The following is a 53,829-nucleotide window of genomic DNA, read 5'->3' as shown; positions in this document are numbered from 1 at the left end:
ATCCACACCCACGTCCGCCTGCACTGGGGAATCGAGAACCGCCTCCACTACATCCGCGACACCGCCTGGCGCGAGGACGCCTGCCACGCCTCCCGAGGAAACGGGCCCAGAAACCTCGCCACCATCCGCAACCTCGCGCTGAGTCTCCTCCGCCTCCACGGAGTCCGAAAGGTCAAGGAAACCCTCGAGCGCATCGCCGGCGACCGCTACCGGGCACTCCACTACCTGGCTACATAGGGCAATGGATCGTCACACTAGGCGATCTTCGCGCAGCCCTGGGCCCGGACGGGCTACCTGACTGAATTCTTCCGAAGACCGGACGACGATGCCGCGTCGCACACGCATCACCGCCGTGGCCCCGGAGCCGCATCTACGCCAGGCCCTCGTTCCGCACCCGGAAGCGGTCGAGGGTGCGATGGCCCAGAAGAACACGCCGCTCTACAGCGTGGCGCTGGCCCACAACAAGAATCGCTCTCTCTCTGGACTGCCGATGTTCGGGTCGAGGCTTTCCCGCGCCTGTTCGAGGACCGAAGAACGGCGTTGGAGGTCATCGAGCGAGCGGCGGAGATCGCCCGGGAACTCAACCCCAAGGTCGCCATTCAGATCGCCTTCTTCGCCCACGACGGTGCCCGGTGGGCGGCGTTCGTGGACTAGCGGGAACCCTTCCCGATCGGGGCTCCGCGCCTACGTGAGGCCGGGCGGCCAAACAACGCCGGTTAGCAACACCGACTTGCGGCGCACACGCCAACACCAGGCCGAGAAACGCGGAGTACGACCATGACCAAAAGCAAGCTCGACCAGATCGTGGCGGACTGCGCCGAGCTGGTCAACACCGCACTGTCGGCCCTCGACTGGGCCGAGCAGGAGATCACGCAGGCGATTGCCCGCCACCCACGTAAGCGTGACCAGCTCTTTCACAGCTACCCGATCCTGGTCCCGACCACGCTCCTCTTTCCGGTCGAGTTCGTCTACCGGGGGCACTTCCGGGAGATCCTCGAACGGGTCGCCGCTGGCAAGGACACGCGCCCCGGTACAGCTGCCGAGGCGTGTTGCCTGCTGACCGAGGTCAGCAAGGCCACGCCTTTCCCGTCGTATGGCTACGGGCTCTACTTCCGGCTGTGGGCGAAGGCGTTCCCCGACCACGCGACGACCGCGTCGGACTCTCAGATCGACCACTACGAGGCCCTGTTCGGCCCGAAGATCGACGAGCTGGAGGGTGATATCCGCAAGGACCTGACCGTGCAGGACCGTCGGCTCGGACCGATCACCTGTGACGGCGTACACAACGGCGTGATCGTCGACTGCGCCTACACCCGTACCCAGTAGCCAATGGGATCGTGGAACGGAGTACAGCCATGTCCGAGTCCGGCACACCGCTTCCGGCTCTCGCGGAGGGCGTCGCCGCCGAGCTGGGAGACGACTGGAAGGTCGAGGCCGGTAACTGGCCGGAAGATGCCTTCCTGGTCAAGAAGTCGAACCCGCTCTGCAAGATACACGTCCAAATGGGCCGGCACTACAGCAAGCGAGACAAGATCGAGATCTCTGGTATCTACCCGCACCGCGCGTCCGAGTACCGGACCGGTCGCGCACCCAGGGACAGGACCTATGCCGCGCCGAACAAGTCGGCGCTGGCGATTACGCGGCAGATCCAGCGATATGTCCTGCCAGGCTACGAGGCTGAGCTGGCGCGGGTGTGTGAGATTCTCGACGGCCGGCGCAGAACGCAGCAACACGCGGAGGAGATCGCGCGCGACGTCATGGCCGCGTTCGGTCTTCCGTGGACAGGACTCGACCGCACGGCCGACGAGTACCAGCGAGACCGCTGGGTTCCGGTCGCCAGCTTCTGGCGCCACCCCAAGCAGACGATCGGGAACTTCAGTGCGGAGCTTAAGCACCGGGGCGAGGTCGAGTTCACGTTCTCCACGCACGCCGGCCACGCCGTGAAGATCGCCGAGTTCCTGGCCTCTCTTCCGCCGGTTGAGTAACGTCCGGCGGCCCCCTCGACAGGTCGTGCGGCCAGCACGGTTGAGCACCGCGGTCTGCCCTTTGGTCGGGACCTGACCGACCAGCCCCACCTACCCGTTCTCACCGGCCAGGGCGGACCCAAGGCCGTGCGGTGGCCGACGTGCCGCCGTCGGCGCCTCGGCCACCGCGCACCTGTCGGTCCGGCCAGTCCGGCCGTCACGCCCCGACCTCCTCGTCTGCTCTGCGATCAGCCTGTCCGCCGTGCTGCGCCCGGAAGGAGCGCCCCGCCATGCCCTCGACCCCGCATCTGCTCGGCTTCGCCGAACTCCTCGGCCGGCTCCGCCACGTCCTGACCGTCAACGGCGAGGACACCATCACCCGCCGCCCCACCGACCTGACCTACCAGCCGTACTTCGGCCGGGACGGCTGGCCCCGCCGTCTGCACGGGCACATCCTGTTCTGGCTGAACGGCCACCTCGATCCGGCCAGCCTGCTCAACCTCGATGCCGCCACCGACGTCCTCAGCGCACTCGGCTACCCGCTGACCGTCAAGGCCGCCGTTCTCGCCAGCGAGGCTGAGCAGCTCAGCTTGCAGGGCTGGACCTGGGGCCACGCCGTCCACACGGCGGTCCTGCGCACCGTCGAGGACGACGACCCGGAAGACACCCGCATCGGCGACACCACCGTGATGGCCGTGCTCACCCACCTCGCCGCCCGCCACGCCCCCGAGATGACCAGCCCGACCCGGGCCGTCCCGCTGTTCCACCGCGGCTACCCGACCGGGCTCCTCGGTCACCTGGCCGCCGAGCTGCGTCTCGACGCCGTCCACGCCTCCGCGCTCGGGGACACCCGCGCGCTGGCCCTGTTCGGCCACCTCGGCTGGACGCTGTCCCCCCGCGCCAGCGCGGTCCTCACCACCGCCGAGCAGGTCGAAGCGGACGGAGCCACCTGGACCGACGTCGTCATCCAGGCCAGGGACACCCCCCGCGACCACCTGCCCCGCGAGCCCTGGGACCGCTGAACCGCCCCGGCGCCCGCGACCGCCTCGGCGGCCGGCGGCGGCTGTCACGACCGCCCTCGCCGCCAGGCAGAGCGGTGTCTCGCCTGCGGCCTGCACCTCCCTCCCCTCAACCACCTTCACGAGGAAGAGAGCCATCAGCATGCGTGAATACATTGCGCGCGCGGGCATGGATGATGCCTGGCTGTGCCGATGCGGCAACAGCCCAGGGGGCGACGGCTTCGTCCCGGTCCACCGGGGCCGGGAAATCGACCCGAGCTCGGCCCGCTGGCGGGGCCACTACTGCTGCCTGACCTGCGGCCTGTTGATCACCTGGCCGACCCGGGAGATCATCGGGCGCATCGACTTCGCGGACCTCACCCTGTGCGCGTCCGCACCCTGCCCGAAGCGGCGACGGCGACCGTCTCTCCCGCCACGCAGCAGGCGCGTGCGCGTCAGCGACGCCGAGCGCGACGGTCCGGCCCTCGTCAGCCCCGTCGACCTGCCGCTCCACGGTGACACGACCGGGCTGCGCGCCGAGATCGACCGGTGCGTAGCCCGGTCGGGACGCCACATCACCACGGTCCAGACACGATCGGAAGGCTGAGCCTGGCCGGGGCAGACGAGATGCCGGGCCAGGGCGAACACGCCCGGTGTGGTGCCGGCCGGCCTGGCGCGATCAGACTGGTGGGGAAGGCGGTCCGGCACTTCCCTCGCGGGTGACGGACCGCGCTGCCGCTGCGACCCCGCCCCGTAGAAGGACACCGCCGATGAACTTCGAGTCCCACGTCCTGGTCGACATGACCGTCAAGCAGGTCCAGGACGCCCTGACGAAAGGCGACCAACCCGCGATCGCGGTCCTGGAAGGAGAACCCTCACGCACCCTGAGTAACTCGGCCTACCTGCGTGACCCCGCCCGCGCGGAAGCGTTCGAGCGGCAGGTCGCCGAGGAAGCGAAACACATCAACCTCGACCGTGTGATCCTGGCCGTCCCGCAGATCAGCAGGCCCGAGACCATCAACGACGAGACCTCCGTCCAGCTGCGTTCCCCCTACACCGGCGGGCCCGTGCTGGAGGACGACGGCGAGATGCACGTGATCCTGTGGGTGCTCTGGGACACGGAGGAAGGCCACGAGTCCGGGATGGTCCCCTACCGGCGCAAGCGCGACGGCACACCCGTCTTCGACGCGTTCGACGACTCGGACTACATCTTCTCCATCCCCCTGAACGTCGGCGGCGGCCCCGGCCTCGTCCTGCTACGAGAACTACTCAGCGAGAAGCTGCGACGCACCGGTCCCTGACCTGCCCCACCGGGCGGGAACCCGCGAGCGCGAGGTCCGCGCGCCGCCAGCCCGCGGCGACCAGCCGGGCAGTCCGCCGGCCAGCGCGCCCCTGCCAACCGCCCGGCAGCGCCCACGGCCGTCACCACACACCCGCAGCCGGCGACGATCCGCATCGTCACCGTCCTACCTCGAACCACAGGGACTGTCCCCGTCCACCCAGACCGGCATCGCGCCACCAGAACGCCACAGCCAACCCGCGACGGGCCACGCACCTCCGCATACGGTGGACACACCCACAAGCCGTCCACACCCCGACCGCCGTTCCACCGCTCTGGGCTCCGGAACGGGATTCCTGGACCACTGGAGGCCGCGATGAACGACGCCACCTGGACCCTGGTGACCGACGTCGTGGACCGCGTCCAGCAATCCATCCGGATGACCGACTACCCGGCCATCGTCATCCTCGACGGGGACCGCCGCCAGATCCTCTCCGACTACGACTACATCCACGGCGAGAACGCCCGGACCGACTTCGAGACCCGCGCCGCCGACCACGCCCACGCCCTACACGCCCGCCGGTTCACCTTCGCCGTCCCGCAGATCATCGAGATGAGCCCCGGTAACCTGCAAGCCCACGCCTTCTCCGTCCGGCCGCTGCGCGACGGCGAACAGGAATGTGTGGTCTGGACCGCCTACGACGCCGACGACGGCGTCGACTACGGCTGGGCCCCCTACACCCGCCGGCCGTCCGGCCAGCCGATCTTCGATGAGCCCAGCACGTTCCACCTCCCGGCGAGGCCGACCAGCGGCTTCCCCGGTCTCCGCCTGCTGCGCCTGCTCACCGCCGACTAGGCCAGCGCCCGCCGGGCACTGTTCGCGTACGTCGGTCGGGCCGGCATGTCCCCGCGCGCTCGCCACGGTCCCACCCGGGTCGCGCTGCGGGCAGAGGCCAGGCAGCCAGCCGGGTGCGCTGGGTGCCCGTCCCGAGGCTTGACCGCGTAGCAGCGGGTGACGGCAGGTCCTCCGGTTCTCGGACGGCCACTCCCAGGTGAAGGGCCAGCAGCGACGACGCTGTTCCGCTCTTCCGCAGCTGTCCCCTGACCGGCGCGGCCGTTCTGCTGGGCAGGCCGCCGACCGCACCCAGTACGCGGCGCGTGCCGATATCGCCATCGGCGACACCCGGCCCCGGACCGCCGAGGCATCCCCGCACAGCGACGCGCCGCACGGAGCTGGCCTTTGCCCTTCGCGAGCACCGCCGGAGATCGTCATGTCCCCCTTCGTTCACTGTTCACCATCGGAGCAGTACACGATGCTTCGAGTCTCTTCCCGTTCTCGGCTGATCCACCTGACGCTTACCGGGATGACCGTGGCCCTCTGCGGTCGCCCCTTCCGCGAACAGAGTCCCTCGGACCAACCAGGCCCCACCGCACCCGTCTGCCGGCGCTGCGCCCGCACGGCCGTCCTGCACCCGCTCGACGGGGACCCGCCCGGCTACCACCTCACCGCCACGTCGACCGGTCCCGGCCAGGTCACCGCGGCCGACCCGACCGGACGCACGATCAGCACCGCGGACACCATCGGACTTGCCCGGTTCCACGCCTGGGACCACGCCCACACCACCGCGCTCGCGACCGCACGTCTGCGCCGCGACCGCCGACGGATAGGCCCCGCCGACCACGAGACGTGGCGGGTTCTCCTCGCCGCCCCGACCGGCCGCTGGCGGCCCGCCGGCACGATCCACACCCGTACCGACGGGTTCCTCGCCGACCTCGACGACGCCGACACGCACGCCCCTCGGCGGTTCCGCAGCCGCCATCAGGCACGCCGATGGATCATCGAACACCGCGTCGTGCACGGCTGGCCCCACACCGGATGGCTCGTCCTCGACGGCACCCGCCTCCTGCGCCGCACCAGCAGCCGCCACGCCGCCACCCGGTGGCTGCGCGGCTACCACGCCACTTTCACCGGACTGCGCGCCACCGCCATCCGACCCGTCGGCCTCAACGCCTACCAGCACCGCTATCCCGACGGCAGCGTCTTCACCATCGCTTGCGCCACCCGCATCGCCGACCACGGCATCGACCCGGCCGCCGCACCCCGATACCCCTACGACGATCTCCCCTTCGACGAAGGCGCCGCCCCCGCCGTCACCGGCACTCCGTAGGACAGGACCGGCACCAGCCACGTCGCGCGGCCCCCTCGAATCCCTCCCTGCTTCCCCAGTGGGGCTGTCGCGATTCTGCCCAGCCCGTACTTGTCCGGCCGCGTCCCTGCGACTCCGGCCGCACCGCACGGCTGGACTGCCGGACTGATCACTGGCACCCGCGCAGCCCACCCCGGACCCGACCGCGATCCCGGCCGCAGGCCGAAGCCCCCAGTCCGGCGTGGCGCAGGGACACGGACCCCGACCTTTCCCACACCCGTTCCCGTTCCACCCATCCACAGGGAGGAAGCATGTCCACGACCAGCGACAACCGCTCCTATGCCCGCGAGGTGGGCGCCCGACTGCGCGCCATCCGCACCCAGCAAGGCCACTCCCTTCAGCAGGTCGAGACCCGCTCGGACGGCGAGTGGAAGGTCGCAGCACTCGGCTCCTACGAACGCGGCGACCGCATGATCAGCATCGGGAGGCTCGCCGCGCTCGCCGACTTCTACGGCGTCCCCATCCACACCCTGCTGCCCGGCGGACAAGCCGAATCCCTCCCACCGCAGGCCGCCCGTGTCGTGCTCAACCTGCCCGCCCTGGCCCACGTGCCCGCCGCCGACGCCGGGCCGCTGCGCCGCTGGGTCGCCCAGATCCAGCGGGAACGCGACGACTACGCCGGCCGCGTCCTCTCGATCCGCGAAGGAGACCTACGCACCCTCACCACCCTCTACACCCTCAGCCGCGACCAACTCCTCGACATGCTCCAGCAGTGGAAGGTCCTCGACCCCACGAGCACCTCCGACACAGCAGGAACGCAGGGGCCGTGATCCAGCCGGCATCCACCGCGTCCTCCCGTCGTACTCGGCGGGAGGACGCGCAAACGCGAACAACCTCCACGCGACCGCCGGCGCCGCCCTGGTCATCATCGAACGGTGAGGGCCGGCGGTGTTTCCCCGGAGCCGCGTGGCTGCCGTTCGTCCCGGCGTTGACGGACGCCGTGGTGCGGGAGGAGGTGCTTGAGAACGTGCTGACCATCGACGGGCGGGTCCTGCGGGCGGCCCGGCGTTACCAGCGTCGCCGACTGCTGATCCCGATCGTCGCCCAGCTGCTGCTCATGCTTCCCGCGGTCGCGTGCGCGATCGTGTGGCCACCGTTCATCACCCCTCCTGGCGACATCCGCGGCTTCGCGACGGGTGGACTGGCGATACTCGGCGGCATCGCGGGTCTCGGCTTCTACAGCAGCCGAGTCACCTGGACCCTCGACCGGGCACCGCTCGCGCCGGCCAGCGCACGCGTCGCCTCCCACGCCCTCGCTCTGCACCGGGCGCTGCACGACCCCGACCTGACGGGGATCGCAGGGCACACCGAGGCCGTCAGGCTCCTCTACCTGCTGGCCCACGCGGCTCGCCGTCTCGCACGCGACCTCGGCGACAACACCATCCCCGGGCTGGCCGCCGCAGATCTCGCCACGACCGCGGCCAGGGACGCGGACACGACCCGCGCCGACCTCCTCCACGGCGTCCGCAGCCTGCTGGACAACATCGCATCCCTCCAGCAGGCGATCCTCAACCCCGCGGGCGATCACAAGGTTCCCGGCCCACCGCCCGGGGCCGACCCGCGAGAAAGTTTCGAGCGCGTCGCCGCCGGACTGGACCGCGCCGGCCGCAACGCGCTCGATCTCGTCACCCTCTCCCTGATCACGCCGGCTCCCAACCGCCTGCCGAAAAGGCATTGACGACTGCCACCGCTTGAATCCGGACATCGAGCTGCCGGCTCGGGACCGCCCACGCCGGCTATCTGGCCGGCAGAGGCGTTTCTTTCCCACGTCTTTGTCAGCGCCGCGTCGAATGCGCATGCGGCGCCTGTAGGTTATCATTCTTGTTGTCGTTCTACTTCCCGCCGGCCAAAGATTTCATGGCCGTTCTTGTCGATCTATCGTTGGCGGTGTCTCACCGATCTGTCGTTTCCCTCGGCAGGCGTCGGGATGGCCATGCCGCTGCTGGCATGTGGCGGCGCCCGACCCCGGTTATGCTCGGCGGCCATGACCACGCCGACCCGCCGCGATACCGCCCGGATCATCCTGGCGGGTCCGGACGATCGGCTGCTGCTGTTCCGGCACCACCTGCCGGAGCCTTGGGCGCAGGAAGGATGGCTGACTCCAGGTGGCGCCATCGACCCTGGTGAGAGCCCGGCGCAGACCGCACTGCGGGAGCTGGCGGAAGAGACCGGACACCTGCTGTCCCATGCCGAGATCGGACGCCCGATCGCGCTCGACTCCGGCGAGTGGCACGCGCACGGCAGCGTGTTCGTCACGACGAACTGGTACTTCTTTTCCCGCACGACCTCATCTGACATCGACCTGTCAGGCCAGGACGACGATGAACGCCGCGACCTTCTCGAACATCGTTGGTGGAGCGTTGTCGACCTGCACACCACCGGCGACCTGATCTTTCCCGTCGGCCTGGCCGGGCTGGCAGGACGGTTGTTAGCCGGTGATCTACCGCTGCGTCCCATCCGTCTGCCATGGACGTGAAGGTCGAGCACGACCGCGGGCCCGAGGGGCACATCCGAGGAGTCGGTAGGGCCCGGAAGCCAGACCGAGCCGCAGCCTGGAGATCCGCGGCAACATCGAGAGTCTCGTCGTTCAGCAGCCACTGATGGAGGACACCAACGAGGTGCTCCGCATCCAACCGCGCAGGATCATCGCCTGGAACCTCGACGGACAGGGCCACTACACCGGCACCGTCGCACGGGGGATCGGCACCTGACGACCTCACGTTGGCGCTCGGGCCATCATCGTCGCATCAGGCGCCCGGCGACACGCTTACCGCCTTCTCGTCGAGATTTCGGACACGGCAAGCGGACGACAACTCATCCGAGAAAACGGCGTCTCTTATAGGAAGCTACATAAATCGCAGTTGACTGGCGGAGTATTGTTATTCAAAGTATGAGTATGCGCTGATCATGGAAGGCTGTCCTGCGTCACGCTGACCGAGTCTCCTGGCCGGCGCAGCGGTGATGGTCCTGACCAGCCGATGCCGCGTCTCGACCAGCGGAACTTGGTGGTGTGCCGGCTTCCGCGTACCGGAGCAGTGGTCCGCGAAGGCTTCTAGCCCCCTTCAGTGGGGCAACCTTCCTTCGAGTAGCGGAGTGATCTTGTCTGAAAACATGTAGACCCAATCATCAGGATTCTGGTGCAGCGGATGCTGAACGATCGGGACTCCGGAGGCTATGTTTCGGAGGTCCACCGAAGTTCTTTCTCGGCTATATCTGACCCAATCTGTTGCGTCCACCCACCGCTCGCGATCGAGAATAGACTCGTGATGCGGTGGGCACAGGGCCCACGCAAGAGGAGGAAAGAAAACCTCGGCGAACACATAATAGGTTTCCCTTAGGTCAAGCACTCGCTGAGCGTGAACAGCTCCCGAGACCCGCGCCGTCAACCCATAGGTCAACGCAACTCTGAGTCGAAGCCCGGGAGGCAACCGCACCGCTTCCTCGTCAGCCGCGAGTTGATCTGCCAGGATCGGAAATTTCTCTCTGAGATGAGGGCTAAGCGCGTGCATACCGTGCAGGATTGCACGCGATACCAAGCCAGGAGCAAAGAGAACCGCAGGGGCAGAATTTCTTTCTACGAGGAGATGTCTGGCCGCACCGCCGTAGGGGCGGAGCGCTTTAGCGAAATCTCCGTAAGCAGTATCATAGCGACGTCCTCCCAAGTTATTGCAATCTCCGCAGAGCCCGCGTACCCACAGTCCACCATCGGAGCGTCGACCCAGGAATGCCCGTTTCCCGTCTTCTACGATCGCCATGCGCGAGACCCCAGCATCATTTCCGGCCGTCTGCGGCGGGACATGACTCCGGGTGAGGATCGAGGTGTTTCCGCACAGTCCGCAGCGGCGCAGCTGCCGCGACCGCATATCTAGGCCAAGGTTCCGGGCTGCTCTCATTTTACTCGATTCTACTAGATTGATAGCGGAGGCGATCCGTCGCATCGTCGGGGGCGAAGGATGTTTTTACATTCGGGCCGGATTGCCGAGCGAGCGACGGCCGAGGCAGCCGGACCAGCGAAGCACCCGGGTTGCCGCAACGGGCGTTCTCCGGCACGCGCAAGCACCACAGACGATTACGAAATTCCCTGACCAGGGCGCCAAGTCCACCGAGCACCGAGCACCGAGCACCGAGCACCGATGAGAAGCTACCATGATCAGTTAGAACGGGCACTGAGGCTGCTCCTTCTCACCGATCCGTCCCAGGCGATAGACCGAGAACATCATCTGAGAAATGGCCGTGTCCGATGAGAACCTACAAAACTCATTCGATTGGCAGCGTGCTGTTATCTGAACCCTGTCGCATTCCTCATCAACCGGCGATCTTGGGATCGCGTCGCGGGCATTGGGGCGCGTAGCCGCTCCGAACCGCCGGCCCGCATCGGACAGGTCCTCGATGACGCGCTCAGTGAAGCGCGCCATCGAGGAGTCGGGATGTTACTTGGGAGCACGTCTCATGATTCGCCGCCGAGCAAGCGGAGGACCGGTCGCTGCTCTTCGATGCCGAGCATCTGTCGGACCCGCGGCAAGTTCCAGGCCAGTTCACGAGCGAGGTCTGTGATCGTCAGGCCGTGGTCACAGGCAAGGTCGAACGCCTGGGACAGCAGTGCTGGTAGCTCGCCGGGGTAGCCGGCCGGGGGTTCCGAGGCGAAGCCGGGTTGCCCTTGCAGGCTGTGCAGGCGCTGGTAGGCACGGCTGGCCGCTGAATCTGACAGCAGGCCGAGTTCGCGGCAGCGGTAAAGCAAGGACTTCACTGACACTCCCCAGGAGCTACGCAGCTGCGACAGCTTGTGCAGATCGGCCCGCGCGGGTAGCTCGGGCAGGATCGCCTCGCGGGGAGTGAGGAACTCGGCGGCGAAGGTGTCCGCTTCGCGCTCCTGGGTGATGTCGCCGGGGGTGGCCTCGCCATGCAGCACCAAGTGGCCCAACTCGTGGGCCGCGCTGAATCGGTGGCGGTAGACATCGTCGGTTTTGTTCGGTGTCAGCACGATCACCGGGCGGGGTAGCCGTGAGGTGGAGAAGGCGTCGACCGACCGCATATCTTCGTCGCGGGGCGGGACGTGCACGACGATTCCGTGTGCTTCTAGGCGGCGCACCAGATGGGTGATCGGCCCGGTGCCTAGCCTCCACGTGGTTCGTAGGGCACGGGCGGCGGCGGGTGGGTCGCTGGGTAGTTCCGTGCCGGGATGGACCTCGCCGCCGGTGAATCCGGGAAGGTCGACTAGGGGAAGCTGGACACGCTTCTCCAAGGCATAGGTCAACTCCCAGACCTGCTCGGTGAACGAGATGGCCTTGGCGCGCTGATAGGCGCGGGTGCTACGCAGGCTGCGGAAGTGCGCGGCAGACGAGTCCAACCGTGCGTGAGGGCGTCCTGTCAAGAAGAACGCTAGAGGAACCTCCAGGATCTCGGCCAGCCGGGGCAGGAGATCCGGGCGAGGTCGGTTGGTGCCCATCTCGTACTGACTGACCGCGGCCGGGGTCACCCCGAGTTCATCGGCCAACCGCCGCTTGGTCATCCCGACGAGATTGCGCGCCTGAGTCAACCGGGTGGGGTCGAACGCTTCGTGCACATCGGCCGGGGAGGGCTGTGCGGTACCTGGGCGACCTACGCGGGGATCGCGGGTGGTGGATGCGGCGAACAGCGGTGGCTGGATGTCCTTACTCATCGCCGTCTTCTGTTTCGGCGGTGGCTTCATCTGCTTCGGCGGAGGGACGCTCGGCGGTTTCCGCGCGCGGGGTTACACCCAGCGGCGGCAGATCGCCCTGGGCGAAGCCCACCGTCGCGGCGTTCGTTCCTGTCACGTGCAGGTCACTACGGCGCCCGCCAATGGTCTTCGTAGTGGCGATGGTCATGTCGAGCCGCTCAGGCGACCACAGCATGGTGCCGTCGTCCTCCAGCGACTTCGGTGTGCCCCACCAGGCAGCCAACACCTCGTCGCTGTCGGCGTTGGCGACGTACGCGACGTAGATCACCACCAGGTTCTCTGCCTTAGCTGCCGCGGCAGCTTGGGCCACTGTCGGGTTGGTTGTGGTCCCGGCACCACCCGGGACGTCGAACAGCGTCGGACCCGGTTCCACGCCGTTGTTCCGCGAGACCTCGCGGGGGATCTTGTTACTCAGCTTCGCGCTGGAGATCGGCTCCTTCAGCGACGTCGCGTGACGGAACGGGATCAGCACCCGTCCGTTGATCACAGCCAGGCTGTACGAGGCACCCTTGGGCCTGTGGGCCTGATAGCCGCGCAGGTCGGCCAGCTCAAACTGCTCGACGACGAACTTGTAGCGGCTGGCCCACATGCTGCCGTATGCCCGCTTGTCCCCAGCCCCCTCGCGCTCGGCCGTCTCCTGCACCAGACGGGCTGCCCGCTGGCCACGGACCAGGCCAGTGACCACATGCCGCACCACCTCTGCTGCGTGCTCGCCGAACTGCTCGACGGCCCACCTCGACGGCATGACCCCACCACTCATGGTCCCTCCACAGGGCGACCCTCTTACTGAACGTGGATCAACCTACCATGAGCGCTTAATTTTTCCGCATCACCTGCCCGATGGAACCTCTCCATCCACGCCGGTCCGGCCCACACCGCACCTGCACAGGCCCGACGCCGCCATGCTCATCGGCGCGTCGCCGGCGACAGGCAGAGCTCAGAACGCGCCGGCCCGGGGGCAGCTCAGTCGGACTCGCGCAACAGGTAGCCGTGGCGGGTGAGGATGCGGGCGGCTGAGCCGTGACCGGCCTGGTAGGCGCGGATCTCGGTGGCGAGCCGGCCGGCGTCGCCGTCGGTTCCGGCGGCGTCGAGCGCGGCCTGCATTCGCTTGCTGGCGGCGGTACGGGGCAGTTCGATCCATGCGCGGGTCGCGGCGACTGCCGGTGCCCCCGTTCGAGGTCGCCTCCGACGAAGGTCGGGCCCACTGGCGCGGCCTACTCACACGCCGCCGAACCCGAGGGCGCCACGCCGAGCCACTTTCTCATCGATCTGTCGGGCCGGCGACAGATGGGCGACATCCCTTTTGAGAAACTGTCCTCTCTTTTGAGAACCTACAGCGCCCTACGTGCCCGGCCTGGTTGCCCCAAAATAGTCATCGCCGCTCCACCTATAACCGGATATCTTCACCACTTTCTTCCGACCTGGAGCTGTGATCATCTGCCCGTTTCCGATGTAGATCGCGACGTGGTGGATGTTGGCGGCGGTGCCGTAGAAGACGAGGTCGCCGATCTGGAGCGGTTCTCCGGGCGGGACGATAGGCCCGGCTTCGTACTGGGTCTGCGCGGTGCGGGGCAGGTCGATCTCGGCGGCCTGGTAGGCGGCCCTGGTGAGCCCGGAGCAGTCGAAGCCGCCGTCGGCCGGCCCGTCTCCACCCCACAGGTAGGGGATGCCGAGCTGGCCCTGGGCGTAGATGACAGCGGCGTAGCCGGCGTCGGACGGGCTGGTGTCGGCTCCGAAACCGCCGCCGGTCGAGCTGTACTCGGTGGCCTGGGTGACGACCTGCGCGACGTAGGCGTCTGAATGGTTATAGGCCCACAGAGCACCGGTCAGATCGGCTGCGGCATGATTGTCGCAGAGGTACGCCGCCGCGGCGTAGACGGCGTCCTGGGGGTTGTAGAGCGACGGCGGGTTCGCGCCACCCGCCGGTAGCGGGTGGCGGGCGGCAACCTCGGCGAACGTTGGGGCGAGGAACTGCATGGGCCCGGCGGCCCCGGCGCTGTTGGTGCCGCTGGCCACACCCGGAAGCCGACTGCGACCATGGTCTGATTCGACTTTGCCGATGGCGGCGAGGGTCGTCCAGGACAGGCCGGGGCAGGTGGGGGCGGCCTGCATGTAGAGGTTCAGGTAGTCGGCGGGGATGTCGTCGAGGGCGGTCTGGCTGGGGCTTCCGCCGCTGTTGCAGCCGAGGAACCAGCCGAGGACCGGTAGGCACAGGACGCGTTCGGCCGCCCCCGCGGCGGCGGCTCCCATCATCACGATGAGCAGCACCACCGCTGCGACCGCTCCGGCGAGGTATCTGGTCGTGGCCGCTCACCCCCGGTACTTCTCGGGTGGCATAGGCGCGGGCGGGCGCAGGCCCGCCCCGGTGGGGATGGCGTCCGGCCGGTCGGACACCGGCGCGGGTGCGGGCAGCCGGGGCCAAGCCCGGGGCAGCTGGTCGAGGGTGAGCCGGCCGGCGCGGCTGGCGGTGAGAGGCAGCCAGCGGGCGAGGGCCGGGTCGAGCTGGTCGTCGGGCGGGGCGAGCGTGGCGGCAGTGGTCGCGACCGGGACGGTGTGCGGCTGGTCGAGCCCGGCGACAGCCTCGGCCAGAGCACGCCGGGCGCGGGTCTCCCGCCCGTCGGTCGGGAACCAGAACAGCACCGGCGTGGTGATCCCGGTCGCGGTGGCGAGCCGCCCATATTTGTCGATCTTCGCAGCGAGACGCGCGTAGGGCTCGGTGGCCCAGTCGAGTTCGAGGAACCATTCGAGGTCGCTGCCCCGGCTGGTCCAGCGGCCGTAGGCGTCGGGGCGGACGATGTCACCGAACGCGGCCCGGGTGCGGGCTTCGGACCACCAGGCGGTGAGCGTGCCGGCCGGGTCCGGTCTGCGGGCGTGGGCGATGAGGTGGGTGAAGAAGCCGTTGACAGCGACACGGTGGGCGAGCTGGGGCCAGTAGGCGACCCCGAGGGCCCGCTCGTGCCGGTAGCCGGTCGAGGCCAGGTCGACGCCGTCTTCGGCGGCGAGGATCGCAGCCCCGGCGACGTCACAGACGTAGTGCGCGGGCGGCATGCCTTCACCGACGGGGCTCAGCGGCTGAAAGCGGTCGATGACACGCCAGCGGTAGAGCTTGAGCAACCTCTCGTTCGCGGTGCGCCGAGTGGGCCAGCCGGCCTGGACAAGCTGGTGGGTGGTCAGGACCCGGTGCTCGTAGAGGAGCCGGGCGACCCACCGGTCGCGGGGGCTGAGGTGGGGGGTCAGGTTGGTGAGGTGTTCGGCATCGGCGACGACGCGGGCGGTGGGACGCATCGGGGCCCGTAGGGCACGCTGCGGCAGCGGTTTGACCATCGGGGAGTCCTTCGAGGCGGGATAGGTGCGTGTGGTCAGGGGGCGCGGCGTGGGTCGGCGGTGGGCTGCGGCCGTGGACCGGTGGGCGCCGGGGTGGCGGGCGCGGCGGCGCGCCGGCGCAGGGCCCGACGGATCTGGACGGCGCGGCCCGGCACCGGCGGGGGCAGCTTCTCCGTGACGACCGTGAACGCGGGGGCTTCCTCGCCGCCGACGACGAGGCGGGCCGCGACGGTGAACCGGCCGAGGTTGGCCAGGTCGTGCTCGGCGAGCCGGGGCTCGGTGTGCCGGGCGAGCCGTTTCGCGTCCGCAGGGCTCACCGTGAAATAGATTTTCGACCGGGCGTTGGCGCCGATGCTCTCTTCCAGATGCCGAGGCAGCTGGACAAGGTTCTGGTGCGCCAGGGTGATTCCGAGCCGGTAGCCACGGGCGGCGGCGAGCATGTCTTCCAGCGCGTACGGAAGCGTGAGGAAATGGTGCGCCTCATCCAGGTACAAACTGGCGTCCGGTCTTTTCCCTTGAGGTAGGCGGGCGCGGCGGGTGGTGGACTGCCAGACCGCGGACACGACGATCGAGCCCATCAGCGCCGCGGTTTCGACGCCGAGGGCGTCCTGGGCGATGCGGACCAGGCACACCCCGCCGTCGTTGAGCACGGCGTCCATGTCGACGGTGGAGGGGCCGGCGGCGATCGCGGCCCGCACGAACGGCCGCAGCAGGAAGCCGCGGAGTTTGTTCATCAGTGGGGCGACGACGTGGCCGCGGGCGGCGTCGGAGAGGGCTTCGTACCAGGTCCAGAAGCCGGCCAGGATGTCGTCGTTGATCTCCCCGAGTGCCCGGTGCCGGTAGGCGGTGTCGGTCAGCAGCTTCGGGAGGTCGGTGAGGACGGGGACGCCGGGTTGGGCGGCGAGGGTGAGTAGGCCGGCACGGAAGATGTCCTCGGTGCGTGGCCCCCACGAGTCGGCGTACACGCGGCTGAAGATGCTGACCAGGTTGTCGACGGCCCGTTGCCGGTCGGGCTGGTCCAGCGGGTTCAGGCACGGTGGCCGGCCGGACGACTCGGCGTCGAACAGGACGAGGCGGTCGAGGGCGTCGAGGGGGTAGCGGGCGAGGATGTCGATGATCTGGTCGCCCTTCGGGTCGACATTGACCACGCCCCGACCGGCGGCGACGTCGTCCAAGGTCATGCGGGCGAGCAGTTCGGACTTGCCGGCGCCGGTCGCGCCGAGGACGTGCGTGTGATGCCGGGCGTCGGGGACCCGCAGGCCGACCGACCGCGCGTGTCCGGCGTCGGTCCGCCCGATGGGGCGGACGTTCGGGCCGGGGCCGGCGACGCCGGGCGGCGGGGCGACTGCTTTCGCGCCGGCGCGTTGCAGGCCGGGGGTCGCCTCGTCCACCGGCAGGTGGGCCAGCGCGCCGAGTTCGGCGACCGAGAGCAGGTCGCCACGGCCGAACTGCCGGGCGGCCAGGACGGGTAGCGGATGGCGCAGCCGGACGCGGCGGTAGTAGTTGTGCTCGCCGTAGGCCGCGAACGCCGACGCGATCGCGTGCGCCCGGCCGCGCAGCTGGCTGGTCACCTGGGCGGCGGTGGTCTCGTCGGTCTGCTCGTCGAGGATCGCGGCGATGGCGTAGCGGACGCGGACCTCGTAGGGGGCGCCGCGCTGCTTGGTGACGATGGCGCGGTCTTCCGCGGACTGCGCCAGCGACGTCTGCGGGTCGACCTTCACCGTGCTGGTCGCTGTCCGGCGGCGCTGCCGGGTGCGGCCGGTGTGGGGGGTTAGCAGGTCCAGCAGCCCGCCGATCAGGTGCGCGGAGCCGCCGGAGCGCAGCCGGCGGGCGGCCTGGCGGGACCGGGCGACGCGGCGGCCGGTGACGGGTCGGGCCAGGATCTGCACCGCCGCCCGTTGGTTGCGGGCGAGGCTGCCGGGCGCGCCAAGCAGGGCGCGGATCGGGTCAGCGTCATGGTCGACCCGGATCGGGAGCGCCTCGGGCCGGGCGAGGCGCAGTTCACCCCCGGCTGCCAGCAGCCGCCGGCCGGGCCGGGCGGCGACGGGCAGTGGCGCGCGGGCGGGGGTGGTGCGGGTATGCGCTCCGGGCCAGGCCGCCTCGACGGCGCGTTCGACGAACCCGTCCGGGACGACGCCGGGCACCCAGATCTGGATACGGACCCCGTCGGCGGTGAACTGGTACTCCCACACCAGATGCGGCTGGCCGATCAGACGTCGCCAGCCGGGACGGAGCAGACCGAGCAGGTTCGCCCACAGTGCGCCCGCGCCCGCCGGGTCGACGGTGGGTGGGGCCAGGACGGTGACGAGGCGGGCACCGGTGGTGAGTCGTTGCTGGTAGCGGCGGCGCATCCGCCGCCGCAGGGTGAACAGGCCGGCGGCGGTGATGGCAAGCAGCGGGCCGGCGACGGGTCCCCAGACCGGCGCCCACGCCCGCAGATGATCCAGTAGCTCGTGGAGGACGCTCCAGGGGTCGGCCGGGGAGGTGGCGATCGGTGAAGACGGCGTGGTGGCTGCCGCGGTAAACAGGTCCATGGTCACGATCTCCATGCGGCTACGACGGTCAGGCGGGGTCGAGGTAGATCTGGCCGTCGTCATCGCCCGGGTCAGCCGGTACGGCAAGATCGAAGAAGCCGTCGTCGCCCGCGCCGTCGGGGTCGGCGGCGAGTTCGGCCGGGTTCGTCGTGACCAGGCGGTGCTCGACGTCCGAGGCCAGGGCCTGGAACGCGACCCGCTGTGCCCCCGCCGCGAGCAGTCCTTGACCGCGGTCGGCGGAGAGCAGGAACTGCCGCTCGCCCTGGGACAGGTCGAACACGGCGGTGATCTCGTCGATCGCCTGCGGTGCCTGCCTCAACAAGATCTGGGTGGCGGCGTTGGTGACGATCGCCTTGCCGAGATCGGTCGCGAGCACGTCCGCTGTGTCCTGGGTCGCGACGGTGAGCCCGGCCCAGTACTTGCGGGCACTCTTGGCCATGCGGAACAGGAAGTCCGCGCCTGCGGGTTGGCGCATCAGCAGCCATGCCTCGTCGACGACCACGAGGCGTGGCCGGCGGTCGGCCGGGTTGGAGACCCGTCGCCAGATCGCATCGAGGACGAGCAGGGTCCCGATGGGCTTCAGTTCGTCGGCCAGGTCGCGCAGCGAGTAGACCACCAGGTGGCCGTCGCCGCTGCCGGTGGTCGGCCCGTCGAACAGACCCGAGAACGCCCCCGCCGTGTAGGGGTGCAGGCGGGCACCGAGCGCCACCGCCGCCGGGTCGTCGGAGCGGGCGAGAGTGGTGGCGAGATCCGCCAGCAGCGGCGCCGGTCGGCCCCAGCTGCGCGGGTCGGAGCTGATCCCCACCGCCTGGTAGGTCGCGGTGATCGCCGCATCGAGAGCTGCCCGTTCGGCCGCCGTCACCTGGCCGACCAGCACCGAGATCACGGTGTGCAGGAACAGGCTGCGCCGCACCAGCGCGTCGCGGGGCGCGGTCCGCCGGCCATCGGGAGTGGTCTGGATCGGCAGGTCGAACGGGTTGATCCGCACCCCGTCACCGCCGAGATGCAGGTAGCTGCCGCCGACCGCGGCGGCGAGGCGGGCGTACTCGTCCTCGGGGTCGACCACATGCACTTCGACGCCGCGGTACTGGGAGCGCAGGGAGTCGAGTTTGACCAGGTAGGACTTGCCGGCGCCGGAACGGCCGAGGATCACGGCGTTGTGGTTGTCGACGTCGCCGAACCGGTCCCAGTGCACGAGCCCGTTGCTGGCGACGTTCAGCCCGTACAGCACCCCGGTCGGAGCGAGGGACGTCGGGTCGGTGGGTGGCAGATCCGGGCTGGTGAACGGGAACGCGGCACTCAACGCCGCGGTGTCGAAGGTGCGGCGCATCCGCACCTGGTCCAAGCCCAGCGGCAGGGTGCTGACCCAGCCTTGCAGGGACCGGTAGCTGACCGGTTTGGCGTCCAGCAGCAGGCTGGCGGCCAGCGCCCGCACGGCGGCGACCTCGTCGGCCAACTCGGCTTCGCTGGTCGCGTGGACGGTCAGATACAGGCCGAGGCGGAAGAGTTTGCCTTCGCCGCGGGCGACGCGGGCGGACAGGTCGTAGGCGTCCTCGGTCGCCGCCTCGACCTGCGGGTCGACCAGCCGGCCCCGCTCATCGCCGAGCTGCCGGCCGGACTCCAGCTTCGACAGCTGGCGGCGGAGCCGGTTCGCCGCGGTGACCGGGTCGATCGACTCGACATGCACCGCCACGTCGACCCGGCCCGGGTAGGTCACCAGCGGGGCGAGCCAGCCTGCGTGGACCTCACGGGGATAGCCGGTGATCGCCATCGTGGCGAGGAAGTCCCCGCCCACGTCCAGGTGGCGGGGCGCGATCGACAGCGCGTCCGGGACGAACGCCGCCGCGGCGGTATCCACCGACGCTGTCGACGGGCTGGGGGCCTGGGCGCGGGCGCGGCGTCGGGCTCGTCTGCTCATCGGTGGTGTCCCTTCCGGGCTGTGGGTCGTGCGGGCCGTCGGGAGCCGTCGTCGGAACGCCCGGCGGACGGACGCAGGGCCGGCGGGTCCCAGAAGTCGGGGTCGTCGAAGCGGTCGTCATAGCCGAGATCGGCCGCCGCGTTCGGGTCGCCGAACCCGTCGTCATCCAGGTCACCGTCGTCGAGGTGGGGCTGGTAGGCCGGGTAGTCGTCGGTGGGCTCGGGGAGGTCGGCGGTGATGACCTCGTCGGGGGCGGCGAGCGCGGCCGGTGGCACCAGGCCGGCGGGATTGCAGGCGGCGGCCAGCACACTGGTCGCCGTGCCCGCGTCCAGCGGGGTGACGACGATCCCTGCGGGGGCGAGCAGATCGGTGGCCTCGGCGAGGCGGCGGGCGAGCCGAGTGTGCGCGGCACGACGGGCAGCGGCCCCGGCGCGGCGGACGTCGCGGGCCGCCCGCCGGCCCGTCAACGCGGCCAGCGGGGACGCTCCCCCGAGCCCATCGACCGGGCCGGCAGCGGCGAGCGGTTCACGCAGGACGAGCAGCACCTGGCGGGTCAGGAGCTGCATCTCGTCGGCGAGCTGTGCCAGGTAGGTGGCGTGTTCGCGGGCGGCGTGCGCGAGTGCCGGATGGGGCATCTGCTCGGCGGCGTCGTCGAGCAGGTGGATCTGGCCGGTCAGGTCCGCGGGCATCGCCCGCACGAGGATCTGCACCGGCGCGGTGAGGGAGTGCAGGTATCGGGCGAACACGGCGACCAGCCCGTCCTGCTCCCCCGGCGTGCGCAGCGCGAAGTTCACCGTGCTCGCGACCGCGACCACCGCCAGCCCGTCCGCACCGAGGTCGATCACGCCGACCCCGGCCTGGCCGGTGATGGTGCGGGCCGGCAGCCGCAGCGGCGCCGCGCTCTGCCCACCGGCGGCCGGTCTCCGTTCATCGGGGCCGCTGGTGGCGCGGGCGGCCAGCCACGACGGCGCCGCGACCACCCCTTCGGGGGCGTTGATCCGATGCCGTGGGCTGGTGCGCTGGCGAATCGCGGCGACCAGCAGCCGGTCCAGCGACAGCCCGTCACGTTGGCCCAGGACGAGAACACCGGCGCCCACGGCGACCGGCACCGCGAGCAGGGCGAACGCGGGCAGCGGCAGCAGGGCACGGGTCGCGGCCCAGGCCAGGTAGAGCACGATGCCGGTGAGCGTGAGGACCAGGACCTGGCGGGCGGTCAAATTCGCCACGATCCTGTCCTCACGATCAACATCGGCGGGAATCCTTACCGGATGTGTCATCGGGACTGATCACTTTCCGTTGCGGGGTGGGCGGGGGCGGCGGGGCATGTTCGGCAACAGCTGCTGCCGGTAGCGCGGCGGGACCGGCCGCGCCGGCGAGGTCGGACGGGCTGCCGCCCGCGGCGCAGGCGGGGCCGGCCGGGTGGGGCGTGGGGTGCGCTGCAAGCCCTCCAAGGGGAGGGCGTACTGGCCGGTGCGGTCCGGGCGGATGCCCCGGTAGGGATCGAACGGGAGCTCCGGCTGCCGAGCCTTCGGCGGTGCTGGCCGAGACGAGGCCGGCCGGCCGGGACCCGACCGGCCCGCACCAGCCCGCGCCGAAGCCGGACGCCGGGCAGGCCCAGGAGCCGCGGTCGCAGAGCGGGGCTGGTCGACCTCGAACGGCAGCAGCAGCTGGCCGTCACGGTCCACCCACGCACCGCCGTCTCGGGGCAGATACCGCCCGCCCGGGGCGACGGCCTGGCCGAACGGGATGGTCAGCTGGCGGTGCCGCGGCCGGGACCGGCCCGCCGGGCTCGCCGGCCGGGCCGGGCGAGGGGCACCTCGGGCCGGTCCCGGGCGGCGGACCCGGGGCACCCTCGTCAACGGGAGCATCAGCTGCCCGTCGGTGTCAGCCTCGACATGCTCGTACGGGTCGGATGGTCCGTTTCCCGGGCCTCCGCCCGGCCGGCCCCTTCCACGCCCACCCCGACCCCGGCCGCGCCCGCCGCGGCCTCGGCCGGCCCGTGAGCCCGCGCGCCCGGCGCCGCCGCGTCCGAAGCGGCCACCGAGAAGGCCCAGTGCCCGGCCCATGACGTAGGCGCGCACGACCCGACCCAGAATGCCGCCACCACCGTGGCCGATCCTCGGCATCAACCAGAACGGAATCTTGAACAGGAAGTAGATCAGGGTGATCGCGGCCAGCAGGTTCACGACCCCGTCCGGCGTCGGGCCGAACATGGTGAACCCGCCCGGAGTGAAGAACACCTTGAACGAGGCGATCAGGACGAACGACTGGGCGATCTGGATACCCAGGCAGCCGAAGAACGCCCGCCACCACCACAAGGCCACCTTCTCGGTCAGCGGATGGCCGTGCCCCGCCAGCGCCAGGGGTGCCGCGCCGATGAGCGCCACCTCGATGACGACCCGGGCGATATAGGTGCACAGCAGTGCCACGACCGATCCGGCGAGGAACAGTCCGAGAAAGATCACAAAAATGCTCTTGCCGAAGCCGCCGGGTGTCGGCACGATCGCCGCCAGGATGATGGTCTTCAGCTGCCCGGCGGCGGTGTCCGGGTTCAACCCTTCGCTCAGGATCGCGCCGGGTAGCACGTTCGCGATCTGGATGGCCTTCGTCGCCAGGAACTGTGACAGCCCGGCGGCGAGGAAACCGATCGGGATACGCGGGGCGACTTCTTTGATCGAGATACGGGACTGGACCGTGCCCAGCGCCATGACTGTGATCCCACCGAACATGATCAGCGTGCCGTAGGCGGTGGCGCTGATTGCCCACGACGTCGACCACAGTTCCCCGATCGCGGGAAGCTGCGACGGTTCCGGCGTCGTCAACAAGGTGCGGCCGAGCAGGTCCAGCAGCGGGTTCAGCGCGGCGGTCACCAACGTGCGGAAAAACGCGGTAATAGCGCCGTTGATCGCGTCGGTGATCCACCCGACGATCCCGCCGCCATCACCGCCGGTGTCCGGCGCCTCCGGCGTCGTCTGCGGCCTCGGGGGCGGCGGGACCTCCGGAGTGGTGGCGCAGTCCGGGTCGTCGGCCGGGCACGGCTCGGCGGGAGCACCAGTGCTGCCCGTGCCGCCGTCGTCGGGCGGGGTGTCCGGGGCGTCGGGCACGGGCGTTGCGTCCCCGCCGGAGGGAGCCGGTGTCGCCGGTGCTTCCTGGCCCGGTGGAATCGGGGACGGTCCAGGCTGCGGGTTCGGGGTCGGACCGGTAGGGGCGGGCGTGTCGGCGGACGGCGCGGTCGCAGGGACCGGTGGCGGGGGCGCTGCGGAGGCCACCGCGGGCAGCAGGACAACCAGCAGCAGAGCGAACGCCGCCGTCCCGGCCAGCAGCGCCCCTCGGCCCCATCCGCGGTCGCGAAGCCGAGAACAGCTCAGCTGGCGGCGCGTCTGGGCAGGCGGCGTGCCCGGTATGCCGGAGGGCTGGACGCGGCGGCGGGAGGCGGCGGTCACGGCCTAGCCCCCGACGATCTGCTTGAGAACCTCGACGACGACCGGCGCGAGCGCGGCCAGCCCATAGCCCCAGCCCGCGTTGCGGAACGCGTCCTTGGCCTTACCGACCTCGCCCGGCTCACCGTTCGCGATCAGGTACCGCACGCCGCCGACGCTCAGAAACACCGTCGCCAGCAGCGCGAGAATCCCCATGATCCAGTTGCGGATGTTGTTCAGGACCGTGTTCAGATCCGGCGCCACCGGCGCTGCCGGGGGCGGTGCCGCAAGCGCAGCCGCTCCGCCGGCCAGGACGAACACGCCCACAACAGCGACGAGCAAGACCGCCTGGTGCCATCCGACCCGCCGGGCCGGACGCGGGACGCGGATGTGCTCGGGTGGGGTCGGGCTCATGCCAGCACCCCCGCGACCGCACGGGCCGGCGCGCCGACCGGCGCGTGGGAACCGGCGGCACCGACCGGTGGAGAGGGCCGGGGCGGAGGCTCGCCGGCCGGCGGGTGCGGGGCCCGGCTGGGGGCAGCCGGGGCGGCGAGGTGGTCGACGAGACGCCGCTCGGCCCGTTCGCGCAACCGGGACGCCTGGCGGGGCGCGGTCGCGTGGCGGGCCGCCCAGGCACTGACCGGGAGGTCTTCCAGGCGGGTCGAGGCGATCAGGTCGGCTTCGGTACCGGTCAGGACCCCGGCGGCGACCGCGTCCGCGAGGACCTGTTCGGGACCGGCCGGTCCCGAACCGGACTCGACCGCCTCAGCCGCGGCGACGGTCTGGAACAGGTCCGAATCAGGACGCGGGGCCTCCCGCTGCTGCACGGTCAGCGCCAGCCCGGCGCGGTAGGCGGCCCAGCGCAGCCGCACGGCGATCCGCGGCAGGTCCAGGCGCACCGTGGCCACCGCTTCGAGGAACCCGGTAAGCACCTCGGCCTGCACGTCCGCGGCGTCGAGGTCACTGTGGCCGCCGAGTCGGGCGCAGACCGCGTGCAGCGCGGGCAGCGCCATCCCGGCCGCGCCGACCGTCCACGCGCCACCGTCACGCCGCGAACGGCGGATCACCACCGCCCACGCCGCGTCGCGCACGGCCTGCGGGCAGGAGCTGGCCAGCAGCAGGTCACGCAGCTCGTCCAACGCCATCATCCGCGGCGGCAGACCCGCCACCACCGACCCGTCCAGCGCCAGCGGCGCCGGCCCGGCCACCAGCAGGCCAAAGCAGTCCCGCAAGGTCGCCAACGGCAGCGCGGATACGCCGCGACCGGCTGGTCGGGCGGGAAAGGAAGACATTCCGTCGGGCATGACCGCCGTCCTTCGCTGTCACGGAATTTCGGACAGCACCCAGGAATCCACGCCACGCCCAGCGAAAAGCCAGAACGATCTTCCGGTAGATGCACAGAAAAGATCGCTGGCGTCCAGAAGAAGCACAGCGATCTTTATTCGGCGTTCGTGCCAGCCTCAGGGTCGAGGCGACGCCAGCGGGAGTGCGATCCTGCACAGCAGGGCTGTGACCTGCCGTGTTGTGCATCCAGCGAAGATCGCTGGGCACTATTGCTGGGCTTTGTGGCCGGCGGACAGCGATGCCAGCGAGAAAAATCTTGAAAAAAGATTCCGATGGCTTTTCGGAGTACTGCCCAGCGATCTGCCAGCGATCAATGGTCCGGTCGGACTAGGCACTGCCCAGCGAGAAAAATCTTGGAAAAAGTTGCCGTGCTGGTGTCCGAGACATGCCCAGCAGACGGTCTCTCTTTACGGCCGCGAAAAAACGCTCGCCGTGAAAGGAACCTCTCGATGCCCGTATCGGACCCTGACCGCGACGGCCGCGCTGTCGTCCCCGCAGGACGGCTGGCGACCGTCTGGCCGTGCCCGCCCGGCAGTCCCGCCCGGCCGCCTGCCGGCTGGCTTCAGGCCGCCGTCGAACAGCTCGTCACCACCCACACCCGGCCCGGCGACCCGGTCCTGCTCCTGATCCCGCCCGGCTCGGACGCGCCCGCCAGAGGCCGCCGCGAGACACCGGCGGACCGGCCCGCTGATGCGGGCCAGTCCGTGTCCCGACTCGGCCGCCGCGTCCAGGTCCGGACCGCGCCCGCCGTCCGAGCGGTGCCACCGTCCGGGTCCGGGTCCGGACCCGGACTCGACTCCGCCGACGAGGGTCCGGACCACGACCGCAGCCCGCTGGTCGTCACGGTCGTGGACCCGACGCGGACCGGCTGGGTGCGCGGTGTCCCCTGGGCCCGTCTGCTCACCCCCGACGGGCTGCTGGCGGTGATCACCCGCAGCGACAGTGTCGACGGCTGGCTGATCGACCCCACCGTCGAGCTGACCGCCGCCGCCGGCCGCCACGGGCTCGCGCTGCTCGACCGGTTCATCCTGGTGGAGGTCCCCCTCGACGAACTCGACTCGCCGCCCGGACCGCTGCCACGGGCGAGCGTGGCCCGCCGGGTGCACACCGATCTCCTGCTCTTCGCCACGCACACCACCGTGTCGCCGACGTCGGGCGTGCCCCGATGACCGGCCCGGCCCCACAGACAGGGCGCCGCGACGGCCAGTGGGCGACGGTCTGGTCCACCGGCCGACACAGCATCGCCACCGGCCAGGCCAGCGGACCGCCTCTGCCGCCTGGGGGTGCGGCGATTTCCCCGGCGGTAGCCGCCCACGCGATCGCGGTCTACAGCCGGCCCGGAGACACGATCTGTGACCCGGACTGTGAGCCGGGAGCCGTCGTGACCGAGGCTGTGCATGCCCGCCGTCACGCCGTCGGCATCGCCACCGACCCCGGCCGGTGGGAGGCCGCCCGTGCCGCGCTCACCCTGGCGAAGGCCCGTGGCGCCCGCGGCGACGGGATGATCCTCGACCAGCTGCCCGACCGCGAGTCCTGGGCCGGACTCGGACCGGTCGACCTGGTCCTGACCGCGATCGGACCACCCGACCCCGCCGAGCCGGCCGGTCCGGCCGGTGACCGGCTACGTGAACGGCTGGCCGCCTACCGGGGTCTGCTTCGGCCCGGCGGGCACCTCGTCGTCATCGCCGCCTACCACGTTGCCGGCGGGATGGACCTGGCCAGCCAGGTCGCCGTCGCCGGCCGGGACACCGGCTGGCGACCTGTGCAGCGGGCCATCGCGCTCACCGCCGTCCCCTATACCCGGGACCTCGGCACGGACCGGCCGACCTCCCGGGCACGGGCCTACCCGGTCCACCAGGACGTGATCGTCTTCCGCCCCGACGGTCGGCGAGCGCACGATCCGCGACCGCCGGACCCGCCGCCGGCCCGCGCCGTCCTCGACGCCTCGCCCCACTCGGCCGCCTAGACCACCCCTCCGCTGGCCGAGGCGGGGTGTGTTCACGCCGCCGCGGCCGGCTCTCCCTTTGGCTGGAGCCCCGCATGTCCGACCTGCTGCCCATCCCCGCGCTGCCGCCTGCCCCGCCCACGCCGGCCGGCCGGCGTGGCTGGTGGTGGCGCCTGACCCACCGCCGCACCGCCCGTGCCGCACGGCAGGCACTCCTGCTCGCGGACCATCACATCTGGACCACCGAACGGGCCCGCGCCGCCCAGATCGACCTGGTCCGCGCCGGCTTCCACCTCGGACCCGTCCCCCTCGGCTACCGCCCCCGCCGCATCACCGAACTCGGCGCTGACGGACGGGTCCGCCAGGGCATCCGCCTCGCAATCGCCCCCGGCCCCGCCCACGTCATCGCACTCATCTACCGGTGGCGCGTCGAGGACGAACTCAGCCCCCGCGCCATCGCCACGCGCCTCCGCTTCGTCCACAACGACCGTCTCGTCCCGCTGGTGAGCCCCGCCACCAAGCGGCCCTGGCAGCTGACCTCCACCAACGTCGCTCGTGTCCTGGCGAACCCCGTCTACACCGGCGCCACCGTCTGGGGCCGCACCCACGCCGGCACGCCCGTCCCACCCGACCAGTGGATCATCTGCCCGTACGCCCACCCACCGATCATCGACGGCCGCACGTTCTTCCGCGCCCAGCTCCTCACCACCCCCGAAAGCGCGATCATCAGCCCGTACCTGCCGCCGTGGGAGTTCCCCGCCGACCCTCCGACCGACCCGGGAAATGACAGCGGACGTCACGGGGCGGTGACATGACGACACCGCCGCGGCACGTTTCTCGTTTTTTCTGGCGAAGCGCGCCCGCCTACGGATCGCAGCACAGCGGTCTGGAGCTCCTGCGGTGACCGCGTCCTCACCCCGAAACGGAGAGGGAAGACGTCACCCGGTCGCTACGGACGACTCGGAGGCGCGTTTCTTCGGACGGCGGAACGCGGCCCGCCAGGTGGAAATCGAACGCATCGAGACCGTCAACATGACCATCGAGGAGTACGACACGGCGGTGTCCGCTCTGGCCGAACTTGTCCTACAGTGGGAAAGGAGAGGGGCGCCGAACACGGTGCCGAGAAAGACAGGCTGAAATCTGGCCCGACCCTCCCTTCACGTGATCCGCATTTGAACACACAGAAAGGAGGGCCGGTATGCCACGCCCATATTCAGCCCGATGGTCCGCCGAGAAGACGACGGCGAACCCCACCCGCGTTCCCGGTGCCGCGCCGGTCATCATCTACCTCCGGCACGGCACCGACCGCGGGTGCCGGTCCATAGCGGCACAGCAGGAAAAGGCACTGTCCTTCCTCGCGACCCACTCCATCACCGTCCAGCTCGACGCAGCCGGTGAGGTTCGCCGCCACGTTCCGACCCGGCCCACCGGCCGCCGGGAAAACCGGAACCGCCAGCCCCAGGAATAAACCGCCCGCAGCGTCCCAGCAGATCGAATCCGGGAAGGAAGGGAACGCCTACCATGCCGCGCTCGACCGCGCGCCGAACCACCGCGAAACGAACCAAGCAGGCCGTCGCCGCGCTGCCCGAGATCGTCCGGGTCGGGATCTACCTGCGCCGCTCGACCGACGATGAGAACCAGCCTTACACCATCGAGGTCCAGGAAGAACGGCTGCGCTCCTACGTCGACTCCCAACCCAACTGGGTCGTCGCCCTGCGGTTCGCCGACGACGCCTCCGGCGCCACCACCGAACGCAAGGACCTCCAGCGCGCCCTGTCCGCTGCCCGCAACGGGCTCATCGACGTCCTACTCGTCTACCGGGTCGACCGGCTCTCCCGCAGCCTGCGCGACACCGTCCATCTCCTCGAAGATCTCGAACAGGCCGGGGTCGTGTTCCGCTCGGCGACGGAGCCGTTCGACACCGCCACTCCCATCGGCCGCATGCTCCTCCAGATGCTGGCGATGTTCGCCCAGTTCGAACGCGACATGATCATCGACCGGGTCATCGCCGGGATGGAACGCAAGGCCGCCAAGGGCCTGTGGAAAGGCGGCAAATGCCCCTTCGGCTACCAGGTCGACAAGACCGCCAAGAAACTCATCATCGACGAGACCACGGCCCCCGTCATCCGCAAGATCTTCGACTTGTACGTCCACGACCGCCTCGGCACCCGGATCATCGCCAACTACCTCAACAGTCGCGGTCACCGCACCTCCGTCGGCGGCCCCTGGTCCGCGATACAGATCCTGCGCATCCTCGACAACCGGATCTACCTGGGCGAGCTGACCTTCCGCGAGATCACCGTCGAAGGCACCCACGAACCGATCATCGACGAAGAGACGTTCGACGCCGCCGAGAAGATCCTCACCGAACGCAGCGAAAGCAAATCCCGCCGCGCCTCCAACGCCTCCGACTACTACCTGACCGGCCGGATGCGCTGCCCCCAATGCGCCACAGCCCTCATCGGCACCCGCGCCAACGGCCGCAACCGCACCTACCGCTACTACACCTGCCACACCCGCAACCGCTACAACCGCAACAAGTGCGACGCCCCCCGCCTCGACGCCGACGAGGTCGACACCGCCGTGCTCAAAGCGCTCGCCAGCTTCTACCGCGACAACCAGCAGCTCATCGCCGACGCCGTCACCAAGGCCCAGCGCAGCCACCGCGACGCCCGCTCCGGCCACACCGGCGAACTCACCACCATCGAGACCGAACTCACCCAGACCGACCAGGCCATCGACCGCTACCTGGGCGCCTTCGAGCGCGGCACCCTCGACGAAGAGACCCTCGCCACACGGCTCGAAGCCCTGCGCACCAGGCAGAGGCAGCTCCGCCACCGGCAAGCCGAGCTCACCGAAGAGATCGACGATGAACCGGTCATGCCCGCCCGCTCCACCCTCCGGGCAGTCGTCAAGCACATCGAGATGATCATCGAGACAGGCGATGACCTCCGACGCAAGGCCCTCATCGAAGCCCTCGTCGCCGAAGTGAAGATCGTCGGACCCGACCGACTCATACCGATCTTCAAAATCCCTGAGCCCGGGGCTTCCAGGGACGCCGCCAACGTGGAGACTGGAGAGACGGACCGACCAGACCCAACCCGACCACCAACGCAAACCGCCCCCCGCGGGGGCGCCGCAGCCGTCCTACCAGCCACAACGCCCCCGAAGGGAGCGGTTCGCGCAATGCCTACATGGGTGGAGGTGGCGGGAATCGAACCCGCGTCCTCCGGCCCCGACACAGGGCTTCTCCGGGCGCAGCCTGCTCGTTTTTTCTCAGCCCCGCCGGTCCCGCAGGCAAGCCGGCGCAGGCTCAGTCGCTGTTAGATTTCCCGACTCACCCCGCGACCGGGTGGGACGGTGATCCTCCTGTCGACGCCAGGTCCTGGGCCGGAGGAACTCCCAGGCTGACGGCTACTTGGTCTCTGCTCAGGCCGCGAGGGCGTAAGCGGAGGTAGCAGGCTGCGTCTTAGTGGCAGCTATTGTTTTGAACGGATCGTTTACGAGATAACCGCTCATCCTCGGCCCGCTTCCCCTGCCTCGACGTCCGGAGTCGAAGCCGGTCACCCCCTGGCTGTGTGACAACATCCTTACCCTACCGGAGCGCCGGCATGACGCCCGGGCTCCAGATGGTCCAACGACGACCACCACACCGATGTTCCCACACGCCCCCGGACACCGCCACCGCGTTTCCGCCCGCGCCGCACCCGCACCCGCGCCAGGGCCCGGGACCCGGCCGCGGAGCCCATCGCCCTCGGGCTGACACCAGGAGGGGACGCCGGAGAGGGCCCTACCGGGCGCGGAACATCCCCGACCTCCCTATAGTTGAACGTTCAAGGATGTCGACGCGGAACCTGGAGGGGCCATGGAGATCAAGGAGCTCGGACATCTGGTGCTGTACGTGCGCAACCTCGAACGGTCGGCGGCCTTCTACCGGGATGTCCTGGGCTGGCCCCAGGTCTTCCCCGATCCGGCTGACCCCGCGGGCATGCTCGGCTTCCCGGCCGCCGGATTCTCCTCGGGGCGGACGCACCACGAGCTGCTGCTGATCGAGGTGGGCGAGGACGCCGCGGAGCTGCCCCGTGGACGTCGTGTGGGGCTGTACCACTTCGGGCTGAAGGTGGGCGACAGTGACGACGAGCTGCGCGCCGCCCTGGAGCGGATCTCGCAGGCCGGAGTGCGGATCGCCGGCGCATCGGACCACACGGTGACGCACAGCCTCTACATCTACGACCCGGACGGGAACGAGATCGAGCTGTACGTCGACATGCCCGGCGTCGACTGGCGCAACAACCCGGCCCTGATCGCCGCGCCCATCCGCCCGCTGCGCCTCTGACCGGGCCGGGGAGGCCGCCGGACTCCCGCGCGTCGGCCGCGGGCACCGGATGCGCCGGCCACGATACTCACCGGGTGCGCTCACTCGGCAACCCTCGGCGCAGGCGCACCCGGCGGAGGCAGAGACAGAGGCAGAGGCAACGCGCGGCGCACACCACCGCGACCGCGGCCTGCAGGGGAGCCACCGAGGGGGCGGCCGCGGGGGTCCCCCGCCACGCCGAACGGCGGATCACCGCGCTGCTGCTGACGATGACGGCGCTCACCGGCCTCGTCGACGCGATGACCTTCCTCGGTCTCGGCGAGGTCTTCGTGGCGAACATGACGGGCAATGTCGCCGTGCTGGGATTCTCGCTGGCCGGCGCCAGCGGTATCTCCGGTGTGCTCTCTCTGGACGCGCTGCTCTGCTTCGTGGCCGGTGCGCTGGTCGGCGGGCGCATCGGTACCCGTTTCGATCATCATGCCCGGCTGTGGCTGGGGACGGTGACCCTCGTACAGGCCGTGCTGGTCGCCGCGGCGCTGATCTTCGCCGCGTTCCCGCTCAGCGACGAGCTGCAGGTCGCGGTGGACGCCGGCGGCCGCCTGATCGAGACCCACTCCTCCCCCGCCGACTACACGCTGGTCTCGATGCTGGCCTTCGGGATGGGTCTGCAGCACGCGACGGCGCAGCGGCTGGCGAGGCCGGAGATTCCCACGAACGTGCTGACCACGACGATCACGACGTTCGCCATCCAGACCCGGCTCGGCGGTGGCCGCGGGTCGCGGGGGCTGCGGCAGCTGGCCGGTCCGGCCCTGCTGCTGGGCAGCGCGGCGGTGGGCGCGCTGGGCTTCCTGCGGATGTCCACACTGTTCCCGCTGGTCTGCGGACTGGTGCTGGCGGCGACGAGCTTCGGGCTGGTCACCGCCCGGCCGACGCTGGTCCAGGCCCATCCCCGGCGGGTGTCGGACCCTCTGCCGCCACCTCCGCCACCTCCGCCACCTCCGCCCTCTCCGCCGCCGCCCCCTCCGCCCTCTCCGGCGCCTCCACCTGCCCCGTCTGCGCGGCGGTGAGCTCGGTGCAGAGGATGGCCCAGGGGGCGTCACGCACCCTGGTCATGAGCACGGTCATCGTCGGGCCGTGCGGAACCAGGTGACGGCGGGCGGGCAGCAGGCGACGGCGGATCGCCTCCACATCGCCCGCCAGCCCCCGGCGGCGGACGTCGAGCGCGCTGACGCCGGCGGCCCGCACGGCGGCGGCGACGCGCCGGACGTCGAACGCCATCTCGGCCTCGACCCGCAGTATCCGGGCGAACGGCGTGGCGACCGGGCGGTCGACGCCGAGGAACGCGATCCGCGGATCGATCTGCCAGCCGTCGACCAGCCGGCCGAGGGTGCCGACGAGGCCTGCCCGGGTGACGGCCGGGCTGGGGTCGAGGATGAACGGGCCGGGCGGGCGCAGCGGGAGCCCGCCGGCCGGACCACCGGTGAGGGCGTCGCCCGCGACGTCACCGAAACGGTCACTGACACGGTCACTGACACGGTCACCGGAGCCGTCGCCGGAGCCGTCGGGCTCGCCCGTCAGCGTCGCCACCTCACCGTTTCGCAGCAGGACGGTGGCGCGCCGGGGCGCCGTCCCCAGCGCGGGGGCGAAGAGCACGGACTCCTTCAGGCCCCGCCCGTCCGCGACGAACTCGATCTCCCAGCCGGGGGGCACGACGTCCAGCCGCAGGCCGGGGGCGGCCTTGATGGCGACGGCCTCGACCCGGTCGACCAGGGCGAAGCACCAGCCGAGCGGCGGCTCGCTGGTGCCGGTGGCCATCCGCTGGTCGCCGCCGCGCCGTGCCGGGTCGACGAACACGCCGTCGACGCCGCGCAGATCGACCTCCCGGACGTCGGCCTCGCACGGCTCCACCCGGCCACGCTCGCGGACACCGGAACGGGAGACGGGATCGACGGCGTCCGCCACCTCGGCGTTGTGGACGGCCATCCGCAGGTGCAGCGGGTCTCGGTCGACGGCGAGGACGGGGTGCTCGGCGGCCAGGGCGACGAGGTCGCCGCCGATTCCGGTGCACAGGTCGGCAAGCCGGCCACGGCCGGCGAAGCGGGCGGCGCGGTGGGCCGCGGCGCGGTGTGACGACGCCTGCTCCAACCCGGGGCGGGTGAAGAACATCTGGTCGGCGGCGGGGAACTTCGCGGCCGCGCGGGACCGCAGCTCCGCCTGGCCGAACGCCGCCGCCACCAGCTCGGGCGGGTGGCCGGCAGCCCGCAGGCGGGTGCCGTCCGCGAGCTCGGACCCGCGGGCGAGGGCGGCGGCGGCCGCCGCGAGCAGCTCCGTGCCGAGCGGACTGAGCAGCGCGTCGAAGGTGGCCAGCCGCGCGGTGGCGGCGTCGTCAGCTGCGGCGGTGCCGCCGGCGGCGGTCATCAGCCGCGACGCTTGGCCTGCCGGCCCATGATCCGGGCCATCTCCCGGGTCGCGTCCCGCTCGGCGAGGGCGTGGCGCTTGTCGTAGTTCTTGCGCCCGCGGGCGAGGGCCACCTCCACCTTCGCCCGGCCGTCCTTGAAGTACAGCGAGAGGGGGACGATCGTGAGGCCACCCTCCTGCGTCTTCCCGATCAGCTTCTCGATCTCGGCGCGGTGCATCAGGAGCTTGCGCCGCCGCCGCGGGGCGTGGTTCGTCCAGGTGCCCTCGGTGTACTCCGGGATGTGCACGTTGTGCAGCCAGATCTCACCGTCGGCAATCTGGGCGAAGCCGTCGACCAGGGACGCCCGGCCGGCGCGCAGCGCCTTGACCTCGGTGCCCATGAGCACCACCCCGGCCTCGTAGGTGTCGAGGATGTCGTAGTCGTGGCGGGCGCGCTTGTTCTGCGCGATCAGTTTGCGCCCGGTTTCCTTCGGCACTGCTCCTCAGCCCTGCTTCCCGTCCGTCGCACGGTCCGTCACACCATCGTGGGGCGCCGTCACGCCCGCAGGTGTCTGCGCAGCGCGACGGACGCCATGCCCGCCGCGGCCGTGACTCCGACGGCAAGCACTGTCGCGGCCGCCACCCACACCGCGTCCCATCCGAACAGTGGGAACATTGTCTGGCGGGCGAATCGTCCGTCCACCAGATATATCTTCGCCAGCACCAGAGCGCCCACTGCCAGGAGCCCACCGAGCAGGCCGGCGAGCGCGCTCTCCAGCATGAACGGCGCCCGGATCGCCGCGTTGGTCGCGCCGACCAGCCGCATGATCGCCGTCTCCCGCCGCCGTGCGTGGGCGGAGATTCTGATCATGGTGTAGATGAGCACGAACGAGGCCACGGCCTGCACGGCCGCCAGCACGAACGCACCCAGGGTGAAGGCGTCGAGGAAGCGGTACAGCGGGCCGAGCAGGGCCCGCTGGTCCCGGACGGCCTCGACACCGTCGCGGCCAGTGTACGTCTCGACGATCACGGCGGCATCCCGCGGATCAGTGAGCGCGAGCCTGAAGGACGCCGGGAGATCGTCCGGGCCGACGCCCGCCACGACGTCCGGCGAGGTCCGGAAGTCGCGGCGGAAACGGTCGTAGACGTCCCGTTTGCTCTCGTAGGTGACGCCGCCGACCAGCGGGTCGGCGGCGAGCTCCTCGCGCAGGGCCTGGCGGTCGGCGTCGTCGAGGCCGTCCTGCAGGTCGACGACGATCTCGATCTGGTCGAGCAGGAAGCTGTCCACGGTGTGCGCCTGGGCGCGCAGCAGCAGACCGGCGCCGAGCATCGCGAGACAGATCGTGACGGTGACGACCACCGCGCAGGTCATCGCGACGTTGCGGCGCAGAGTGGTGACCAGCGCCGCGAGCAGGGGGCCGGGGCGCATCAGCCTGCTTCCCGGCCCGTGGGCGCCGGCGCCTGCACGCGGGCGCGCTGCGCGGGTACGTCGAGCGGGCCGGTGTCGATGTCGGGGCTGGTGGCGGACGGGCCGTCGGGGTTGTCGTAGCCACCGCGGCGCTCGTCGCGGACGAGTAGACCGGCGTCCAGCTCCAGGACCCGCAGGCGCATGGCGTCGACGAGCCCGGCGTTGTGTGTCGCCATCAGGATGGTGGTGCCGGCCTGGTTGATGTCGTCCAGCAGGTCCATGATCTCGGCGCTGGTGGCCGGGTCGAGGTTGCCGGTCGGCTCGTCCGCCAGCAGGACCTGGGGACGCCCGACGAACGCCCGGGCGATGGCGACCCGCTGCTGCTCCCCACCGGAGAGCTCGTCGGGGAACCGCTTCTCCTTGCCGGTGAGGCCGACCAGTTCCAGGACCTCGGGGACCACAGCACGGACCACGTGACGCGGACGCCCGACGACGTCGAGCGCGAAGGCCACGTTCCCGGCAACGGTTCTGTCCGGCAGCAGCCGGAAGTCCTGGAACACGCAGCCGACGCTGCGGCGCAGCAGCGGAACCTTCCGGTCCGGGATCCGGGCGACGTCGCGCCCGGCGACCTCGACCAGCCCCGTCGTCGCGCGCTCCTCGCGGAGCAGCAGGCGCAGCAGCGTCGACTTGCCGGAACCCGAGGGACCGACCAGGAACACGAACTCGCCCGCACCGATCTCGGTGCTGACGTCGCACAGCGCCGGCCGGCTTCCCGCGGCGTAGCGCTTGGTCACGGAGGCGAGCCGAATCACCTGGACCTCCCTTACCCACCCGTCGGGCCCATCACGATACGTAGTCGGATGGGTGAGGTCTCGCACCGTCGCCCGCGCGCGTCCGCGATCGTCGGGTTCACGGCACGCGGTGTGGCGGCGAACGACATCGACCGGGCGTACGGTGGAGGTGTCGTATCGCGTCCAGCCGGTGACGGGCCCTCCTCGGTGCCCGCCGGTCGCCGGGCCGGGCCGAAGGAGGACGGCACATGTGCTGCGAAGACCTGGTCTGTGCGAGATGCGCTGCTCCGGTCGCCGAAGGTCGTTGCCCCTCATGTCGTGCTGCGCGCGAATCCCTGCACCACTCGTCCTTCACGATCTCCCCGCAGCTACTGATGGCGCTGTGCGCCGTCCTGCTGGCGCTGCTGGTCCTGGCCGGCTACCGCATCTGAGGGCGCTTGCAGCCGCTTCGCCGCGGGTCAGCGCGGCCACCGTCACCATCCGTGCCGAAACCGATGTCCGCGCCCGGTTCTAGCAGCGTGCCGGGCGGCCCCGCACCGCTGCCCGCCCCGCGACCGCCGGGTGGGAGCGCAGGCGAGCACCCGAACACGGCCACGCCCGGCGACGCCGGCTGGGTTCTGGCGGTGCCCGCCGGCGGGATCCTGCTCGTCGCCGGCATTCCGGGTGCGGGGAAGAGCACCCTCATCCAGCGTGTGTTCCCGGCCGACCCGGCGGCTGGCCCGCCCGCCGGGGCCGGGCCGGTGGTGCTGGACTCCGCGCAGGTGCGGGCGCTGCTGGCCCGCCGGCTGGGGCGGCTTCCCTACGCCCTGTACCGTCCGGTGGTGCACACCGTGCACTACTGGCGCATCGCCGCGTGGACCGTCGGCCCGCGGCGCGATCTGGTCATCCACGAGTGCGGCACGCGGACATGGGCCCGGCGCACCGTCGCCCTGCTGGCGCGGCTGCGGGGGCGGCCCGCGTACCTGGTCTTCCTGGAGACGCCGCCGGCCGCCGCCCTGGCCGGGCAGCACCAGCGTGGGCGGGTGGTCCCGCACCGGTCCTTCCAGCGGCACGAACGGTCGGCGGAACGCATGCGCACCGCGCTGCGGAACGGCTCGCTGACCGCCGAAGGATGGGCCTGCGCCCGCGGCATCACCCGTGACGAGGCGGCCCGCCTGACCCGGATCAGCTTCGACTGACCCCGTTCCGCTCGGTTCGGGCCCCGAGCCCGGGGCCGGGCTCGGGGCCGGGCTCGGGCTACCGCTCGGGGTCGGGGTCGGGTACCCGGCCCAGGCCGAGGCTTCCGTGCAGCCCGACGACCTCGCCGATCACGATCACCGCGGGCGAGGAGATCCCGGCGTCCCGCGCGAGCCCGGCGATCTCCTTCAGGGGGCCGGTGACGAGCCGCTCCCGGCTGGTGCCGCCATCCTGGATCACCGCTGTCGGGGTCTGCGGGGACCGCCCGCGCTTGATCAGTTCGGCACTGATCCTGGGCAGTGCCGCGACGCCCATGAGGATCACCACCGTGCCGGGTCCGGAGGCGAGCGCGTCCCAGTCGGCGGTCGAGCCGGGGTGGGACGGGTCGACGTGCCCGCTGACGATCGCCACGTCCTGGGTGATCCCGCGATGGGTGACCGGGATCCCGGCCAGCGCGGGCACGGCCACCGCGCTCGTCACCCCCGGGACGACCTCGCAGCGCACCCCGGCCGCTGCGCACGCCAGTGCCTCCTCGCCGCCCCGGCCGAAGACGAACGGATCGCCGCCCTTGAGACGGACCACACCGCGGCCACGCCGAGCCTGTGCCACGATCAGAGCGTTGATCTCCGTCTGGGTGAGGTTGTGTCCGTGCGGCGCCTTGCCGGCGTCGACGATCTCGGCACCCGGCCGCACCTCGTCGAGCAGCTCGGCCGGTGCCAGGCGGTCGACCACCACCACGTCGGCGCGCCGGAGCAGGCGCAGCCCGCGCAGTGTGATCAGATCCGCCCGGCCCGGCCCGCCGCCGACCAGCGCGACCCATCCGCCCGGTGTCTCCACTCGCCCACCCCCACCTTGCCTGCTGGCGCCGCTCGCCTGCCCGCGGCCTTGTGTCCCGCCTGGTCAGTGTCCGTCCTGACCGCGGTCGGCTGCGAACGGTCGTGACAAGCCGGGCAGTTTCGCCGCTGCCCGGCGCGCGCCGGGTGGGGGGCCGGGGGGGGCGGAGGGGCGGCCCGAAGGCCCGGAGGGGGCTGAGCGGTGGCGCCCGATGCCACCTTCGGGCGTCGCTCGGCCCTTCCGGGCGGCGCTGACACGGGATCAGCCCGCGGAATGACCATGGAGGATTCCGAGCCGCAGCCGAACATTCAGCACGACGGCTGGAAAGATCCCCGGCCAGCCGGCGGCGGGAGGCCTGCCGGCTTCACGTTGCGAAAGCCGTCAGGCGGTTTCCACGCCGAGGCGCCAACGGATCGACCGATACGCACGCCACCCGGCGCTGAGTTTGCGGCGGGCGGCCAGTGCCGCGTCGCGATGCCCCTCGGTGACCAGGCGAATAATGTCAGCGGCGCCCACGGAACGACCGACGATGAGTCGGCTCACCTGGAAACGGGACCGACTGCGCCGGTGTATGCGGTATCCCATCTCGCATGCCGATGCGAAACCGGCGCTTTCGACAATCCGCCGGACACCGGGCGAATGGTAGCCGAACGGATAGCAGAAACTGCTTGGACGGTGGCCGGTCTCCTCGGCGATGGTGCGCATGCTCGCGGTGACGTCGTAGCGCGCGATGGCGGGCGGGACGACGTCGAGCTCGACGTGCCGGTGCCCGGCCGCGCCGATCTCGATCCCGCGGTCGGTCAGCGCGGCGAGCGTCGGCCAGTCGAGCAGGGCCAGCTCACGCTCCGCGTACGGCTCGAGCCAGCGGGCCCGCTGCCCGACGTACGCCGTCGGCACGTACAGGGTCGCTCCGGCGCCGAACTCGGCGAGCACGGGAAGCGCCCTGGTCACGAAGTCCTCGAAGCCGTTGTCGAAGGTGACGGCGACCTGGCGCTCCCGCGGGTTCGCGAGCGCGTCGGAGAGGCTGGTGATGGTGTAGCCATGCTCGGCGAGGCTGCCGAGCTGCTCGACGAGGGCGCCTGCCGGTACCTCCCACCTGCGGAACGACGGGACGGAGCAGTCACCGATGCTGTGGTACACCAGCACCGGGAGCACGGCCCTCGACGGCCCGGGGGCCGAGTCCTCCGCGGTGGTGCCGTGATGCCACGTTCCACCCGGTGACGCCGCCATGGCCGTCGACATGCCGGTCATCGGTCGTCACGCCTCGATGCGACTACCGTGAGTTCGGACATTCCACCCGCCGTCTCGTCGATGAAGCTCGTTCGGCAGCACGTGGGACGACAGTACTTCGACCTGGTGCGCTTCGAAGGACGAAACCGCGAATCCACGTGGTGCCCCCATCCCCACGCCGCGGCCGACGGGAGCCAGGAACCACGTCGCGCGGCGGCGCCGAACGGAGCGTCACTCTACACGCGCGCGGACGATGAGCCAATCCCTCGATGTCCGTCCCGGCAGGGTGGAGCGCAATGGTCCGGTTGATGACCTGAACTGCGGAAGATTTTTCTCGTATGCGAGGCGGTCCGCTTGTTTCACTCGCGCGTCGGCGGGTAAACCACACCGACTTCTTTCCGGCCATTCCCCGGCGACTGTGGTTGCCGAATCAGGCCGGGGAACAACCGGAAAATCCGGTCATACGTCTTTTTCGGCAGCCCTGCGCCACCTGATCTCGCCGTCGATGAAGTCGTCGATGTCGCCGTCGAGAACCGCACCGGTGTTGGACGTCTCGACCTCGGTGCGCAGGTCCTTCACCATCTGGTACGGGTGCAGCACGTAGTTCCGGATCTGCGACCCGAACGAGACGTCCTGCGGCCCGCCGGTGAGGCGCTGCTTCTCCGCCGCCTCCTGGGCTCGGCGCCGTTCCAGCAGCTTGGCCTGCAGGACCATCATCGCCGCGGCCTTGTTCTGCAGCTGGCTGCGCTCGTTCTGGCACGTCACCACGATGTTGCTCGGCAGGTGCGTGATCCGCACGGCCGAGTCGGTGGTGTTGACGCCCTGCCCGCCGGGCCCGGAGGACCGGAAGATGTCGATCCGCAGTTCCTTCTCGTCGATGTCGACGTGGTCTGAGACCTCGACAGCCGGCGTCACCTCGACACCGGCGAAGGACGTCTGGCGGCGGTTCTGGTTGTCGAAGGGCGAGATCCGCACCAGCCGGTGGACGCCGTGCTCGCTGCGCAGCGTCCCGTAGGCGTAGGGGCACTTGACCTGGAAGGTGGCTGACTTCAGGCCCGCCTCCTCCGCCTCGGAGGTGTCGAAGACCTCCGTCGAGTAGCCGTGCCGCTCGGCCCAGCGCAGGTACATCCGGAGCAGCATCGCCGTCCAGTCGGCGGCGTCGACCCCGCCGGCGCCGGCCGAGAGCTGGATGATCGCGTCGCGCTCGTCGTACTCCCCGGACAGCAGGGTGCGGACCTCCAGCGCGGAGATGTCCCGCGCGAGCGCGGGCAGACCCTCCGCGGCCTCGGCGAGCAGGTCGTCGTCACCCAGGTCGAGGGCGGCGATGAGGTCGTCGAGGCGGCGCCGCAGGCCTTCGACCCGGGAGATGTCCCCCTTGACCGAGGAGAGGCGCCTGGTGACGCTCTGGGCCCGGATCTGGTCGCTCCACAGGTCGGGATCCGCCGCCTCCTGCTCCAGATCCTGGGCACGACGACGCAGACCCTCGATGTCGAGCACAGTCTCGATGCCTGCCAGCGTCGCGTCGAGAGTCTTGATCTCCTCGGAAAGGTCGACGGCCATGGTGGCCAGCCTACCGGCGAGCACCGGTGGGCCCGCAGACGGTTGATCCGCAGACCGCGTCCCACCTCACCTCTGCCGGTCGGGCCGGGGCCGGGGGCTGCTCGGCACGGGTGGTCAGGCACCTCCGGCGGGACGTCCGGACTCCCCCGGACACGCTCTCCGGCCCCCCGCTGAGGAACCCTCCGGAGACCACGGACCGGGCATCACCAACGGGGTCCGTCCTGCCGGCACGGACAACCGCGAGCCAATCACCGGTCCGGGCACGGCGAGTCACCTGCCGACAACATTTCGGAACGGGTCCTCCGGGCCCCGCCGGCCGACGCTCCGGATACGACGCCCGAGCCGCTCCGCCAGCGGGCGGAGCCTCCCGCGGCGGTCGAGCGGCGGGCAGTGGATCCGGTCCGCGCCGGGTCAGATGGCTCCTCACCAGGCAGGTCTCCACCGCCAGCGGACGCCCGTGGGACGCCCGTGGGACGCCCGTGGGACGCCCGCACCGTCCCGGACGGCTCCGTCCGCGCACCCGTCCGAGCGGCTTCGCCACGCGGATCTCCAGGTCACCAGAAAGAAACATGCAAGGGCACCGTGAAATGTACGGTTAACATCTGGCCGGTCAGACGACGACCAGCAAGTGAAATGGCATGGGATGTTTCGCGGGAGACATCCGGCGAGGTGCGTTCCACATCACGCCCCGCACCCGAGCTGCTCCCGAGGCGGCCGGAAGCGATATCGTCGTTTCCGTCGCGGAGTGGTGAGACGCCAAGTGGTGAGACGCGGAGCCTTCGATTCGGCTCGGCGGGCGGCCCGAATCGTTCGGGTGGCCTTCCGGTCGGCCGCGGGCGCCGCACGGCACGGCGGAGTTCGTGCCCAGGGACGAGGACGTCCCCGGGTCCGGGTCGCCGTGGCTGTCCTGGCGGAGGCCCGCACCGCGGCGAGCCTGCACTGACGCAGGTGCCTTTGTCTGGTGGGCTTCTGCGCACCAGCTCCGGGCAATGACGCCCTGGCGGCACCGCGGCCGCCCGATCGGGCCCGGCATCGTCGCTGATGCCGTCCACAGGTTCGCCCTGCTGTTCGACGCACACGGACCACGACATCGCGCTGGCGGGCCCACCGCCGGTGTTCGGCGTCGTTGTCACCCCGCCATGGCCAGCACCGCGGCGGCGGACAACGGCACCGCGGCAGACGACACAGCACCAGCAACAGACGTGAGGTCAGCGGATATGCGCACCCGCAACAGCCGGCAACCGGTGGCCGGTGGATACCCGGCCAGGCCCGGACGAACTGTTTGCGAATGTCAGGAGTGTCATTTCTCCAGGCAGCGCCGTCCCGGCCCGGGTCTGCCGCGCCTGTCGGCTTTCCCGCAGGCGGTATCGGTCACGGCATCGGTCACGTGGTCCCGATGACAGCGAAAAGCACCGGGACAGCGGCCCACGACACGGCGGCGGGCCTGCACGACGCCTGCCTGGCCTCGTTGCGCGCCGCGGTCGCCAACTACGAGACCGTCGACCTGGCTGTCACTGCCACGGCCCTCGAACCACTGGAAGAGACCACGAAGACCATCCCGCAGCAGTACCGCCTGCGGGGACGTCCAGCCATCGACTGGATGTGGCTGCACGCCGCGGTGACCACCGCCGCCGCGGCCACCGCCTACGACCGGGGCCAGCATGCCAGGGCCGCGAGCCGGGCCGACCGCGCCGCCTCCCTGGCCCGTGCGGCCGGAGACGGCCCGCTGGCTGCCCGGGCGCTGGCGCTGCGGGCCCGGGTGGTGCGCCCGCACAGCCCGGCGGTAGCCCTGCAGATCGCCGGCTCGGCAGCGCGGATCGCCGGCCGCAGCCCCACCCGGGCGCTGATCTCCGGCAAGGTCGCGAGCAGTGCCTGCGCGGCCGCCGGTGACGCCGCCGGTGTCCGGGACGCGGTCGCCCGCGCCTGGGCGACCATGGCGGAGCTCGGCGAGGAGGCGCACGGCCGCCCCGGTTTCAGCCTGGACACCTATTCCCCGGCCGATCTCGCCCTCGCCTGCGCGGAGGCGCTCACCACCGTCGGCGCCGCCGACGAGGCGACTCCGTACCTCGAGCGGGCAGCATCACTCATCGCGCGCAGCGGGCAGACCGGCATGATCGTCTCGGTGCGGATGGCGCAGTCACGCGCCGCCATCGCCCGGGCGTTCCCCGACCGCGACGAGGCGATCGAGCACGCCTCCGAGGCGGTCACGCTCGCCGCGCGCCGTCCGGCCGAGTGGGTGGCCCGTCTCGTGCGGGATGTCTCCGACCTCGCCGAGATCCGCACCGGCCACGGCTTCGACGACCTGGTCGCGGTCACCGCGGGCTGGATCGCCGCCCCCGAGCCCCTGCCGCCGGGCAGCAGCCGTGCCGCCGATGCCGCTGACACCGCCGCCGGCACCGCTGACACCGCCGCTGGCACCGCCGACTTCGCGGCGATGCCCCGATCCAGCGGGATGAGCACTGTTCCCGCCCCTCGGCGGGCACGCGCCTCCTGGCAGGGCGGCGTCGACGAACTCTGACCGTCGACCAGGACCGCGCCCGGCGTCAGCGCTCCGGGCGCGCGTCAGGGTTCGGTGGGGAGTCTGACCCGGGCCTGTGCCTGGGCGCCCGCCCGCACGGTGATCGGACCGACACCCAGGAAGCCCACCACGGGCAGCTTCACCACCCGGCTGCCCTCGACCCGCACCGTGGCCTCGTCGACGAGGTCGGCGGCAAGTGCGGTGCGGCCGGACGGATCCGCCCGGGTCTCGTAGTCCGCGACCGTGTCCTCGATGTCAGCCAGCGGCAGCGCGGTGTAGTCCTCCCCCGCGGTGTAGATCGCGTTCTCGTCGATGCGCTGGACGGCGGCCAGCGCCGCGCCGTCAGCCGCCGACGCCACCGACCGGCGCGCCAGGTAGACCACCGAGACATCGGTGACGACCACGGCGAGCATCGCCGCCAGCATCAGGTAGCCGAGCGTCAGGATCAGGATCGTCCCGCCGTCGGACGGAGCTCCGCCCGTGCCCTCGGGACGCCCTGCGGACGCCGCCCGTCCGATGTGCGTGCCGGTCACCGCCCGCGGCCTCAGTCCGCCGGGACGACCCGCACCGGAATGCCGTTGAGCACGGCGTTACCGGAGAGCAGGTCGACCCGCGAGCCGTCGGTCAGGATGTTCGTGTTCACGCCCGCGTGGTCCGCCGCGACCGACATCCGGGTGCCGTCCAGGCCGTGGCCCCAGCCGTGCGGGAGGCACACCACCCCGGCCATCATCTCGTCGCTGACCTGCACCGCGACGTCCAGCGAGCCGGCGGCGGACGTGATCCGCGCGGATCCGCCGTCACGCACCCCGCGGCGGGCCGCGTCCTGCGGGCTGATCAGCAGGGTGCAGCGGTTCCGGCCCCTGGCCAGCGCCGGGACGTTGTGCATCCAGCTGTTGTTCGTCCGCAGGTGGCGCCGCCCGATCAGGGCGAGCTCGGCCTCGTCCGGCGCGTCCGCCCGGTCGAGGGTGGCACGCAGCCGGGCGAGCTCGGCCAGGACGGGCTCGGGGCACAGCTCGACGGTGCCGCTGGCGGTCCGCAGCAGGGTCGGGATCCGCGGTTCGAGCGGGCCGAGGTCGATTCCGTGCGGGTTCGCCAGCAGGGTGGCCAGCCGCAGGCCGTCCGGCCGGGCCCCGAACGCGTCGCCGAAGTGCCCCGTGCGCAGGGCCACGTCCAGCAGGCGTTCCGGGACGGTCTCCCCGTCGACGAGAGCGCGCAGTTCGGCGACGTCCCGCCCGCGGACGGGCGAGCCGGCGTCGCTGGTCGCGCGGCGCAGGGCGTCCACGACCAGGCTCTCGTGGAAGGCCTCGACCTCGTCCGTGCTCGGCACGACGGCAGACCCGCCAGACCCGGCAGGCGCGGCAGACCCGGCAGGCGCGGCAGGATCTTCGGTGGGCGAGGCGTCGAGCGTGCGGGCGACGAGGGTCAGGCGGGCCATGATGTCGTGCTCGGCCATCCCGCCGGGATCGGGCGGCAGCACCGGGGGCGAGTAGGTCGCCACCGTCCGGACAGCCAGTGCGCCGAGGCTGAAGTCGTAGTGCCCGACCCTGGCCGCGTCGGTGGGCGGAAGCACCACATCGGCATGCCGGGACGTCTCGTTGAGGTACGGGTCGACGCTCACCATGAAGTCCAGCTGCGCCAGCGCCGCGGCGAGCCGGGCGGAGTCGGGCGTGGACAGCGCCGGGTTCCCCGCCACGGTGAACAACGCCCGCAGCTGGCCCTCACCCGGTGTATCGATCTCCTCGGCGAGCGCGGCGGACGGGAGCTCGCCCATCACCTCGGGCAGCCGGCGCACCCGGGTGTGCCAGCGCCCGATGCCCCAGCCACGGCCCACGCCCCGCTGACCGGCCGGCACCCTGTCCGCGCGGCCGTGCGCACCCCGGCCGAACATCATCCCGCCCGGCGCGTCCAGGTTGCCGGTGAGCACGTTCAGGACGATCGTCAGCCAGCTCGTGAGCCCGCCGAACTCGACCGTCGTGGTGCCCATCCGGCCGTAGACCGCGGCCTGCGGCGCCGCGGCCAGTTCCCGGGCGGTGCGCCGGGTCGTCTCGGCGGGGATGCCGCATCGGGCCTCGACCGCCTCCGGCGTGAACGGGCCCGCGAGGTCGAGCACCTGGCGCAGCCCCGTCACATGGTCCGCCAGCCGGCCGGGCCGGACGAGCCCCTCCGCGGCGAGCACGTGAACGAGCGCGAGCAGCCACAGCGCATCCGAACCGGGCCGGATCGGCAGGTGCTCGTCGGCGAGCTCCGCGGTGCGGGTCCGCCGCGGGTCCACCACGACGACCTTCCCGCCCCGCGCCCGGATCGCGGCGAGCCGGCCCGGGAAATCCGGCGCCGTGCACAGGCTGCCGTTGGAGACGGCCGGATTCGCCCCGAGAATCAGCAGATGGCCGGTGCGGTCAAGGTCCGGCACCGGGATCAGGGACGGATGGCCGAAAACCAGCCCGCACGCGACATGCATCGGCATCTGGTCCACCGTCGAGGCGCTGAACAGGGCCCTGGTCCGCAACGCGCGGATGAGCGATGGCCGGTGCTGGGCACCGGCCATCGTGTGCGCGTTCGGATTACCGAAATAGAGCCCGACCGCGGCCGGGCCGTGGCCGCCGACCACCCGGCCCAGCCCAGCCCGGACGGCGGCGAAAGCCTCGTCCCAGCTCACCTCGCGGTGCTCGCCGGTCGCCCGGTCACGCAGCAGCGGGCGACGCAGCCGGTCGGGGTCATTGAGCAGCGCCGGCAACGACGCGCCTTTAGGACAGATGAAACCGCGGCTGAAGACATGCTTCGTGTCGCCGCGGGCTGATGCGACCCGCCCGTCCGAGATCCGCAGTTCCAACCCGCAGGTCGCCTCGCACAGCGGACAGATCCGCAGGGCGGTGACCGATCCGGTCGACGTGTTCGGCCCCGGTTTCGTGGTCATGCCCGGCAGGATCGCATATTCCGGACGGGTCCGCGCGCTCCGGCCCCGCCGCCTGCGCCGATACCGCGCCGGGCGGCGAGCCCGGCCTGGGACGTCCCGCGGCCTCAGGAATGGTCGAGAGCCCAGGCGAGTGCGTGGTCGGCGACCTCCTCCCAACCTTCCTGCGCGGGCAGCAGATGGGAGCGGCCCGGGAACTCCACGACCGCCGCCGACCGCCGGACCCGCCGGACCCGCCGGACCATTGCCGAGGAAACCCTCCTCGTCCGGGTCCTTGCCTACAGCCGCGCCCATCTGAAGGACCCGGGCCTCACCCCTGCCCGCACCGCCCACGCGCACGGCATCTCCCTGCGTACCCTCTACCGACTGTGCGAGGATGGCGGTTCAGCCATTGAACAATGGGTGATCCGCAAACGTCTCGAAGGCACCCGCGACGACCTGATCGCACCCGAGCACGCCCATCGCACCATTGAGGCCATTGCCCGCTCCTGGGGTTTCGGCAGCCCGGCCTACTTCGCACGGCGTTTCCGCCAGGCCTACGGCCTCGCCCCCAGCCGTTGGCGTCACGCTGGATCCGCGGCGGGACACGACACCTGGCACGAACGTTCCAACCAGGCAGCCGGCCGACCGTTGAGAATAAACCCTCAGGCGGTTCCGACGAGGAAGGAATAGGTGGAAGAGCTCACCAGCCAGCGCCCGTTGCCCCGGACGGCTTTCACCGGCCGCCTGATCTCGTACCCCCACTGCTCGCCGAGTACGGGATCGTTGTGGGTGAGGACGATGGTCGCGCTGGCCTCGTGGTCGGTGTTCATCGTGATGCCCTCGAGTCTGGCCTTGAGGCTGCCGGCGACACCTGGATAGCGCTGCCTGAACCTCACCGTCATGTCGTGGTATTCCAAGCCATTCTGGACATAGGCCAGCCCGTCATCGATATTACCGTCCGAGTCGAACGCCTCGGTGAATGCAAGAGTGATCTGGTCGATGGTGGCCTGGTCCGGCAGTACAGGGGCTGCTGACGAGAAGCTCGTCGCCCCGGTCGACGGAATGCCTGGATACACAGGCGTGCTCGTGGCCGACGGCGCGGAGGCACCCGGCGACGAGGGCGCCAGGGCCGCCGGGGGGCTGCCCGGGTTCGCGGGCGCGCCGGTGGCCAGCCTGGAGAACGGCCCGCCGTCCGTCGATGTGATGATGCTCAGCCCGTCGCCAGGAGCGAGATGACCCTCGACGGCCAGGCCGCCGAGGATCACCGAACTCGCGGCGAGCGCCGCCGCTCCGATCACGAGCGCCCTGCGCCGCCCCTGGCGACGCGGCAGCTCCGACGCGCGGACTCTGGCGGCCAGGCCTGCCGGAGCCACGACGGATCGGGTGGCCCGGTCGAGCAGCTGGCGCAGCGTCTGCTCGAAGTCCGGATCAGACGCGGGGGTTGTTCCGGCCCCCGGCCCGGGGCCAGGGCCCATGTCGGAGTCGGAGTCGGGGTAAACGCCGTCGGCAGGCATCAACGCCTCCTCTCGCTTTGGATGCGGACATCCCCCAGATGCTGACTCAGACGCAGCCGGGCAAGCGCCCGCGACGCGTGGGACTTCACCGAGCCGACGCTGCAACCGAGAATCTCAGCCACCGCCGCTTCCGGCAGATCGTCGAAATAACGCAGGACGACTACGGCACGTTGTCGTTTCGGAAGTTCCTGCAGCGCCCTCAGCACCTGGTCCCGCAGCGCCAGGTCCGGAACTCCCTCCACGCCGACCCGTTCGGCCGCCGCGTCCAACGACTCCTCTCGGATCTGTCTCGCCCGCCGCCAGCGCGATGCCGCATTCACCATCACCCGGCGGACGTAGGCCTCCGGAAGAATGATCTTCTCTGCCTCCCAGCGCCGGTAGGTGCGTTCCAGGGCACCCTGCAACAGGTCCTCGGCCGCGTGGCGGTTACCGGTCAGAAGAATGGCCGTCCTCAGCAGACGGTCGCCCGAGGAGACGACGAAACCCTCGAACGACTGATAGGACGCCTCGTCCATCGAGTGCCCCCCTCGATTGGGCCGCGCCGCCCAGTACCACCGTGTACACGTCGACGGGACCGCGGCCCGCCGTGAGGCGGTCCGCTGCCCACTGGGCGCGCCAGGCCGACTGTCGGCCGACGGCGCGCGACTGCGCCGCCGTCGGCCGGACCAACAGTCACTGGCTCCGGCGGCGCGGCACCCCCTGGCCACGCGACATCCGGGAAGCCGCCGGTCGACGGACTACGCGGGAGCACCCCCGAGCGTGGACGCCAACCCCAGCGCACTGGGGCCATCAGGACAATCCGCCATTCACGTCTCCTGCTCTGGTGGACGCTGGCCGGGCGATGGCACGCACCGAGACGACCTGGCATCCCTTTCGACGGTTACCACCTCCTTAGAGCGCCACCACCGCGATCAGGTTGACGTAATGAGCCAAAACCTTCCCCAACATTCGGTGTCGCTAAGCAACACTCCAGCAACCAGGAGTGCGCTTCGCGTCCTGGGAGCCGACGGTGACGAGTTCGTCGTGCACATGGACCGATCGACCGGGCGTACCGCGGCGGGTGCGGCGGGCCCGGCGGGTGTCAGGGGCGTTCGATGAGGGGCGCCAGGCCGTCGAGCAGGCGGGCGAGGCCGAAGCGGTACGCGTGGTCGGGATTGTGGGCGCTGCCGTGTGCCTGGCCGGCGGCCGTGCCGACCCGGGTCGCGCGCGGGTAGCGCTGCTCGTCCAGCACGCGGGCCAGCAGGGGGCCGACGCGGGCCCACCACCGCGTGTCGTCACCGTCGGGGGTGGAGGCCGCGTCCCAGTGGAGGGCGCAGCGTGGAGACCTCGAATGGGGAGAGCGCGCCTTCCAGGTCCGCGACCCCAACGGCGTCATCGTCCAGCTGGTCGACTGGAACGGCCCCGGCGGCCACCCCACCACCGGGAACGTCCACTGACGTCGAACTCGTACGGCCAGCCGCCACCGTGGTTCAGGCGGGAAGCGGACCACGGCGGCGCCGCTCAGCCGAGGCCCCACAGCCGGACCAGCTGGTCACCACCGGCGGTGACCAGCATGTGCCCGTCCGGGGAGAAGGCGACCGACGAGAAGCCGGACTGGCTCGTCAGCGGCTCTCCCAGCCGGCGGGGAGCCGCCTGGTCGGTGACGTCCCACAGCAGCACCCTGCCGTCGTCGCTGCCCGTCGCCAACGTGCGCCCGTCCGGCGAGAAGGCCGCGGCGGGGACGGTCGCGGTGTGGTCGGCCAGCGGCGCGCCGAGCCGCCTGGGCTCCACGGGCCTGGTGATGTCCCACAGTTGGACCGTGTCGGCGTCGCCGGCGGTGGCCACGGTACGGCCGTCCGGGGAGAAGGCGATGGCATAGACCCAGCCGGCGGCGACGGACGGCAGCTCGGCCGTCTCGCGGGCGGAGCTCTCCGTGGTGACGTCCCACAGGACCGCCCGCGGACCGTCGCCGCTGGCCACGGTCCGGCCGTCCGGGGCGAACGCCACCGCCGCCGTGTTCCCGTCGACACGGGTCAGCAGCCGGGGCCTGGCGCGGTCGGCGACGTCCCAGAGGATCATTGCCTGCCCGCTGCCGGCGGCGACGAGCCGGCGGCCGTCCGGCGCGAAGGCGACGGAGTACATGAGGCCGTCGTAGCCGGTCAACGGCTCACCGAAGGCGCGGGGAGCGACGGGGTTGCTGATGTCCCACAGCCGCAGGGTCTCCTCGCCCGCGACGGCGAGGGTACGGCCGTCCGGCGCGAAGGCGACATCCTCGACCCGCCCGAGGTGGGTGATCGCCCTTGTCCCGAGGTCGCGGGGCGAGGTCGGATCGGAGACGTCCCACAGCAGGACGACCTGGTCGTCGCCACCGGTGGCCATCAGGTCGCCGCGGGGCGCGATCTTCACCGTCCAGACAGCCGCGGTGTGCGCGGCCAGCGGCGTACTCAGCAGCTCAGGGGCCTCGCGGGAACCGACCCGCGCCAGCGGCCCGTCGGTGGACGGCACCGCGGTCGGCCCGGCGCCGCCCGCGGCGGACCTCCGGCCGCTGTCGCCACCGCCCTGCAGGAGGACTAGCAGGAGGCCCACCACCCCGGCGACAAGCACAGTCGCAAGGCCGGCGACAAGCACAGTCCCGAGGCTGGTGACGGCGCTGCGGCCCGGGTGCCGGCCCCCGGCCGGTCGGCGCCCGCCGGCGCCCTGCCCCGCCGGGCCGTTCGGGGGCGGCGCCTGGTAGGGATGCTGGAGCGAGGCCTGGTTGGGGTTGGGGTAAGGCCCTGGAGGCGAGGCCGGGTGCTGCTGCGGATGCGGGTACGGCTGCGGGTACGGGTACGGCATGGGCGCCGGGAAGTGTGGGGCCTGCGCCGACCGGGTCGGGTGGGGATGGCCGTCGGCGGCCGCGCGGACGTCGTCGTCCAGGCGCGCCGCTGTTCCCCCGCGGGCGAGCCAGCCCGGACCGAGCTCGACGACCGCCGCGTGGGCCAACTCCATCGCGAAGGCATGGGCCGACGGCTGTCGCGCGGCCGGCTCCTTCGCGAGTGCGCGCATCAGCACCTGGGAGATCCGGGCGGGGACCCCGGCCGGCGGGGGCGGCGGAACGTTCAGGTGATGGGCGATGAGGGACGGCGCCGGAAGGCCCACGCCGTACGGCGGTTTCCCGGTGAAGAGCTCGTACAGCATCGTCGCGAGGGAGTAGAGGTCGGTCGCGGCGCTGAGCCGCCCCGCCAGCAGCTGTTCCGGTGCCATGTAGCGGGGGGTGCCGATGATGGCGCTCGCGCTCGCGTCGGCCGCCGCGCCCTCCACGAGCTTCGCGATGCCGAAGTCGGTGACCTTCAGCAGCCCGGCCCGGTCGAACAGGATGTTCTCCGGCTTGATGTCGCGGTGCAGCACCCCGTTCTGGTGGGCGCACGCCAGCGCGGCGGCCACCGCCAGCCCGACCGCGCACACGGCCTCGGTGGAGATGCCCGCCGCACGTTTGGTGAGCGTTCCGCCGGGCAGCAGTTCCATCACGATCAGGTGGAGATCGTCCACGGTGACGGCGTCGAAGACCCGCACGACGTGCGGATGGTCGAGAAGCGCGAGCAGCCGGGCCTCGGCCGTCGGTCCCTGGCCGATCGGCAGGACCTTGATGGCCACGTCCCGCCCCAGCTCACGGTGCCGGCCGGCCAGGACCACGCCGAACGCCCCCCGGCCCAGCTGGGAACCCAGCTCGTAGGCGGGCAGGGCGGTGACGAGCCGTGCCTCGTTGAGGATCACAGGAAGATGAACCAACCTCGATCGGGTCTGCCACGGATTGTCGGTGTGACGGTGACATTCTGACAGCGGCGTCCGGAGCTGTTCGGCCAGGGCCGGCGGGTCGGTCAGCCGGCAGGTTCGGTCAGCCGGCAGGTTCAGTCAGCCGGCAGGTTCAGTCAGCCGGCAGGTTCAGTCATGTCCACGGCGGTGAGACGTCCGGCGATCTCGTCGGGCTGCCAGACGCCGTGAGCGCCGGGCAGCCCGGCCAGGTAGGCGGCGATCCGCGCCGCCGACCAGCCGTTTCCCTCCCGCAGCCCGGACGCCAGCATGTCCAGATACGCCCCGGAAGGAGCGGTGGGAGCGACGTCGGCCAGCCCCCACGGGGCGGTGAACGTCAGCAACGGCACCGGGCCCCAGTAGCCGACGAGCAGCACCGTCTCGTACCGGCCAGGCCCGAGAACGGCCCGGCCGGCCCCGAGCAGAGCGGTCAGGTCAAGATCGCCGCCGGGTTCCCGGTGCATCTCCTGCGCCGCGACGTCGACGAACTGCTGGCGGCTGAGCAGGTACGCGCGGGCCGCGGCCGGGCCGGGCACCGCCGGGTCGTAGAACGCCATCCCACCGCCCCAGACCTTCGACTCCAGAGCGAAGTACACCGATCCCGGCAGCAGGAGCGGCGTGGTGGCACGCGGCGGACGACGGTCACGGCAACCCGGGTAGACGTGGGTCGTGCCCGGCATCGTCCCACCCCCCAGGTAGTAGGCCAGCCGTGACGACCGCAGGTTCGACCCGTAACTGACGTACCAGACCAGGGGTGTGTCCTCCCCCTCCCCCTCCGTCGCCACCTCGACCTCCTCGATCCCCGTCTGCCACCGGCCGACGTCCACGCCTGTCCAATCCTGGATCGTCGGCAGTTTTCACCCCCGGATCACCGCCCCTGCAGGAGGGGCTCTTCCGGCGGTGCGCGACCGGGAAAACGCCACCGGGCTCCGCCTGCCCGGCTACGACCGGCCCCTGCTGTGGCTGCGTCCGCGCCACCCCGACCACCGCACTCGATCCCCAAGGCTTCCCCCGGTATAACCGGGCAGATCGCGACCAGGCCGGAGCCTGCCGTCGTGACGCGGCAGGAAGGCGCCGTGCGGCTCTCCCCGCCAGCGCTTCACCTGGAGTTAGTGTCGTTGCCGGCAGGACTCCACAGCTGCCCAGCGAACAGCCGGACGACAGGAAACGGTGTGTTGATCTCTTTTCATGGAACACTTTCCGGGGGTGAGCAGGTCACTTGGCCGGAAAGCGTTCGCCTGGCCGGCCAGGCGGGGTTCTCAGCTGTCGAAGTTCCCCTACGGGAGGCTCATCCCGGCGGCGAGTCCAGAACTCGGGACCTACTCTCGGAGGCGGGCGTCGCGGCGGGCGCCGCCCGCCTTCCCGTCGAGTTCAGGGCCGACGAGCAGACCTTCGAGGAAGATCTCGCCACACTCCCTCAGTTGGCAGATTTCGCCGCGCGTATCGGCGTCCGCGCCATGGGTCGTTCCATCCCACCGTCGACCGATCTACCGATGGCGCTGATGCTGCCCGTCATCCATGGACGCCTCGTCCGCTGCGCCCGCATACTGGCGGAGGCGGGGATCGGTCTGGCACTTGAGTTTCACAGTCCTCTGCACCTGCGGCACGCACGTCCCCACGAGGTAACTGGTCAGGTCTCGTAGATCGTTTGTTTTTCGTTCCCCGGCGGGCTGGGACGCTGTGATGGCTTGGCGGTCCTGGGGTGTTGGTGTGGCGTGGTTGATCGGCCCGTAGGGTCCGGGTGTGTCCGATGATCCGCCCGCGCCGCCGGTGCCGTCGTATGACGAACTCGCGGCGCTGGTGGTGAGCCTGCAGGCGGATCTCGCGCGGGCGTTGGCACGGATCGCGGAGTTGGAGGCGCAGGTCGCGAAGACCTCGCGGAACTCGGCGAAACCACCGAGTTCGGACGGTCTGGCGAAGCCGCCCCCGAAGTCGTTGCGGAAGAAGACCGGTCGGCGCCCTGGTGGGCAGGCTGGGCATCCCGGGTCGACGCTGTGCCTGACGGATGAACCTGATGTGCGTCTGCGGCACGAACCGGGCCCGTGTTCGGGCTGTGGGGCGTCGCTCGCGGGCCGGCCGGTGGCCCGGGTCGAACGCCGGCAGGTGTTCGACCTGCCCGAACTACGCGCCCACGTCACCGAGCATGAGCTGGTGGAGCGTGTCTGTGGCTGCGGGACACCGACGAAGGCCGCGGCGCCGGACGGGGTGAATGCCCCGGTCCAGTACGGGCCGCGGGTGACCGCGGCGGCGGTCTACCTGTACGCGGGCCAGTTCCTGTCGAAGGACCGGACCGCGACCGCGCTGGCCGAGCTGGTCGGGATCCCCCTGTCCGCGGGCACGGTCGCGGCGATGACCGCCCGGGCCGCCGCCGACCTGACCGGTTTCCTGACCGCCCTCCGCGACCTGCTCGCCGGCGCCGAGGTGGTCGGCGCGGACGAGACCGGGCTCCGCGTCGCCGGGAAACTGCACTGGGTGCACTGCGCCCGCACCGGGAAGTACACGTTGATCGACTGCCATCCCCAGCGCGGNACCGGCGGGATCGACGCCCTCGGGGTGCTGACCGGCTTCGCCGGGGTCGTGGTCCACGACGCCTGGGCCGCGTATGACACCTACACGTCCGCCACCCACCAGCTGTGTGTCGCCCATGTGCTCCGTGAACTGCAGGCGATCACCGACACCGCCCCGGCCGGGACCTGGTGCTGGGCCACCCAGGCCGCCGACGCCCTCGTCGCCCTGCACCGCCTCACCGTCGACGCCACCACCACCGGCACGCCGGTCGACCCGAAGCCGCTGGC

At 71.1% G+C, this 53,829-nt stretch carries 47 protein-coding genes, 1 other RNA gene and 5 pseudogenes; 26 read left to right on the top strand and 27 right to left on the bottom strand.

The genetic code is table 11. The annotated features are described in order from the left end of the window. From B207_RS40750 to B207_RS0121580, 11 genes and pseudogenes are all read left to right on the top strand, one after another. Positions 1-237, top strand: a pseudogene (locus B207_RS40750) (ISAs1 family transposase); the annotation flags it as partial. A 540-nt stretch (positions 238-777) separates the two neighbouring features. Next, the gene (locus B207_RS0121625) at positions 778-1,326 is read left to right on the top strand and encodes a hypothetical protein (RefSeq protein WP_018638687.1); all 549 of its coding nucleotides are present in this window, start codon (positions 778-780) and stop codon (positions 1,324-1,326) included. 29 nt (positions 1,327-1,355) lie between these two features. Further along, the gene (locus B207_RS0121620; RefSeq protein WP_018638686.1) at positions 1,356-1,985 is read left to right on the top strand and encodes a hypothetical protein; all 630 of its coding nucleotides are present in this window, start codon (positions 1,356-1,358) and stop codon (positions 1,983-1,985) included. 269 nt (positions 1,986-2,254) lie between these two features. Continuing rightward, positions 2,255-2,986, top strand: a complete 732-nt coding sequence (locus B207_RS0121615) for a hypothetical protein (protein ID WP_018638685.1) — start codon at positions 2,255-2,257, stop codon at positions 2,984-2,986. A gap of 139 nt (positions 2,987-3,125) precedes the next feature. Beyond that, on the top strand, positions 3,126-3,569 hold the full coding sequence (locus B207_RS40745) for a hypothetical protein (protein WP_018638684.1): 444 nt from the start codon (positions 3,126-3,128) through the stop codon (positions 3,567-3,569). 163 nt (positions 3,570-3,732) lie between these two features. Then, entirely contained in the window at positions 3,733-4,263 is a 531-nt protein-coding gene (locus B207_RS0121605; RefSeq protein WP_018638683.1) for a hypothetical protein, read from the top strand. Positions 4,264-4,617: 354 nt separating this feature from the next. Next, positions 4,618-5,097, top strand: a complete 480-nt coding sequence (locus tag B207_RS0121600) for a hypothetical protein (protein WP_018638682.1) — start codon at positions 4,618-4,620, stop codon at positions 5,095-5,097. Positions 5,098-5,554: 457 nt separating this feature from the next. Continuing rightward, complete coding sequence (locus tag B207_RS0121595) at positions 5,555-6,409, top strand: hypothetical protein (RefSeq protein WP_051102608.1); 855 nt, start codon at positions 5,555-5,557, stop codon at positions 6,407-6,409. 290 nt (positions 6,410-6,699) lie between these two features. Continuing rightward, complete coding sequence (locus B207_RS0121590) at positions 6,700-7,218, top strand: transcriptional regulator (RefSeq protein ID WP_018638680.1); 519 nt, start codon at positions 6,700-6,702, stop codon at positions 7,216-7,218. A 158-nt stretch (positions 7,219-7,376) separates the two neighbouring features. Further along, positions 7,377-8,126: a hypothetical protein gene (locus B207_RS0121585; protein WP_018638679.1), complete on the top strand. Its 750-nt coding sequence runs from the start codon at positions 7,377-7,379 to the stop codon at positions 8,124-8,126. Positions 8,127-8,432: 306 nt separating this feature from the next. Further along, positions 8,433-8,924: an NUDIX hydrolase gene (locus B207_RS0121580; protein ID WP_018638678.1), complete on the top strand. Its 492-nt coding sequence runs from the start codon at positions 8,433-8,435 to the stop codon at positions 8,922-8,924. 1,971 nt (positions 8,925-10,895) lie between these two features. Here B207_RS0121580 and B207_RS0121570 read toward each other — a convergent pair. The 11 genes from B207_RS0121570 to B207_RS0121520 all read right to left on the bottom strand — a co-directional run bounded on the left by B207_RS0121570 (position 10,896) and on the right by B207_RS0121520 (position 24,645). Beyond that, positions 10,896-12,011, bottom strand: coding sequence for a helix-turn-helix domain-containing protein (locus tag B207_RS0121570; protein WP_018638676.1), 1,116 nt, complete (start codon positions 12,009-12,011; stop codon positions 10,896-10,898). An 88-nt stretch (positions 12,012-12,099) separates the two neighbouring features. Continuing rightward, positions 12,100-12,906 (bottom strand): hypothetical protein, encoded by an 807-nt coding sequence (locus B207_RS0121565; RefSeq protein ID WP_026311303.1) that lies wholly within the window; start codon positions 12,904-12,906, stop codon positions 12,100-12,102. Positions 12,907-13,109: 203 nt separating this feature from the next. Then, the gene (locus B207_RS39985) at positions 13,110-13,250 is read right to left on the bottom strand and encodes a hypothetical protein (protein ID WP_018638674.1); all 141 of its coding nucleotides are present in this window, start codon (positions 13,248-13,250) and stop codon (positions 13,110-13,112) included. A 237-nt stretch (positions 13,251-13,487) separates the two neighbouring features. Beyond that, complete coding sequence (locus B207_RS0121555; RefSeq protein WP_018638673.1) at positions 13,488-14,417, bottom strand: C40 family peptidase; 930 nt, start codon at positions 14,415-14,417, stop codon at positions 13,488-13,490. A 39-nt stretch (positions 14,418-14,456) separates the two neighbouring features. After that, a complete protein-coding gene (locus B207_RS0121550) occupies positions 14,457-15,470 on the bottom strand; it encodes a replication-relaxation family protein (RefSeq protein ID WP_018638672.1) in 1,014 nt (337 codons plus the stop codon). A 35-nt stretch (positions 15,471-15,505) separates the two neighbouring features. Continuing rightward, positions 15,506-18,004, bottom strand: a complete 2,499-nt coding sequence (locus B207_RS0121545) for a serine-rich family protein (RefSeq protein WP_026311302.1) — start codon at positions 18,002-18,004, stop codon at positions 15,506-15,508. A gap of 28 nt (positions 18,005-18,032) precedes the next feature. Continuing rightward, positions 18,033-19,922: a VirB4 family type IV secretion system protein gene (locus B207_RS0121540; protein WP_026311301.1), complete on the bottom strand. Its 1,890-nt coding sequence runs from the start codon at positions 19,920-19,922 to the stop codon at positions 18,033-18,035. Beyond that, complete coding sequence (locus tag B207_RS0121535; RefSeq protein WP_026311300.1) at positions 19,919-21,199, bottom strand: PrgI family protein; 1,281 nt, start codon at positions 21,197-21,199, stop codon at positions 19,919-19,921. Before B207_RS0121535 ends, B207_RS0121540 begins: the two co-directional genes overlap by 4 nt. Positions 21,200-21,208: 9 nt before the next feature. Continuing rightward, a complete protein-coding gene (locus tag B207_RS0121530) occupies positions 21,209-23,026 on the bottom strand; it encodes a hypothetical protein (protein ID WP_018638668.1) in 1,818 nt (605 codons plus the stop codon). A gap of 342 nt (positions 23,027-23,368) precedes the next feature. Further along, complete coding sequence (locus tag B207_RS0121525) at positions 23,369-23,755, bottom strand: pilin (RefSeq protein ID WP_018638667.1); 387 nt, start codon at positions 23,753-23,755, stop codon at positions 23,369-23,371. Further along, entirely contained in the window at positions 23,752-24,645 is an 894-nt protein-coding gene (locus B207_RS0121520) for a hypothetical protein (RefSeq protein ID WP_026311298.1), read from the bottom strand. Before B207_RS0121520 ends, B207_RS0121525 begins: the two co-directional genes overlap by 4 nt. Before the next feature lie 489 nt (positions 24,646-25,134). On the opposite strand from B207_RS0121520, the gene B207_RS0121515 reads away from it, so the two are divergent. From B207_RS0121515 to B207_RS41740, 6 genes and pseudogenes are all read left to right on the top strand, one after another. Then, positions 25,135-25,854 (top strand): hypothetical protein, encoded by a 720-nt coding sequence (locus B207_RS0121515; protein WP_018638665.1) that lies wholly within the window; start codon positions 25,135-25,137, stop codon positions 25,852-25,854. A 212-nt stretch (positions 25,855-26,066) separates the two neighbouring features. After that, positions 26,067-26,651, top strand: a complete 585-nt coding sequence (locus B207_RS0121510; protein WP_230205156.1) for an SAM-dependent methyltransferase — start codon at positions 26,067-26,069, stop codon at positions 26,649-26,651. Between the two features lie 74 nt (positions 26,652-26,725). Further along, positions 26,726-27,445: a recombinase family protein gene (locus B207_RS0121505; RefSeq protein ID WP_018638663.1), complete on the top strand. Its 720-nt coding sequence runs from the start codon at positions 26,726-26,728 to the stop codon at positions 27,443-27,445. A gap of 85 nt (positions 27,446-27,530) precedes the next feature. Beyond that, a complete protein-coding gene (locus B207_RS39980) occupies positions 27,531-27,767 on the top strand; it encodes a hypothetical protein (protein WP_154675526.1) in 237 nt (78 codons plus the stop codon). A gap of 61 nt (positions 27,768-27,828) precedes the next feature. Further along, positions 27,829-28,098: a hypothetical protein gene (locus B207_RS0121495; protein ID WP_018638661.1), complete on the top strand. Its 270-nt coding sequence runs from the start codon at positions 27,829-27,831 to the stop codon at positions 28,096-28,098. 53 nt (positions 28,099-28,151) lie between these two features. Beyond that, a pseudogene (locus B207_RS41740) lies at positions 28,152-29,168 on the top strand (recombinase family protein); the annotation flags it as partial. A gap of 658 nt (positions 29,169-29,826) precedes the next feature. On the opposite strand, the gene ssrA reads toward B207_RS41740, so the two are convergent. Next, positions 29,827-30,201, bottom strand: a transfer-messenger RNA (tmRNA) gene (gene ssrA / locus B207_RS37585). Positions 30,202-30,495: 294 nt separating this feature from the next. On the opposite strand from ssrA, the gene B207_RS0121485 reads away from it, so the two are divergent. Together B207_RS0121485 and B207_RS38670 are read left to right on the top strand one after the other, a co-directional pair. Continuing rightward, positions 30,496-30,966 carry a VOC family protein gene (locus tag B207_RS0121485; protein ID WP_018638659.1) on the top strand — a complete coding sequence of 157 codons (471 nt, stop codon included), beginning with the start codon at positions 30,496-30,498 and terminating at the stop codon, positions 30,964-30,966. Between the two features lie 248 nt (positions 30,967-31,214). Beyond that, positions 31,215-31,832: pseudogene (locus B207_RS38670) on the top strand (YoaK family protein); the annotation flags it as partial. A 28-nt stretch (positions 31,833-31,860) separates the two neighbouring features. On the opposite strand, the gene B207_RS34835 reads toward B207_RS38670, so the two are convergent. From B207_RS34835 to ftsE, 4 genes are read right to left on the bottom strand one after another with little or no spacing between them, the layout of a single operon-like run. After that, the gene (locus B207_RS34835; protein ID WP_018638656.1) at positions 31,861-33,363 is read right to left on the bottom strand and encodes a THUMP-like domain-containing protein; all 1,503 of its coding nucleotides are present in this window, start codon (positions 33,361-33,363) and stop codon (positions 31,861-31,863) included. Further along, positions 33,363-33,839: an SsrA-binding protein SmpB gene (smpB, locus tag B207_RS0121465; protein ID WP_018638655.1), complete on the bottom strand. Its 477-nt coding sequence runs from the start codon at positions 33,837-33,839 to the stop codon at positions 33,363-33,365. The genes B207_RS34835 and smpB overlap by 1 nt, the downstream gene beginning before the upstream one ends. Before the next feature lie 59 nt (positions 33,840-33,898). After that, positions 33,899-34,771 (bottom strand): permease-like cell division protein FtsX, encoded by an 873-nt coding sequence (gene ftsX, locus B207_RS0121460; RefSeq protein WP_018638654.1) that lies wholly within the window; start codon positions 34,769-34,771, stop codon positions 33,899-33,901. Continuing rightward, positions 34,771-35,562, bottom strand: coding sequence for a cell division ATP-binding protein FtsE (ftsE, locus tag B207_RS0121455; RefSeq protein WP_018638653.1), 792 nt, complete (start codon positions 35,560-35,562; stop codon positions 34,771-34,773). The genes ftsX and ftsE overlap by 1 nt, the downstream gene beginning before the upstream one ends. Positions 35,563-35,789: 227 nt before the next feature. On the opposite strand from ftsE, the gene B207_RS38665 reads away from it, so the two are divergent. Then, on the top strand, positions 35,790-35,972 hold the full coding sequence (locus B207_RS38665; RefSeq protein ID WP_071088515.1) for a hypothetical protein: 183 nt from the start codon (positions 35,790-35,792) through the stop codon (positions 35,970-35,972). Between the two features lie 87 nt (positions 35,973-36,059). Then, a complete protein-coding gene (locus B207_RS0121450) occupies positions 36,060-36,719 on the top strand; it encodes an AAA family ATPase (RefSeq protein ID WP_018638652.1) in 660 nt (219 codons plus the stop codon). A 58-nt stretch (positions 36,720-36,777) separates the two neighbouring features. Here the strand turns inward: B207_RS0121450 and cobA are convergent, their stop codons facing one another. From cobA to prfB, 3 genes are all read right to left on the bottom strand, one after another. Further along, entirely contained in the window at positions 36,778-37,554 is a 777-nt protein-coding gene (cobA, locus tag B207_RS0121445; protein WP_018638651.1) for a uroporphyrinogen-III C-methyltransferase, read from the bottom strand. 378 nt (positions 37,555-37,932) lie between these two features. Then, positions 37,933-38,802 (bottom strand): polysaccharide deacetylase family protein, encoded by an 870-nt coding sequence (locus tag B207_RS0121440; protein WP_018638650.1) that lies wholly within the window; start codon positions 38,800-38,802, stop codon positions 37,933-37,935. A gap of 438 nt (positions 38,803-39,240) precedes the next feature. Next, the gene (gene prfB / locus B207_RS0121435; RefSeq protein ID WP_026311297.1) at positions 39,241-40,341 is read right to left on the bottom strand and encodes a peptide chain release factor 2; all 1,101 of its coding nucleotides are present in this window, start codon (positions 40,339-40,341) and stop codon (positions 39,241-39,243) included. 1,396 nt (positions 40,342-41,737) lie between these two features. On the opposite strand from prfB, the gene B207_RS0121430 reads away from it, so the two are divergent. Next, positions 41,738-42,859: a hypothetical protein gene (locus B207_RS0121430; protein ID WP_018638648.1), complete on the top strand. Its 1,122-nt coding sequence runs from the start codon at positions 41,738-41,740 to the stop codon at positions 42,857-42,859. A 44-nt stretch (positions 42,860-42,903) separates the two neighbouring features. Here the strand turns inward: B207_RS0121430 and B207_RS0121425 are convergent, their stop codons facing one another. From B207_RS0121425 to B207_RS41735, 3 genes are all read right to left on the bottom strand, one after another. Further along, positions 42,904-43,392: a pilus assembly protein TadG-related protein gene (locus tag B207_RS0121425; protein WP_018638647.1), complete on the bottom strand. Its 489-nt coding sequence runs from the start codon at positions 43,390-43,392 to the stop codon at positions 42,904-42,906. An 11-nt stretch (positions 43,393-43,403) separates the two neighbouring features. Next, positions 43,404-45,773, bottom strand: coding sequence for a molybdopterin-dependent oxidoreductase (locus tag B207_RS0121420; RefSeq protein WP_018638646.1), 2,370 nt, complete (start codon positions 45,771-45,773; stop codon positions 43,404-43,406). 104 nt (positions 45,774-45,877) lie between these two features. Then, a complete protein-coding gene (locus tag B207_RS41735; RefSeq protein WP_018638645.1) occupies positions 45,878-46,015 on the bottom strand; it encodes a hypothetical protein in 138 nt (45 codons plus the stop codon). Between B207_RS41735 and B207_RS42955 the strand changes: the two genes are divergently transcribed. Then, positions 46,014-46,442, top strand: a complete 429-nt coding sequence (locus tag B207_RS42955) for a helix-turn-helix domain-containing protein (protein WP_407671447.1) — start codon at positions 46,014-46,016, stop codon at positions 46,440-46,442. The genes B207_RS41735 and B207_RS42955 overlap by 2 nt on opposite strands. On the opposite strand, the gene B207_RS0121410 is transcribed toward B207_RS42955, so the two are convergent. The 3 genes and pseudogenes from B207_RS0121410 to B207_RS38655 form a co-directional block, all read right to left on the bottom strand. Next, positions 46,415-47,266, bottom strand: a complete 852-nt coding sequence (locus B207_RS0121410; RefSeq protein ID WP_026311294.1) for a RodZ family helix-turn-helix domain-containing protein — start codon at positions 47,264-47,266, stop codon at positions 46,415-46,417. The genes B207_RS42955 and B207_RS0121410 overlap by 28 nt on opposite strands. Then, positions 47,266-47,781: a SigE family RNA polymerase sigma factor gene (locus B207_RS0121405; protein ID WP_018638644.1), complete on the bottom strand. Its 516-nt coding sequence runs from the start codon at positions 47,779-47,781 to the stop codon at positions 47,266-47,268. The genes B207_RS0121410 and B207_RS0121405 overlap by 1 nt, the downstream gene beginning before the upstream one ends. Positions 47,782-48,347: 566 nt before the next feature. After that, positions 48,348-48,539: pseudogene (locus B207_RS38655) on the bottom strand (TetR/AcrR family transcriptional regulator); the annotation flags it as partial. A 55-nt stretch (positions 48,540-48,594) separates the two neighbouring features. Between B207_RS38655 and B207_RS42950 the strand changes: the two are divergent. Then, positions 48,595-48,702 (top strand): annotated as a pseudogene (locus B207_RS42950) (VOC family protein); the annotation flags it as partial. 64 nt (positions 48,703-48,766) lie between these two features. Here B207_RS42950 and B207_RS0121390 read toward each other — a convergent pair. Both B207_RS0121390 and B207_RS0121385 read right to left on the bottom strand, forming a co-directional pair. Then, on the bottom strand, positions 48,767-50,998 hold the full coding sequence (locus B207_RS0121390) for a WD40 repeat domain-containing serine/threonine protein kinase (RefSeq protein ID WP_018638641.1): 2,232 nt from the start codon (positions 50,996-50,998) through the stop codon (positions 48,767-48,769). Between the two features lie 155 nt (positions 50,999-51,153). After that, the gene (locus tag B207_RS0121385; RefSeq protein WP_018638640.1) at positions 51,154-51,861 is read right to left on the bottom strand and encodes a hypothetical protein; all 708 of its coding nucleotides are present in this window, start codon (positions 51,859-51,861) and stop codon (positions 51,154-51,156) included. A 345-nt stretch (positions 51,862-52,206) separates the two neighbouring features. Between B207_RS0121385 and B207_RS37070 the strand changes: the two genes are divergently transcribed. Together B207_RS37070 and tnpC are read left to right on the top strand one after the other, a co-directional pair. Then, positions 52,207-52,677, top strand: a complete 471-nt coding sequence (locus tag B207_RS37070) for a sugar phosphate isomerase/epimerase family protein (RefSeq protein WP_018638639.1) — start codon at positions 52,207-52,209, stop codon at positions 52,675-52,677. Between the two features lie 100 nt (positions 52,678-52,777). Further along, the coding region (tnpC, locus tag B207_RS0121375; RefSeq protein WP_018638638.1) for an IS66 family transposase at positions 52,778-53,829 on the top strand (1,052 nt) is incomplete at its 3' end.

It is taken from the genome of Parafrankia elaeagni (assembly GCF_000374165.1).
GTDB lineage: Bacteria > Actinomycetota > Actinomycetes > Frankiales > Frankiaceae > Parafrankia > Parafrankia elaeagni.
The sequence above is the reverse complement of the archived record's forward strand: the minus strand, read 5'-3'. Positions and strand labels throughout refer to the sequence as shown.

Bases quoted from the DNA above. Each gene is read 5' to 3' on its own strand.
- B207_RS0121615 (WP_018638685.1), top strand. From the start codon at position 2,255: ATGCCCTCGACCCCGCATCTGCTCGGCTTCGCCGAACTCCTCGGCCGG.
- prfB (WP_026311297.1), bottom strand. From the start codon at position 40,341: ATGGCCGTCGACCTTTCCGAGGAGATCAAGACTCTCGACGCGACGCTG.
- B207_RS0121605 (WP_018638683.1), top strand. From the start codon at position 3,733: ATGAACTTCGAGTCCCACGTCCTGGTCGACATGACCGTCAAGCAGGTC.
- B207_RS0121625 (WP_018638687.1), top strand. From the start codon at position 778: ATGACCAAAAGCAAGCTCGACCAGATCGTGGCGGACTGCGCCGAGCTG.
- B207_RS0121520 (WP_026311298.1), bottom strand. From the start codon at position 24,645: ATGCCCGACGGAATGTCTTCCTTTCCCGCCCGACCAGCCGGTCGCGGC.
- B207_RS41735 (WP_018638645.1), bottom strand. From the start codon at position 46,015: ATGGTCCGGCGGGTCCGGCGGGTCCGGCGGTCGGCGGCGGTCGTGGAG.
- B207_RS0121620 (WP_018638686.1), top strand. From the start codon at position 1,356: ATGTCCGAGTCCGGCACACCGCTTCCGGCTCTCGCGGAGGGCGTCGCC.
- B207_RS0121420 (WP_018638646.1), bottom strand. From the start codon at position 45,773: ATGACCACGAAACCGGGGCCGAACACGTCGACCGGATCGGTCACCGCC.
- B207_RS34835 (WP_018638656.1), bottom strand. From the start codon at position 33,363: ATGACCGCCGCCGGCGGCACCGCCGCAGCTGACGACGCCGCCACCGCG.
- ftsX (WP_018638654.1), bottom strand. From the start codon at position 34,771: ATGCGCCCCGGCCCCCTGCTCGCGGCGCTGGTCACCACTCTGCGCCGC.
- B207_RS0121550 (WP_018638672.1), bottom strand. From the start codon at position 15,470: ATGGTCAAACCGCTGCCGCAGCGTGCCCTACGGGCCCCGATGCGTCCC.
- B207_RS0121515 (WP_018638665.1), top strand. From the start codon at position 25,135: ATGCCCGTATCGGACCCTGACCGCGACGGCCGCGCTGTCGTCCCCGCA.
- B207_RS0121545 (WP_026311302.1), bottom strand. From the start codon at position 18,004: ATGGACCTGTTTACCGCGGCAGCCACCACGCCGTCTTCACCGATCGCC.
- B207_RS0121580 (WP_018638678.1), top strand. From the start codon at position 8,433: ATGACCACGCCGACCCGCCGCGATACCGCCCGGATCATCCTGGCGGGT.
- B207_RS0121540 (WP_026311301.1), bottom strand. From the start codon at position 19,922: ATGAGCAGACGAGCCCGACGCCGCGCCCGCGCCCAGGCCCCCAGCCCG.
- B207_RS0121440 (WP_018638650.1), bottom strand. From the start codon at position 38,802: ATGACCGGCATGTCGACGGCCATGGCGGCGTCACCGGGTGGAACGTGG.
- B207_RS0121430 (WP_018638648.1), top strand. From the start codon at position 41,738: ATGACAGCGAAAAGCACCGGGACAGCGGCCCACGACACGGCGGCGGGC.
- B207_RS0121565 (WP_026311303.1), bottom strand. From the start codon at position 12,906: ATGAGTGGTGGGGTCATGCCGTCGAGGTGGGCCGTCGAGCAGTTCGGC.
- B207_RS0121505 (WP_018638663.1), top strand. From the start codon at position 26,726: ATGTCCGACCTGCTGCCCATCCCCGCGCTGCCGCCTGCCCCGCCCACG.
- B207_RS0121525 (WP_018638667.1), bottom strand. From the start codon at position 23,755: ATGAGCCCGACCCCACCCGAGCACATCCGCGTCCCGCGTCCGGCCCGG.
- B207_RS0121495 (WP_018638661.1), top strand. From the start codon at position 27,829: ATGCCACGCCCATATTCAGCCCGATGGTCCGCCGAGAAGACGACGGCG.
- B207_RS39985 (WP_018638674.1), bottom strand. From the start codon at position 13,250: ATGCAGGCCGCGCTCGACGCCGCCGGAACCGACGGCGACGCCGGCCGG.
- B207_RS40745 (WP_018638684.1), top strand. From the start codon at position 3,126: ATGCGTGAATACATTGCGCGCGCGGGCATGGATGATGCCTGGCTGTGC.
- B207_RS0121405 (WP_018638644.1), bottom strand. From the start codon at position 47,781: ATGGACGAGGCGTCCTATCAGTCGTTCGAGGGTTTCGTCGTCTCCTCG.
- B207_RS38665 (WP_071088515.1), top strand. From the start codon at position 35,790: ATGTGCTGCGAAGACCTGGTCTGTGCGAGATGCGCTGCTCCGGTCGCC.
- B207_RS0121535 (WP_026311300.1), bottom strand. From the start codon at position 21,199: ATGACACATCCGGTAAGGATTCCCGCCGATGTTGATCGTGAGGACAGG.
- B207_RS0121485 (WP_018638659.1), top strand. From the start codon at position 30,496: ATGGAGATCAAGGAGCTCGGACATCTGGTGCTGTACGTGCGCAACCTC.
- B207_RS0121410 (WP_026311294.1), bottom strand. From the start codon at position 47,266: ATGCCTGCCGACGGCGTTTACCCCGACTCCGACTCCGACATGGGCCCT.
- B207_RS0121590 (WP_018638680.1), top strand. From the start codon at position 6,700: ATGTCCACGACCAGCGACAACCGCTCCTATGCCCGCGAGGTGGGCGCC.
- B207_RS0121595 (WP_051102608.1), top strand. From the start codon at position 5,555: ATGCTTCGAGTCTCTTCCCGTTCTCGGCTGATCCACCTGACGCTTACC.
- B207_RS0121600 (WP_018638682.1), top strand. From the start codon at position 4,618: ATGAACGACGCCACCTGGACCCTGGTGACCGACGTCGTGGACCGCGTC.